General features: G+C 59.3%; 57 protein-coding genes and 1 riboswitch (2 of these 58 only partly in view). Of the genes, 40 read left to right on the forward strand and 17 right to left on the reverse strand.

Features of this window, described 5'->3' with window-relative positions:
• Together ACOQFT_RS09235 and ACOQFT_RS09240 are read right to left on the reverse strand one after the other, a co-directional pair.
• Nucleotides 1-254, reverse strand: partial view of a YjgN family protein gene (locus ACOQFT_RS09235; protein ID WP_421597645.1) — the 5' end (the start) only. 814 nt of this gene lie to the left of the window's left edge; 254 of the gene's 1068 nt are visible here — the first part of the coding sequence; it begins with the start codon at nt 252-254; its stop codon lies beyond the left edge, outside the window.
• A 140-nt stretch (nt 255-394) separates the two neighbouring features.
• The gene (locus ACOQFT_RS09240; RefSeq protein ID WP_421597646.1) at nt 395-1618 is read right to left on the reverse strand and encodes an argininosuccinate synthase; all 1224 of its coding nucleotides are present in this window, start codon (nt 1616-1618) and stop codon (nt 395-397) included.
• A gap of 141 nt (nt 1619-1759) precedes the next feature.
• On the opposite strand from ACOQFT_RS09240, the gene ACOQFT_RS09245 reads away from it, so the two are divergent.
• Together ACOQFT_RS09245 and ilvA are read left to right on the forward strand one after the other, a co-directional pair.
• Entirely contained in the window at nt 1760-2530 is a 771-nt protein-coding gene (locus tag ACOQFT_RS09245) for a hypothetical protein (RefSeq protein WP_421597647.1), read from the forward strand.
• A 58-nt stretch (nt 2531-2588) separates the two neighbouring features.
• Complete coding sequence (gene ilvA, locus ACOQFT_RS09250) at nt 2589-3815, forward strand: threonine ammonia-lyase IlvA (RefSeq protein WP_421597648.1); 1227 nt, start codon at nt 2589-2591, stop codon at nt 3813-3815.
• On the opposite strand, the gene ACOQFT_RS09255 is transcribed toward ilvA, so the two are convergent.
• Nucleotides 3812-4141 (reverse strand): Hpt domain-containing protein, encoded by a 330-nt coding sequence (locus ACOQFT_RS09255; protein WP_421597649.1) that lies wholly within the window; start codon nt 4139-4141, stop codon nt 3812-3814. The genes ilvA and ACOQFT_RS09255 overlap by 4 nt on opposite strands.
• Before the next feature lie 132 nt (nt 4142-4273).
• Between ACOQFT_RS09255 and ACOQFT_RS09260 the strand changes: the two genes are divergently transcribed.
• On the forward strand, nt 4274-5569 hold the full coding sequence (locus tag ACOQFT_RS09260; protein ID WP_421597650.1) for a PP2C family protein-serine/threonine phosphatase: 1296 nt from the start codon (nt 4274-4276) through the stop codon (nt 5567-5569).
• Here the strand turns inward: ACOQFT_RS09260 and ACOQFT_RS09265 are convergent.
• Complete coding sequence (locus ACOQFT_RS09265) at nt 5566-6009, reverse strand: NUDIX hydrolase (protein WP_421597651.1); 444 nt, start codon at nt 6007-6009, stop codon at nt 5566-5568. The two genes, ACOQFT_RS09260 and ACOQFT_RS09265, sit on opposite strands and share 4 nt — an antisense overlap.
• A 76-nt stretch (nt 6010-6085) precedes the next feature.
• On the opposite strand from ACOQFT_RS09265, the gene ACOQFT_RS09270 reads away from it, so the two are divergent.
• The 8 genes from ACOQFT_RS09270 (at nt 6086) to ACOQFT_RS09305 (ending at nt 15329) form a co-directional block, all read left to right on the forward strand.
• Nucleotides 6086-7063 (forward strand): Hsp33 family molecular chaperone HslO, encoded by a 978-nt coding sequence (locus ACOQFT_RS09270; protein WP_421597652.1) that lies wholly within the window; start codon nt 6086-6088, stop codon nt 7061-7063.
• Entirely contained in the window at nt 7047-7652 is a 606-nt protein-coding gene (locus ACOQFT_RS09275) for a CoA pyrophosphatase (protein WP_421597653.1), read from the forward strand. Before ACOQFT_RS09270 ends, ACOQFT_RS09275 begins: the two co-directional genes overlap by 17 nt.
• Nucleotides 7649-8803, forward strand: coding sequence for a CCA tRNA nucleotidyltransferase (locus ACOQFT_RS09280; protein WP_421597654.1), 1155 nt, complete (start codon nt 7649-7651; stop codon nt 8801-8803). The genes ACOQFT_RS09275 and ACOQFT_RS09280 overlap by 4 nt, the downstream gene beginning before the upstream one ends.
• Nucleotides 8804-9002: 199 nt before the next feature.
• On the forward strand, nt 9003-10841 hold the full coding sequence (locus tag ACOQFT_RS09285; RefSeq protein WP_421597655.1) for an ABC transporter ATP-binding protein: 1839 nt from the start codon (nt 9003-9005) through the stop codon (nt 10839-10841).
• Nucleotides 10838-12670: an ABC transporter ATP-binding protein gene (locus ACOQFT_RS09290; RefSeq protein WP_421597656.1), complete on the forward strand. Its 1833-nt coding sequence runs from the start codon at nt 10838-10840 to the stop codon at nt 12668-12670. The genes ACOQFT_RS09285 and ACOQFT_RS09290 overlap by 4 nt, the downstream gene beginning before the upstream one ends.
• Nucleotides 12671-12718: 48 nt before the next feature.
• Nucleotides 12719-13948, forward strand: a complete 1230-nt coding sequence (locus tag ACOQFT_RS09295) for a class I SAM-dependent RNA methyltransferase (RefSeq protein ID WP_421597657.1) — start codon at nt 12719-12721, stop codon at nt 13946-13948.
• A 20-nt stretch (nt 13949-13968) separates the two neighbouring features.
• Nucleotides 13969-14754, forward strand: a complete 786-nt coding sequence (locus tag ACOQFT_RS09300; RefSeq protein ID WP_421597658.1) for an ion transporter — start codon at nt 13969-13971, stop codon at nt 14752-14754.
• Between the two features lie 56 nt (nt 14755-14810).
• On the forward strand, nt 14811-15329 hold the full coding sequence (locus ACOQFT_RS09305; protein WP_421597659.1) for a L,D-transpeptidase family protein: 519 nt from the start codon (nt 14811-14813) through the stop codon (nt 15327-15329).
• Here the strand turns inward: ACOQFT_RS09305 and ACOQFT_RS09310 are convergent.
• The 7 genes from ACOQFT_RS09310 to cysQ form a co-directional block, all read right to left on the reverse strand.
• Complete coding sequence (locus ACOQFT_RS09310) at nt 15313-16758, reverse strand: nodulation protein NodH (protein ID WP_421597660.1); 1446 nt, start codon at nt 16756-16758, stop codon at nt 15313-15315. The genes ACOQFT_RS09305 and ACOQFT_RS09310 overlap by 17 nt on opposite strands.
• Nucleotides 16759-16764: 6 nt before the next feature.
• Entirely contained in the window at nt 16765-18465 is a 1701-nt protein-coding gene (locus ACOQFT_RS09315; protein WP_421597661.1) for a beta-1,6-N-acetylglucosaminyltransferase, read from the reverse strand.
• The gene (locus tag ACOQFT_RS09320) at nt 18462-19448 is read right to left on the reverse strand and encodes a glycosyltransferase family 2 protein (RefSeq protein ID WP_421597662.1); all 987 of its coding nucleotides are present in this window, start codon (nt 19446-19448) and stop codon (nt 18462-18464) included. The genes ACOQFT_RS09315 and ACOQFT_RS09320 overlap by 4 nt, the downstream gene beginning before the upstream one ends.
• A 165-nt stretch (nt 19449-19613) precedes the next feature.
• Nucleotides 19614-20651 (reverse strand): glycosyltransferase family 2 protein, encoded by a 1038-nt coding sequence (locus ACOQFT_RS09325; protein ID WP_421597663.1) that lies wholly within the window; start codon nt 20649-20651, stop codon nt 19614-19616.
• Between the two features lie 7 nt (nt 20652-20658).
• The gene (gene galE / locus ACOQFT_RS09330; RefSeq protein WP_421597664.1) at nt 20659-21642 is read right to left on the reverse strand and encodes a UDP-glucose 4-epimerase GalE; all 984 of its coding nucleotides are present in this window, start codon (nt 21640-21642) and stop codon (nt 20659-20661) included.
• Between the two features lie 68 nt (nt 21643-21710).
• A complete protein-coding gene (locus ACOQFT_RS09335) occupies nt 21711-22511 on the reverse strand; it encodes a 3-deoxy-manno-octulosonate cytidylyltransferase (RefSeq protein WP_421597665.1) in 801 nt (266 codons plus the stop codon).
• Complete coding sequence (cysQ, locus tag ACOQFT_RS09340) at nt 22511-23308, reverse strand: 3'(2'),5'-bisphosphate nucleotidase CysQ (protein WP_421597666.1); 798 nt, start codon at nt 23306-23308, stop codon at nt 22511-22513. The genes ACOQFT_RS09335 and cysQ overlap by 1 nt, the downstream gene beginning before the upstream one ends.
• Before the next feature lie 122 nt (nt 23309-23430).
• On the opposite strand from cysQ, the gene ACOQFT_RS09345 reads away from it, so the two are divergent.
• The gene (locus ACOQFT_RS09345) at nt 23431-24252 is read left to right on the forward strand and encodes an ABC transporter permease (protein WP_421597667.1); all 822 of its coding nucleotides are present in this window, start codon (nt 23431-23433) and stop codon (nt 24250-24252) included.
• On the opposite strand, the gene ACOQFT_RS09350 is transcribed toward ACOQFT_RS09345, so the two are convergent.
• Complete coding sequence (locus ACOQFT_RS09350) at nt 24249-24851, reverse strand: alpha-ketoglutarate-dependent dioxygenase AlkB family protein (RefSeq protein ID WP_421597668.1); 603 nt, start codon at nt 24849-24851, stop codon at nt 24249-24251. The two genes, ACOQFT_RS09345 and ACOQFT_RS09350, sit on opposite strands and share 4 nt — an antisense overlap.
• 212 nt (nt 24852-25063) lie before the next feature.
• On the opposite strand from ACOQFT_RS09350, the gene dnaK reads away from it, so the two are divergent.
• From dnaK to radC, 13 genes are all read left to right on the forward strand, one after another.
• Complete coding sequence (gene dnaK / locus ACOQFT_RS09355) at nt 25064-26974, forward strand: molecular chaperone DnaK (protein ID WP_421597669.1); 1911 nt, start codon at nt 25064-25066, stop codon at nt 26972-26974.
• Nucleotides 26975-27048: 74 nt separating this feature from the next.
• Complete coding sequence (dnaJ, locus tag ACOQFT_RS09360) at nt 27049-28203, forward strand: molecular chaperone DnaJ (protein ID WP_421597670.1); 1155 nt, start codon at nt 27049-27051, stop codon at nt 28201-28203.
• A gap of 200 nt (nt 28204-28403) precedes the next feature.
• A riboswitch (TPP riboswitch) is annotated at nt 28404-28510 on the forward strand.
• A gap of 44 nt (nt 28511-28554) precedes the next feature.
• Nucleotides 28555-29358 (forward strand): bifunctional hydroxymethylpyrimidine kinase/phosphomethylpyrimidine kinase, encoded by an 804-nt coding sequence (thiD, locus tag ACOQFT_RS09365; protein WP_421597671.1) that lies wholly within the window; start codon nt 28555-28557, stop codon nt 29356-29358.
• On the forward strand, nt 29355-30332 hold the full coding sequence (locus tag ACOQFT_RS09370; RefSeq protein ID WP_421597672.1) for an FAD-dependent oxidoreductase: 978 nt from the start codon (nt 29355-29357) through the stop codon (nt 30330-30332). The genes thiD and ACOQFT_RS09370 overlap by 4 nt, the downstream gene beginning before the upstream one ends.
• Nucleotides 30316-30510 (forward strand): sulfur carrier protein ThiS, encoded by a 195-nt coding sequence (thiS, locus tag ACOQFT_RS09375; RefSeq protein ID WP_421597673.1) that lies wholly within the window; start codon nt 30316-30318, stop codon nt 30508-30510. The genes ACOQFT_RS09370 and thiS overlap by 17 nt, the downstream gene beginning before the upstream one ends.
• A 2-nt stretch (nt 30511-30512) precedes the next feature.
• Nucleotides 30513-31277, forward strand: coding sequence for a thiazole synthase (locus ACOQFT_RS09380; RefSeq protein ID WP_421597674.1), 765 nt, complete (start codon nt 30513-30515; stop codon nt 31275-31277).
• Nucleotides 31274-31870: a thiamine phosphate synthase gene (locus ACOQFT_RS09385; protein ID WP_421597675.1), complete on the forward strand. Its 597-nt coding sequence runs from the start codon at nt 31274-31276 to the stop codon at nt 31868-31870. Before ACOQFT_RS09380 ends, ACOQFT_RS09385 begins: the two co-directional genes overlap by 4 nt.
• Nucleotides 31867-32832, forward strand: coding sequence for a ThiF family adenylyltransferase (locus ACOQFT_RS09390; protein ID WP_421597732.1), 966 nt, complete (start codon nt 31867-31869; stop codon nt 32830-32832). The genes ACOQFT_RS09385 and ACOQFT_RS09390 overlap by 4 nt, the downstream gene beginning before the upstream one ends.
• A gap of 20 nt (nt 32833-32852) precedes the next feature.
• The gene (locus ACOQFT_RS09395; RefSeq protein ID WP_421597676.1) at nt 32853-33788 is read left to right on the forward strand and encodes an ABC transporter substrate-binding protein; all 936 of its coding nucleotides are present in this window, start codon (nt 32853-32855) and stop codon (nt 33786-33788) included.
• Nucleotides 33785-34459 (forward strand): thiaminase II, encoded by a 675-nt coding sequence (gene tenA / locus ACOQFT_RS09400; RefSeq protein WP_421597677.1) that lies wholly within the window; start codon nt 33785-33787, stop codon nt 34457-34459. The genes ACOQFT_RS09395 and tenA overlap by 4 nt, the downstream gene beginning before the upstream one ends.
• Entirely contained in the window at nt 34456-35184 is a 729-nt protein-coding gene (locus ACOQFT_RS09405; RefSeq protein WP_421597678.1) for an ABC transporter ATP-binding protein, read from the forward strand. Before tenA ends, ACOQFT_RS09405 begins: the two co-directional genes overlap by 4 nt.
• A complete protein-coding gene (locus tag ACOQFT_RS09410) occupies nt 35181-35915 on the forward strand; it encodes an ABC transporter permease (protein WP_421597679.1) in 735 nt (244 codons plus the stop codon). The genes ACOQFT_RS09405 and ACOQFT_RS09410 overlap by 4 nt, the downstream gene beginning before the upstream one ends.
• A gap of 35 nt (nt 35916-35950) precedes the next feature.
• Entirely contained in the window at nt 35951-36706 is a 756-nt protein-coding gene (gene radC / locus ACOQFT_RS09415) for a RadC family protein (RefSeq protein WP_421597680.1), read from the forward strand.
• A 4-nt stretch (nt 36707-36710) separates the two neighbouring features.
• Here the strand turns inward: radC and ACOQFT_RS09420 are convergent, their stop codons facing one another.
• The 3 genes from ACOQFT_RS09420 to secA form a co-directional block, all read right to left on the reverse strand.
• Nucleotides 36711-38267, reverse strand: a complete 1557-nt coding sequence (locus tag ACOQFT_RS09420; RefSeq protein WP_421597681.1) for a substrate-binding domain-containing protein — start codon at nt 38265-38267, stop codon at nt 36711-36713.
• 25 nt (nt 38268-38292) lie between these two features.
• Complete coding sequence (locus ACOQFT_RS09425; RefSeq protein WP_421597682.1) at nt 38293-39216, reverse strand: hypothetical protein; 924 nt, start codon at nt 39214-39216, stop codon at nt 38293-38295.
• 100 nt (nt 39217-39316) lie between these two features.
• Nucleotides 39317-42034, reverse strand: coding sequence for a preprotein translocase subunit SecA (gene secA, locus ACOQFT_RS09430; RefSeq protein ID WP_421597683.1), 2718 nt, complete (start codon nt 42032-42034; stop codon nt 39317-39319).
• A gap of 176 nt (nt 42035-42210) precedes the next feature.
• Here secA and ACOQFT_RS09435 point away from each other — a divergent pair, with 176 nt between their 5' ends.
• From ACOQFT_RS09435 to ACOQFT_RS09445, 3 genes are read left to right on the forward strand one after another with little or no spacing between them, the layout of a single operon-like run.
• The gene (locus ACOQFT_RS09435) at nt 42211-43059 is read left to right on the forward strand and encodes a peptidylprolyl isomerase (protein WP_421597684.1); all 849 of its coding nucleotides are present in this window, start codon (nt 42211-42213) and stop codon (nt 43057-43059) included.
• 6 nt (nt 43060-43065) lie between these two features.
• Nucleotides 43066-44292: a bifunctional glutamate N-acetyltransferase/amino-acid acetyltransferase ArgJ gene (gene argJ / locus ACOQFT_RS09440; protein WP_421597685.1), complete on the forward strand. Its 1227-nt coding sequence runs from the start codon at nt 43066-43068 to the stop codon at nt 44290-44292.
• A complete protein-coding gene (locus ACOQFT_RS09445) occupies nt 44289-44687 on the forward strand; it encodes a (deoxy)nucleoside triphosphate pyrophosphohydrolase (protein ID WP_421597686.1) in 399 nt (132 codons plus the stop codon). The genes argJ and ACOQFT_RS09445 overlap by 4 nt, the downstream gene beginning before the upstream one ends.
• A 363-nt stretch (nt 44688-45050) precedes the next feature.
• Here ACOQFT_RS09445 and ACOQFT_RS09450 read toward each other — a convergent pair whose 3' ends face one another.
• Complete coding sequence (locus ACOQFT_RS09450; protein WP_421597687.1) at nt 45051-45284, reverse strand: hypothetical protein; 234 nt, start codon at nt 45282-45284, stop codon at nt 45051-45053.
• 135 nt (nt 45285-45419) lie between these two features.
• On the opposite strand from ACOQFT_RS09450, the gene ACOQFT_RS09455 reads away from it, so the two are divergent.
• The 12 genes from ACOQFT_RS09455 (at nt 45420) to ACOQFT_RS09510 (ending at nt 55318) form a co-directional block, all read left to right on the forward strand.
• Nucleotides 45420-46172 carry a Crp/Fnr family transcriptional regulator gene (locus tag ACOQFT_RS09455; RefSeq protein ID WP_421597688.1) on the forward strand — a complete coding sequence of 251 codons (753 nt, stop codon included), beginning with the start codon at nt 45420-45422 and terminating at the stop codon, nt 46170-46172.
• 445 nt (nt 46173-46617) lie between these two features.
• On the forward strand, nt 46618-46926 hold the full coding sequence (locus ACOQFT_RS09460) for a hypothetical protein (protein ID WP_421597689.1): 309 nt from the start codon (nt 46618-46620) through the stop codon (nt 46924-46926).
• A gap of 3 nt (nt 46927-46929) precedes the next feature.
• On the forward strand, nt 46930-47283 hold the full coding sequence (locus ACOQFT_RS09465; protein ID WP_421597690.1) for a hypothetical protein: 354 nt from the start codon (nt 46930-46932) through the stop codon (nt 47281-47283).
• Complete coding sequence (locus ACOQFT_RS09470; RefSeq protein ID WP_421597691.1) at nt 47273-48127, forward strand: hypothetical protein; 855 nt, start codon at nt 47273-47275, stop codon at nt 48125-48127. Before ACOQFT_RS09465 ends, ACOQFT_RS09470 begins: the two co-directional genes overlap by 11 nt.
• 93 nt (nt 48128-48220) lie before the next feature.
• A complete protein-coding gene (locus tag ACOQFT_RS09475; protein ID WP_421597692.1) occupies nt 48221-49420 on the forward strand; it encodes a DUF1611 domain-containing protein in 1200 nt (399 codons plus the stop codon).
• Nucleotides 49417-50532, forward strand: coding sequence for an alanine/ornithine racemase family PLP-dependent enzyme (locus ACOQFT_RS09480; RefSeq protein ID WP_421597693.1), 1116 nt, complete (start codon nt 49417-49419; stop codon nt 50530-50532). The genes ACOQFT_RS09475 and ACOQFT_RS09480 overlap by 4 nt, the downstream gene beginning before the upstream one ends.
• 172 nt (nt 50533-50704) lie before the next feature.
• Nucleotides 50705-50839, forward strand: a complete 135-nt coding sequence (locus tag ACOQFT_RS09485; protein ID WP_256368739.1) for a hypothetical protein — start codon at nt 50705-50707, stop codon at nt 50837-50839.
• 79 nt (nt 50840-50918) lie between these two features.
• Nucleotides 50919-51491 (forward strand): hypothetical protein, encoded by a 573-nt coding sequence (locus tag ACOQFT_RS09490; RefSeq protein ID WP_421597694.1) that lies wholly within the window; start codon nt 50919-50921, stop codon nt 51489-51491.
• A 557-nt stretch (nt 51492-52048) separates the two neighbouring features.
• Nucleotides 52049-52681, forward strand: coding sequence for a tyrosine-type recombinase/integrase (locus ACOQFT_RS09495; protein WP_170403722.1), 633 nt, complete (start codon nt 52049-52051; stop codon nt 52679-52681).
• A 1487-nt stretch (nt 52682-54168) separates the two neighbouring features.
• On the forward strand, nt 54169-54306 hold the full coding sequence (locus ACOQFT_RS09500) for a hypothetical protein (RefSeq protein ID WP_421597695.1): 138 nt from the start codon (nt 54169-54171) through the stop codon (nt 54304-54306).
• Between the two features lie 119 nt (nt 54307-54425).
• Complete coding sequence (locus ACOQFT_RS09505; protein WP_421597696.1) at nt 54426-54995, forward strand: hypothetical protein; 570 nt, start codon at nt 54426-54428, stop codon at nt 54993-54995.
• 74 nt (nt 54996-55069) lie between these two features.
• Nucleotides 55070-55318: a ParB N-terminal domain-containing protein gene (locus tag ACOQFT_RS09510; RefSeq protein ID WP_421597697.1), complete on the forward strand. Its 249-nt coding sequence runs from the start codon at nt 55070-55072 to the stop codon at nt 55316-55318.
• Here ACOQFT_RS09510 and ACOQFT_RS09515 read toward each other — a convergent pair.
• A protein-coding gene (locus tag ACOQFT_RS09515; protein WP_421597698.1) for a fatty acid desaturase crosses the window boundary here: on the reverse strand, nt 55310-55477 show its end. It continues 840 nt past the right edge of the window; only the last 168 of its 1008 coding nucleotides appear in the window; its start codon lies off the right edge, out of view — the gene reads right to left on this strand; the stop codon is at nt 55310-55312. The two genes, ACOQFT_RS09510 and ACOQFT_RS09515, sit on opposite strands and share 9 nt — an antisense overlap.

Below are 55477 nucleotides of genomic sequence, written 5' to 3' on the forward strand. Positions count from 1 at the left end.
GCGACGATCCCGGCGATCACGATGATCCGCCCGATCAGAATCTGCAACCCGGTGGCATGGTAGTCAAAGCTGCGTCCGGCGACATAGGTGTTCTGATAAAAATATTTCTTGGTGCGCACCTTGGCCCAGGCGCTGTAGATGCCAAAGGTCAAAAGCGACAGCAGCAGGTTGACGATCCAGATGCCAAAATATTCCGAGGCCGACCCCCGAAACTCAAACTCTGCCGGGGGTTCCTGTTGCTGATCTGCCTGCATGAATGCCTCAATTGGATTGAATGAATAACGGGCCGGTCCTTTGCAGGGCCGACCCGGTCTATGTGTTCAACCAACTGGGCAATTCTGCGGCAAAGTTGCGACCCAACCGGTCAATTCAACTTTTTCGTGCGGCAGAGCCATTATTTCAGGCGCTTGTCCCGTGCGGCCAGCAGCTTCAGGCGCAGCGCGTTCAGCTGGATAAAGCCCGCTGCGTCTGTCTGATCATAAGCACCGGCGTCTTCTTCAAAGGTTACATGCGCCTCGGAATACAGCGAGTGATCCGACCAGCGGCCCACGGTCGAGGCCAGACCTTTATAGAGTTTCACCTTCACGGTGCCGGTGACATGTTCTTGCGACTTGTCGATCGCGGCCTGCAGCATTTCACGCTCGGGCGAGTACCAGAAACCGTTATAGATCAACTCGGCATATTGCGGCATCAGCTGGTCTTTCAGATGCATCGCGCCGCGGTCCATGGTGATCGACTCGATCCCGCGGTGGGCTTCCAACAGGATGGTGCCGCCGGGGGTTTCATAGATGCCGCGCGACTTCATACCGACGAAACGGCCTTCGACCAGATCGAGACGGCCAATGCCGTGCTTGCCGCCATATTCGTTCAGCTTGGTCAGGATGGTCGCCGGGCTCATCGCCTCGCCATTGATGCTGACCGGGTCGCCTTTTTCAAAGCCGATCTCAATGAATTCGGGCTCGTTCGGGGCGTCCTCTGGGTGGACGGTGCGCTGATAGACATAGTCGGGCGCCATATCGGCGGGGTCTTCCAGAACCTTACCTTCCGACGAGGTGTGCAGCAGGTTGGCATCGACCGAGAACGGGGCCTCACCGCGTTTGTCCTTGGCAATCGGAATCTGGTTCTGCTCGGCAAATTCCAGCAGCTTGGTGCGGCTGGTCAGGTCCCATTCCCGCCAGGGCGCAATCACCTTGATGTCGGGGTTCAGCGCATAGGCCGCCAGTTCGAACCGCACCTGATCGTTGCCCTTGCCGGTCGCGCCGTGGGCGACCGCATCGGCACCGGTTTCTTCGGCAATCTCGACCAGACGTTTCGAAATCAGCGGACGCGCGATCGAGGTGCCCAGCAGGTACAGGCCTTCGTACTGCGCGTTGGCACGGAACATCGGGAAGACGAAATCGCGGACGAACTCTTCGCGGATATCCTCGATATAGATGTTCTCGGGCTTGATCCCCAGCAGCTCGGCCTTTTGGCGGGCGGGCTCCAGCTCCTCGCCCTGACCCAGATCGGCGGTGAAGGTGACAACCTCACAGCCATACTCGGTCTGCAACCATTTCAGGATGATCGAGGTATCAAGGCCACCGGAATAGGCCAGAACAACTTTCTTGGGCGCGGACATCTGACTTCCCCTTATGCGTAGAACGCTTGGCCCCTAACGGGTTTTGAAAGCGGGGGCAAGTTATCTGCGTTGACGGGGCGCGGGAATTGCGGTGAAACGGGTGCAAAGAGAACAAGGATTGGTTGAGAGGGCGGTTTTCGGATGTTGGGCTGGCAGATTTTTGTGCATTCGGTGCGGATGGTTTTTCGAAACCTTCAAGCGGCTCTACAGATTGGGTTGGTACCAAATGTGGCCGCAGCTGTGCTTAGCTTCGCTATTCTGTATTTTACCGGATCCAATGTAGAGCTTGTGGACGGATCAGAGCTGGCTACATCACCAGTTCAGGTGTTTCTAAGCATTGTGGTCGCACTGATGAATTTGGTTGTGACCGTTTGGATATTCGTTGCCTGGCACCGGTTTATCTTGCTTGAAGAATACCCCAAAGGCTGGATTCCTCCGTTCCGAACAGACCGATTGTTTGACTATATCGGATACACATTTCTTTTGATCGCGATTTGTGTCCTTGCAGCGATCATTTTTGCGATTCCTGTTATAATCGTCGCAGTGTTGATTTCTCTCAGCCCGGTGTTCAGTTGGTTACCCGCAATCCTACCGCTTTTCGTCGTCATTGTCCTTTATGCCGTATTTCTGAGGCTCGGGGCTGTGCTCCCGGCAGCTGCGATTGGTAAGACTATCGGTTTTAAAGCAGTCAAAGAGGCAACTGCCGGTCACAACGCTGTTTTCTTCGCCATAGCTGTGATCATGTTTGTCGTTCAAATTGCTGTGCTACTCTTTCTTGTTCAAGCCATTCAGTTTCTTCCGGTTGTCGGAATTGCGAGCCAAACAATCATTGGACTTATCGGGTCTCTGATCAACGTCAGCGTCCTGACCACCATGTACGGCGTCTTCATCGAAAAACGCGAACTCGCCTGATCCGCGTACACATATGTATTCCTTGCTCTTTTAGTCGGGATAGGCCAGTGAACGGGTCATGACTGATTTCATGACCCGCGCCCGCGCTGCCGAACAGGCAATGCGCACCGTGTTTCCGCCCACACCGCTGCAGCGGAACGCCCATCTGTCCGATCGCTATGGCGCGGATATCTGGCTTAAGCGCGAGGACCTCAGCCCGGTGCGGTCGTATAAGATCCGCGGTGCGTTCAACGCCATGCGCAAGCAGCAGGGGCAGGACCTGTTCGTCTGCGCCAGCGCGGGCAACCACGCGCAGGGCGTGGCCTATATGTGCAAGCATCTGGGCGTGCGCGGTGTGATCTTCATGCCGGTGACGACGCCGCAGCAGAAAATCCAGAAGACCCGCATCTTTGGCGGCGACAATATCGAGATCCACCTGACCGGCGACTATTTCGACGACACTCTGGCCGCGGCGCAAGCTTGGTGCGCACAGCAGGGCGGGCATTTCCTGTCGCCTTTCGACGATGAGGATGTGATCGAAGGGCAGGCTTCGTTGGCGGTTGAGGTTGAGGCTCAGTTAGACGGTCTGCCCGATCATGTGATCCTGCCCGTGGGCGGCGGTGGCATGTCCTCGGGCGTGGCGACGTGGTTCGGGGACCGGACCCATTGTCTGTTTGTTGAACCCAAGGGCGGGGCCTGCCTGCACGCGGCAATGGCGGCGGGGCATCCGGTGGCGCTGGATCATATCGACAATTTCGTCGATGGCGCGGCGGTGGGGAAAATCGGCGCGAAACCGTTCGCCCTGCTCAAGGATCGCCATCTGTCCGATGTGCATGTTCTGTCCGAAGATCGCATCTGCACCACCATGATCGAGATGCTGAATGTCGAAGGCATCGTGCTGGAGCCCGCCGGCGCGCTGGCGATCGAAGCGCTGGGCGATATCCAAAGCTTTATCCGCGGCAAGACCGTGGTTTGCGTCACCTCGGGCGGCAATTTCGATTTCGAACGTCTGCCCGAGGTCAAGGAGCGGGCGCAGCGTTATTCCGGCGTCAAAAAGTACTTTATCCTGCGCCTGCCGCAGCGCCCCGGCGCGCTGAAGGAATTTCTGAACATTCTCGGCCCCGAGGATGATATCGCCCGGTTCGAATATATGAAGAAATCGGCGCGTAATTTCGGCTCGGTCCTGATCGGCATCGAAACCCGCAAACCCGAGAACTTCGCCCGCCTGTTCGCGCATCTGGATGAGGCCGGGTTTACCTATACCGACATCACCGAAGACGAAACATTGGCGCAATTCGTCATCTAGGCCAGGTTCGCGGCCTTGTCAGTCAGGAACACGGCGCGAGAGTCGTCATAGGTTTTCAGGATCGCGGGCAGATCGACCTCGGCCGCATTTCCTGCGGCGGCGTTGCGTTCGGCATCCTGACACAGGCTTGAGAAGCGGTTGAACCCAAGGCTCAGCGCGCTGCCCTTGAGGAAATGCATGTTCTGCTCGAACTCGGCCCGGGTTGTGTCCCGGTGCACCCGTTCGATGGTTTCCTGCACCTCGTCCAGAAAGATCTGCACCACCTCGTCAAACTCATCTGCGCCTACCTCATCCCGCAGCTGTCTGACCCTGGACCAGTCGATCATGTTCGGCGCCTCCACACACATCGCGACATGACCTGTCGTACCCTATGGCCGGTAAAGAGGGGGTTAAGCAACGCAAACAGAACGCCTTCACGGGATGTTAAACCGCCGCGCGCTAGGGTCGGTGCGTTCAGTATGGTCGCAGTTCAGAGGGTACAGGTGACAGAAGGCAGTCAGGCAGAGGCCAGGACAGAGCTGGATTTTGGCGCGATCCAAAAGGTGCTTGTCGTCGATGACAGCCGCCTGCAACGGCGGATTCTGGTGGCCTCTCTGAAAAAATGGGGCTTCGACGTGCTTGAGGCCGACAGCGGTGACATCGCGATCGAGATCTGCCAGACCAACCCCCCGGATCTGGTGGTCAGCGACTGGGTCATGCCGGGGATGAGCGGGCTGGAATTCTGCCGCGCGTTCCGGGCGCTGGACAGCGAGCAGTACAGCTATTTCATCCTGCTGACCTCGAAAAGTGAAAAGCAGGAGGTGGCAAAGGGTCTGGATGCCGGCGCCGACGACTTTCTGATCAAACCGCTTGAGGCGGATGAACTGCGCGCGCGCATTTCGGCCGGGGCGCGTATCCTGGACATGCAGCGCGAGCTGTCCGAGAAGAACCGGATGATCGAAACCGCGCTGGAAGAGCTGCGCGTGGCGCATGATGCCATCGACAAGGATTTGATGCAGGCCCGGAAAATTCAGGATTCGCTGGTGCCGGAACTGACGCGTGAATTCGGCAAGTCGCGGGTCAGCATGTTGCTGAAACCCTGCGGTCATATTGGCGGCGATCTGGTGGGGATGTTCTCGCCCGGGGTTAACCGGCTGGGGTTCTACAGCATCGATGTGTCGGGTCATGGCATCACCTCGGCGATGATGACGGCGCGGCTGGGCGGCTATCTGTCCAGCAAGCATTTCGAACAGAACGTGGCGATGGAAAAGCGGTTCGACAAATTCTACGCGCTGCTGCCGCCCGAACAGGTGGCCGAGATGCTCAATTGCCGCCTGATGGCGGATGCGGGGGTCGAGGAGTATTTCACCATGGTTTACGCCATCGTCGACCTGCGCAACGGGCATCTGAAGATGGTGCAGGCCGGGCATCCGCATCCGCTGGTGCTGCGCCACGACGGCAGTACCGAGTTTCTGGGCGAAGGCGGGCTGCCCATCGGGTTACTGTCGGATGTTTCGTTTCAGCAGATCGAAACCTATCTGCAGCCCGGCGACAAGCTGCTGTTGTATTCGGATGGCTTTACCGAATGCGGCCTCGAGGGGGGCGGATTGCTGGAGGAAGAAGGCCTGCGCCAGATGGCCGTTGAATGCGCGCCCGGCCGCAGTGGAACCGAGTTTCTGGACGACATGTTCTGGCGCCTGACACAGGTCATGGCCCCCGGCAGCGGCATGGATGACGACGTGTCTGCCGTGTTTTTCGAATATGACGGACCTTAAAGGGCGTTCAGATGTTGGCTGGCAAAGTGGCGGTCGCCTGCATTGCCCAGCATCTGACAGGCATCTGCGGTATCCATCCACAACGCCTCGTGAAACGGCTCGGTCGGCGGGCCGATGCGGCGCACGGGGCGGGCTCGGTAGATCAGGCAGACCTTCTCGGCCCACAGATCGTATTCGGGCATGAAAGTGAACCGCCGGAACGCGCCGATACGGCGGGGATTGGCAACCAGCCAGCCGGTTTCCTCGAACACTTCGCGGTGCAGGGCGGTGATGGGTGATTCGCCCGGGTCGATTCCGCCGCCGGGCAGTTGCAGATCGGGGCCGGGCTCCATCTGGCAGGTCAGCAAAAGGTGCCGGCCGCGCGGCAATAATGCATAAACACCCACACGTCTGATGTATTTCTGCCCCGCTTGCGGGGTTTCACCGAACCGTCTGATCATGTATGGCCCCTTACAACCCGAATTGTTCGACCTATATGCTGGCGGTATGCCAACCTGTGGCGTGTAAGGAAACCCCATGTCTCTTGGAACGAAAATCGCGTGGGACGATACCGTCCTGCCCTTTCAACTTGATATATCGGATATGCGCGGCCGCGTGGCCCGTCTGGATGGGGTGCTCGACGGCATCCTGAAGCAGCACGACTATCCGGAAAAGGTCGAGGCGCTGGTGGCCGAGATGGCCCTGCTGACCGCGCTGATCGGCCAGACCATTTCGCTGCGCTGGAAACTGTCGTTGCAGGTTCAGTCCAAGGGTCCGGTGCGCATGATCGCGACCGACTATTATGCCCCAAAGCAAGAGGGCGAGCCGGCCCGCATCCGCGCCTATGCCAGTTTCGACCGCGACCGCCTGACCGATGGCGCACCGTTCGATCAGGTGGGCGAGGGCTATTTCGCCATCATGATCGACCAGGGCAAGGGCTCGCAGCCTTATCAGGGGATCACGCCGCTGGCCGGTGGATCGATCTCTGCCTGTGCCGAGGCGTATTTCGCGCAATCTGAACAGCTGCCCACCCGCTTCTCGCTGAGCTTTGGTAAATCGACCGAGCCGGGCGTTGGCGAACATTGGCGCGCGGGCGGGGTCATGCTGCAGCACATGCCCAAAGCCTCGCCCTTTGTGGCGACCAGCGAGGGCGAGGGCCAAATTCTGACCGCCGAAGATCTGGTGGATGGCGAAGAGGGCGAAAACTGGGGTCGCGTCAACATCTTGCTGGATACGGTCGAAGATCTGGAACTGATCGGGCCGTCGATCGCACCCACCGACCTGCTGGTCCGACTGTTTCACGAGGAACAGCCGCGGGTCTATGACGCGCAGGCGGTGCAGTTCGGCTGCACCTGTTCCGAGGAGCGCGTGCGGCAAAGCCTGTCGATCTATTCGGCCAAGGACATCGAAAAGATGACCACGCCCGAGGGCAAGGTGACCGCCGACTGCCAGTTCTGCGGTGCCCATTACGTGCTGGAACCGGGCTCGGTCGGCTTTGATGCGGACGACGCCTGATCCAACCGAACAGCTGCGGGCGGCGCTCAGCCGCCCCGGTCCCGGCTCGAGCGATTTCGACCTGAACCCGGAAACCGTTCTGCCCGAGGGGCGCAAACTGCGCCCGGCGGGGGTTCTGGTGCCGGTCTCGGTTGCGACCGGCACGCCGCGGGTGATCCTGACCAAACGCTCCTCGGCCCTGAAACACCACCCCGGCCAGATCGCCTTTCCCGGTGGTAAGCAGGATGAGGGTGACGTGGACGTCACCGCCACCGCCCTGCGCGAGGCGCAAGAGGAAATCGGTTTGCCGCCCGACCTGCCCGAGATTCTGGGGCATCTGCCGACCCATGAGACCGTCACCTCATTTACAGTGACACCGGTGGTGGCGATCCTGCGCGCGCCGTTCCAACCGATCCCGGAGCCGGGTGAAGTGGATGAGGTGTTCTCGGTTCCGCTTGCACATGTGCTCAACCCCGCGAATTATATCGTTGAATCGCGCCGCTGGCGGGGTCACAAAAGGTATTATTATACTGTGCCGTTCGGTCCTTATTACATCTGGGGCGCGACGGCCCGGATGTTGCGGGGACTGGCAGCGCGGATGAGTGAATGACGCAAATTTCAGAAGGCTGGGTTTCTGATCCGGCTACACAAAAGGTTTGCGCGGCCCTGACCGGGGCCGGGGCACAGGCGCTGTTTGTGGGTGGCTGTGTTCGCAACGCCCTGCTGGGCGCGCCGGTCTCGGATATCGACATCGCCACCGATGCCCACCCCGAGCGGGTGATGGAACTGGCGCAGGCGGCGGGTCTCAAGGCCATTCCCACCGGGATCGAGCATGGCACCATCACCGTGGTCAGCGGCGGCGCCCCGCATGAGATCACCACCTTTCGCCGCGATGTTAAAACCGATGGGCGCCGGGCTGTGGTGGCATTTTCCGACACCGTGGAAGAGGACGCCGCACGCCGCGATTTCACCATGAACGCGATTTACGCCCGGCCCGACGGCACCGTGCTGGATCCGCTGAACGGTCTGCCCGACCTGCTGGCGCGGCGGGTGCGGTTCATCGGCACTGCCGAAAATCGCATTCGCGAGGATTATCTGCGTTCGCTACGCTATTTCCGGTTCCATGCCTGGTATGGCGATGCCGAGGCCGGGTTCGACCCGGACGCGCTGGCGGCAATTGCGACCAATTTGGACGGTCTGGACGGTCTGTCCCGCGAACGGGTCGGGGCCGAGCTGCTGAAACTGCTGGGCGCACCGGATCCCGCACCCTCGGTCGCGGCCATGCGTCAGGCGGGTGTCCTGGCCCGGTTGGTTCCGGGGGCTGCGGACCGGTCTCTGGCGCCTCTGGTCGCGTTGGAACACCAGGCCGGGGCCGCGCCCGAGCCAATCCGCCGTCTGGCCGCCATCGCCACGCCCGAGATCGCCAAAACCCTGCGCCTGAGCAGGGCACAGTTGCAGCGGCTGACCCGGATGCGGGATGAGGCTTCAGGCACCGCCAGCATTGCCGAACTGGGCTTTCGCTATGGCGAAAAGGGCGGGATGCACGAAACCCTGCTGCGCTGCGCCTTTTTGGAGCAGCCCTGGTCCGAAGACCTGCGTCAGGATTTGCGCAAGGGTGCGGTCGCCGATTTTCCGGTTCAGGCCACTGACCTGATCCCCGGTTTCACCGGCCCCGCGCTGGGCAAGAAACTGGCCGAGCTTGAGGCCCGCTGGATCGCCTCTGGGTTTTCCCTGACCCGCGAAGACCTGCTGGGCGGCTGAGACGAAGTCTCAAAAAGGGATGACAAATAAAGAATAGTGTGGTTACGTTCGCGTGTTACCTGATTTGGAGGGAGGCATGCGAATGTACTACGGGATCTGGTTCGGCTAAAGCCGGAACACTTTGACCCGTAAGGGTGGTGTTCTGGCGCCATCTGTTTTCGCACGTCCTGAAGTTTCCTGCTCAATCGGAGCACCCTCCATGTTTCGCTATTTCGAAAACCTCGTTGACCCTTTTGTTGCCTATGAAGAAACCGACACGCCGCCGACGCGGTTGTGGCCGTTCATGCTGGATTATTCCCGGCCGTTCATGCGGGTGTTCTTCTGGGCGGCGCTGATCTCGGTCATCGTTGCGGCTGTTGAAGTCGGTCTGATTTACTACATGGGTCGCGTTGTTGACCTGTTGTCCGGCCCACCGGCCGCGATCTGGCAAGCGCACGGCACCGAGCTGATCCTGATGGCGGTGTTCGTGCTGCTGCTGCGTCCTATGCTGCACGTGGTCGATGTGCTGCTGCTGAACAACACGATCCTGCCGAACTTTGGAACCCTGATCCGCTGGCGCGCGCATAAGCATGTTCTGCGGCAATCGGTGGGCTGGTTTGAAAACGATTTTGCCGGCCGCATCGCCAACCGGATCATGCAGACCCCGCCCGCCGCAGGTGAGGCGGTGTTTCAGGTGTTTGACGCCATTTCCTTTTCGATCGCCTACCTGATCGGGGCGGCGATCCTGCTGATGGCGGCGGACCCGCGTCTGCTGTTGCCGCTGCTGATCTGGTTGGTGCTTTACGGTTTGCTGGTGCACTGGACGGTCGGCCGGGTGGGTCCGGCGTCGCAGGCAGCCTCGGACGCGCGGTCGGCGGTGACCGGGCGGGTGGTGGACAGCTATACCAACATCCACTCGGTCAAGATGTTCGCCCATGACGAACAAGAGCTGGACTACGCCCGCGAAGCCATCGAGGAAACCCGCCGTACTTTTCAGATCGAGATGCGGATCTTCACCATCATGGACGTCGTTCTTGTCACGCTGAACGGTTTGCTGATCGTCGGCGTTGTCGGCTGGGCGATTGCCCTGTGGATGCAGGGAAGTGCCTCGGTCGGAGTGGTCGCGGCGGCCACCGCGCTGACCCTGCGACTGAATGCGATGACCGGGTGGATCATGTGGGCGCTCACCAGTTTCTTTCGGGAACTGGGTGTCGTGGCCGAAGGGATGGAGACCATTGCCCAACCCATCGATCTGCTGGATGCAGCTGATGCCAAGCCCCTGCACCTGACCAAAGGTCAGATCGACATCCGCAATCTATCACACCATTACGGGCGCAAGACCGGTGGTCTGGATCACATCAATCTCACCATCCACCCGGGCGAGAAAATCGGCCTGATCGGTCGGTCCGGAGCCGGAAAATCGACGCTGGTCAAGCTGCTTTTGCGGTTTTACGACGTCGAACAGGGTGCGATCCTGATCGACGATCAGAACATCGCAAGCGTCACGCAGGACAGTCTGCGCAGCCACATCGGTATGGTGCAGCAGGACAGCGCCCTGTTGCACCGCTCGGTGCGCGACAACATCCTTTATGGCCGTCCCGATGCCACCGAGGAACAGATGATCGCCGCCGCCAAACAGGCCGAAGCGCATGAGTTCATCCTCGACCTGCAAGACCCGCAGGGGCGCACCGGCTATGACGCGCATGTGGGCGAGCGCGGCGTGAAACTGTCCGGCGGACAGCGGCAGCGGGTGACGCTGGCGCGGGTGATCCTGAAAGACGCGCCGATCTTGTTGTTGGACGAGGCGACATCCGCCCTAGACTCCGAAGTCGAAGCGTCGATTCAGGAGACCCTCTACGGCATGATGCAAGGTAAAACCGTAATCGCCATTGCCCACCGGCTGAGCACAATTGCCCAGATGGACCGCATTCTGGTCATGGATGGCGGCCGGATCGTCGAACAGGGCGGCCATTCCGAGTTGTTGGCGCAGGGCGGGCTTTACGCCCAGTTCTGGGCACGGCAATCTGGGGGCTTCCTGAACACGGAGGCTGCGGAATGAAGGTTGCCGACCTGATCGATCCCTTCAAGAACACTGAAACGCCCCCGCCGCAAACGCTGGGGGCGTTTATTCGCTGGTGCCTATCGGGCGCCTGGCCGGTGATCTTTGTCGCGGCGTTTTTCTCGGCCACGGCAGGCGCGATGGAGGCCGGAACTGCCTGGATGCTGGGGCTGGTGATCGATCTGGCGACCGAGAGCGGGCCCGAAGGCATCCTGACCGGCAGCAATCTGTGGACGATCCTCGGTGTGGCGGCGTTCTTCATGCTGCTGCGCCCGGTGTTTTTCGGGTTTTCGGCGTTTTCGAACAACTATGTCGTCATGCCCAACATCCCGCCGCTGGTTCTGGCCAAGCTGAACCGCTGGACGTTGGGCCAGTCGGTCACTTATTTCGATGACGATTTCGCGGGCCGGATCGCGCAGAAACAGATGCAGACGTCGAACGCGATGGCCTCGGTGGTGTCGGAAACGATCAGCGCGATTGTGTTTGCATTGGCCTCGCTTGTGGGTTCTTTGCTTTTGTTAGGGTCTATTCATCCGCTGGTGATCCTGCCTTTTGCCGCTTGGCTGCTAGTCTATTTCCTGCTGATCCGCTGGTATCTGCCGCGCATCCGCGTGCGGTCTTCGGCGCGGGCCGGGGCGCGGGCGATGGTGTCGGGGCAGGTGGTCGATACGATCACCAATATCAAAACGGTCAAGCTGTTCGCCCATTCCGCGTTCGAGGATCAGGCCGCACGGACCTCGATGGTCGATCTGCGGGAAAAGATGCTGGCTTTCGGCAAGCTCTCTGCCAGCTTCCGCTTTGTCCTGATGGTGCTAGCCGGCGTTTTACCGGTTCTGTTGATTGGCGCGACGTTGCTGCTGTGGCGCAACGGCATCGCGACGGCGGGGGATATCGTGGCGGCGGGTGCGATCTCGATCCGGGTTTCGCAGATGACCGGCTGGGTCAGTTTCACGCTGATGGGGCTTTACGCCAATGTGGGTGAGATCGAAAACGGCATGAAAACGCTGGCCAAGCGCGACCGGGTAGAGGATGCGGCGGGTGCGGCTGCCCTGAAAGTGACGACAGGACAGATTGATTTCGACCATGTCAGCTTTGCATATGGCCGCGATGTTGGGGGCGTGTCCGATGTGACCATGACCGTTCATCCGGGTGAAAAACTGGGCATTGTCGGCGCTTCGGGGGCGGGGAAATCCACCTTGGTGTCGCTTCTGCTCAGGCTCTATGACGGGGAAAAAGGCGCAATTCGTATCGATGGGCAGGATGTCGGCCAAGTGACGCAGGACAGTCTGCGCGGGCAGATCGGTATGGTCACGCAGGAAACGGCGATGTTCAACCGCTCGGCGCGTGAGAACATCCTGTATGGTCGCCCCGATGCGTCCGAGGACGAGATGATCGCCGCCGCCCAAAAGGCCGAGGCGCATGAGTTTATCCTCAGCCTGCAGGACGCCCATGGTCGCACGGGCTATGACGCGCATCTGGGTGAGCGGGGCGTGAAGTTGAGCGGCGGACAGCGGCAGCGGATTGCCCTGGCCCGCGCCATTCTGAAAGATGCGCCGATTCTGGTACTGGATGAGGCGACCTCGGCGCTGGATTCCGAGGTCGAGGCGTCGATCCAGGCGGCATTGCACCGGGTCATGCAGGGTAAAACCGTGTTGGCGATTGCGCACCGCCTGTCCACGCTCAGCGAAATGGACCGGATCGCTGTTCTCGATGAAGGACGGATTGTGGAAAACGGAACCCATGATGCGCTGTTGGAGCAGGGTGGCCTCTATGCCCGGTTCTGGCACCGTCAGTCCGGCGGGTTCATTCAGGCAGAAGCGGCGGAATAACGCTCTGAGGGGTTTTGTTGCGGGCAAAGCCCCGGTATCAGGCGGCCTATGACGCAGCAGTTCACCATAACCCGCCTGGGCCATCAGGGCGACGGCATCGCCGACGGTCCCGTTTACGCACCACGCACCCTGCCGGGTGAGGTGGTCAGCGGCACGCTGGTTGCCCAGTTGCTGACCGATATCCGGGTTGAGGAGCCCTCGGACCAGCGGGTCAAAGCGCCGTGCCGCCATTACAAGGCGTGCGGCGGGTGCCAATTGCAGCATGCCGCAGATGATTTCGTGGCTGATTGGAAGGTTGCGGTGGTGCGCAACGCGCTGGCCGCGCAGGGGCTCGATGCCCCGATGCGGCCCATTCACACCTCACCGGACCGGTCCCGTCGCCGGGCAACGATTGCGGTGCGGCGGACGAAAAAGGGCACACTGGCCGGATTTCACGGCCGTGCCTCCGACACGATCACAGAAATTCCCGATTGTCATTTGCTGGACCCCGCGCTGATTGCCGCCATCCCGGTGGCCGAGGCGCTGGCGGTTCTGGGGGGCAGCCGCAAGGGCGTGCTGGCGGTGACGCTGACCCTTTCCGAGGGCGGGCTGGATGTGGCAGTCAAAGGAGGCAAGCCGCTGGACGGTCCGCTGGAACTGGCGCTGGCGCAGGCGACCGAGAAACACGGGCTGGCCCGGCTCAGCTGGGATGGAGAGGTGATCGCCATGCGGCAGCCTCCGGAGCAGCAGTTCGGAGCCGCCGGAGTGGTGCCGCCGCCGGGCGCGTTCCTGCAGGCGACGAAAGACGGAGAACAGGCTCTGTTACAGGCAGTTTTGCAAGCCACGCAGGGCGCAAAGCGGGTTGTTGACCTGTTCGCGGGCAGCGGAACCTTCTCGCTTCCCCTTGCCGAAACCGCCGAGGTTCACGCGGTGGAAGGTGAGGCCGCGATGACCGACGCTCTGGATCAGGGCTGGCGCCGTGCGCAGGGCCTCAAGCGCGTTACGACCGAGGCCCGCGACCTGTTCCGCCGACCCTTGATGCCCGATGAGTTGAAAAATTTCGATGCCGTGGTTATCGACCCACCCCGTGCGGGGGCTGAGGCGCAGGTGGTCGAACTGGCGCAGGCGCAGCGTCCGGTGATCGCCTATATCTCGTGCAACCCGGTCACTTTCGCACGGGACGCAAAAACGCTGATTAACGCGGGCTACACCCTTGAATGGGTACAGGTGGTGGACCAATTTCGATGGTCATCACACACTGAACTGGCCGCACGGTTTGTCTTGGGGTCCGCAGCATGAGCACACAGGAGAATATCACTATGGGATTCAATCAACGCCTGCTGGGCTTCATTGAACATCCCATCTTTGGCCGGTTCATCACCGGGGTCATCATCTTCAACGCCATTTTGCTGGGGATGGAGACATCGCCCACCCTGATGGAGGCCGCCGGCCCTCTGATCGTGACGCTGGACAGCATCTGCCTGACTATCTTCGTGGCCGAGATCGCGATGAAACTGCTGGCAACAGGACGGCGGTTCTTTCTGAACGGCTGGAACGTCTTTGACTTCATCGTTGTTGGCATCGCCCTGATCCCCAGCGCGGGCGGGCTGTCGGTGCTGCGGGCGCTGCGGATTCTGCGGGTGCTGCGCGTCATCTCGGTGGCGCCCCGCCTGCGCCGCGTGGTCGAAGGTTTCATCTCGGCCCTGCCGGGCATGGCCAGCGTGTTCCTGCTGATGGCAATCCTGTTCTATATCGGTGCGGTGATCTCGACCAAGCTGTTCTCGGGCTCGTTCCCGGAATGGTTCGGCGATCTGGGCCAATCGGCCTATACGCTGTTCCAGATCATGACGCTGGAAAGCTGGTCGATGGGCATCGTGCGCCCGGTGATGGAGGTGTACCCCTATGCCTGGCTGTTCTTCGTACCATTCATCATGGTGACCACATTCGCGGTGGTAAACCTGCTGGTGGGTCTGATCGTGAACTCGATGCAGGATGCGCACCATGCCGAAGATGAGGTGAAAACCGACGCGTATCGCGACGAGGTGCTGGAACGGCTGGAAAGCATCGAACGCCGCCTGACCGAACACGCACACAGCAAAAAGTGATTTCAGTTTTCCCGATTTCTGGCATAATGCAGAAAAAAAAGAGCAGGCAGTGAAATATGGATCGTCGAGCATTTGGATTGGGCGCAATGGCAACGCTGGGTCTTTCGGCCTGTGCCTCGGCCAGCCCACGATTTCTGACTTATGATGGCCCCGAGGTGACCTCCCTGGTCATCAACAAGGGCGCGCGGAAGCTGTATCTTCTGCACAATCAAACCATCCTCAAGGAATACAAGATCGATCTGGGCTTTGCGCCGCAGGGCACCAAGACCAAACGCGGCGATGGCCGCACGCCCGAAGGCAGCTACCTGATCGACCGCCGCAATCCCAACAGCCGCTATCACCTGTCGCTGGGGATTTCCTATCCGAACACGAATGACATCGCGCAGGCCAAGGCGGCCGGTGTAGACCCGGGCGGCGACATTTTCATTCACGGTCAGCCGAGAAAGCGGTCGGAACTGAAGCGCGCCAAAAAGACGCCGGATTGGACCGCGGGCTGCATCGCCGTCAAGAATGAAGAGATCGAAGAGATCTATGCGATGGTGAACAAAGGCACGCTGATCACGCTGCGCCCGTAAGCGCTTTCCAAGGCCCGAACCCAAACTGCATATAGTCGCGCTGGTAGGCATCCGTCGCCAGCGCCTCAAGCGTGTCGTCGTACATCTCGGCCAGCGTGAACGGAGCATCCGGAGCGGTCAGGTCGGGTATCGGCGGATGGTCATGCCCCATCCGGCGCGCCAGATTCGGCAAGGCGGTGGTGATTTCATCCTCGCGCAGGATCAGGTCGGGAAACGCAAAAGATGCCATCCCCGCAAGCACCTGAGATTGACTGCACCAAACGCCATCCACCCGCACCGGCGTCTGTCCGGCCAGGTTTTGCCGCAGAAAGGTAAGAAAATCCGAAAACGCCTGATAATGCTGGTCGCGCGAATAATTGTTCTGGCGCAACTGGCCGGGGATCGGGATCTTGAACCGGTTGCGCAGCATGTTGCGGATTTTCAGATAGGCGCCGGGTTCCGTGCTGAGAATGTAGGAACAAAAAGCCGAATGCGCCCGCGCCAATGGGTGCTGCAGCACGGTGAACTTGCGATGCCCCGGATGGGCCTGCAGCCAGCGTCGCGTCTGTTTTCGGTTCTGATTGGTGATCAGCTTGTCGGGCTCGGTCGCATCCAGATTGGCCAGCCACTGAGTCACCGGTCCCTCGATTCCGCTGCGGATCGGCATGTACATCAGCGGCGTGTCAGGAGCGGCGACATAGGTGACAACCGCAGGTCCGCGCCGGGGCTCGAAATTCGGGGTGCGGTGCAGGTTGAAACTGTCGATCCGGGCCAGCGCCTGCTCGGCCTGTTCCGGATTTGTCACCTTTGACAGGGCCGGTTCGGGATTCTGCGGCTTGATCGTATCGTCGATCGAGGTCAGCCGGGACGAAACCCCCAGCCATGCGGCCAGCCCGTTCAAAACCTCCAGATTGGTCAGATCGTCATAGGCGATGTAAAACGCCGTCTGCCCGGTGGTTTGAAGCGCGTTGAGCAGCAGCAGTTGAAACTCCTGCTGTTGGTCCAGATATCTCTCGAATTCCTGCGCCTCGAACGCAACCTGTGCCTCGCGGCGGCGTTTGATGTTCTTCAGCTGCCACTGCTTGGTCTCGCGCGCGATTTTCAGCGAAACGTAGCTGTCCAGCGGGTTGCGCGTCAGGATGATCTTGGCGCAGCGGGGATCGGATAAAACAGGCTCTAACACACGTGGATCGTGCCCCTGAAAGAACCGAAACCCGTTGAGCTCACCCGGTGCGGACCGGATCGCCTGAACCAGTTTCATCGGGTCGTCATCCCGTTCCTCAAGCGTCACGTCCAGCAGGGTTTCTGATTTGAGGCGGCCGATGAAATGCGGGTTGAACGCCTCACCATGGCAAGTGACGCCGTCCAGCGCATTGAGGTTGAACTCCAGCAGGTTGGACCCTGTGCGCATCGCAGCAAGAACGATGAAATAGTCAATACGGGTTGTCATCACAGCCTATTGCACCAGATAGGGTTTCTTGAACGGCCGGCTGCGCGCGCCAAACACGTCATCGGAGGGAAAATCGCCCATCAGATAGGGGTGCATCCCCTGATTCTTGAGGTTTTGCAGGAATTTCCCAAAGCCCGAAAGATCCACCATCATCGGCGCCTCGGTCAGATGGCTGGCGCGCGGGGTGCCGATTTCCTCGATCACCGTCTGCAGGGGCTCCATCGGAGATTCGACAAACTCTGCCAGCGACCAGGTGCGCACCTGCGCCTTGGTCCAGACCGAGTTCAGAACCTCAAGTTGTTTGGTCTCGATCTGCTGAAGGCGGGCGGCCTCGTTGCGGATGTCGGCAAAATTCCTGTTCGATCGAAACAGCGGGATCCCCCAGGCGCCGGTGATGACCGAGATCTGCGCGTTCCTGTCCCGGGCCAGAAACCAGTTGATCTGTTGCGTGTCCGCGGGGCCAAACTGAAAACATTGCCGCTCGCCCCGCGTGTTCCAGATCAGGTTCGAGACAAAGGCCGTCGGGTTGTAATCCCGCAAAACGGCGCAATCGCTGAGGGCTCCGTTAGTGATGGTTTCGCCGTCGGCAAACTCGGCACGTTCGGGGCCGAACAGATGCCCATGTACGCGCGCGCCGGTGGCTTCCGCCAGCCAGGGTTCGAACCCTTCGAAAAGTTCGGTAAAGCCCTGAAACACCGAATAGGGGAATGAGGTCAGCCCGTTCTCGCTGCCGTGACGGGGAAAGCGGCTTTGCATATACAGCCCGTCGCGCCCGCGGGTCCGACGCTCGACCGCTTTGGAGAATACACGGTCGATCTTGCCCGGATTGGGCTCGGCCGGTCGCATGGCGCTGTTCTGATCGGTCAGAAAGGATTGATATAGCCGGTCCGCGTTGGGCCAGATTTTCCGCGCCACGAAACAGTCGGAGCGCCGCAGCAACTGCAGATGGTCGTCGTAAAAGATATGGGGCCGCCCCTGAAAGTCGAATTTGGACAGGGTCAGGGACCGGCTTTCGATATGGGTGGAATACAGCCGCGCCAGCGTCTGGAAATAGCTTTCATCCGGAATCCAGACACGCCGGAAATAGCGGTCATAGGTCTGCCGCCGTGGATCCTGCAGAATGGCCGAGAGGGTCTGGCGGGTCAGGCACCACCACTGGCTGCCCATATGGGGCACCAGCCCGTCAGGGATTTTGCGGCGCATGCCGGTGGCGCGTTGCAGCTTCACATAGGCATCGAACAATTTGCGGTTCTTGCGCCAGGAAAACGGAAACCGCAGGGTGAACCGTTCATGATCCAGCCCGCCAATGGTCCAGCTGACATCGGCGGTGGTGGCGCTTTCGATGAAATCGACGCGGGGCCGGTCCGCAAGATATCCGGTCAGTTCTTCCACCGGACGCAGCGGCAGGCAGGCACCCGAAGACAGATAGACATGATGCACGTCCGGAAAGGTGTTCAGCATCATTTCCGCTGCGGATTGCGAGGCGGCAACGATGCCCCACCCACCCCATTCGCAGACATGGCGGTCGGAAAACCGGATCAGAGGATCGTCGGCGCAAGAGGTGACGAATTCGGAATAGACCTGAGCGGGCACTTTGCGGTCCACATGGATCACCACCGGGCATCCCGCGACGGTCCAATGGCGCGCCACCTGCTCGGCCCGATGCAGAGCTGTGTGGACCAGCATGACAACGCCCGGGCGGCTCATGCCCAGTTTCCTTTCGACATTAGGCCCAGAATCTCAAGCTGCCGCCAGTTGATGAATTTCTCTGACCGGTCGCACCAGAATACCGGCTGGGCCTCCAACCCCTCAGCATAGGCCCGGTATTCGCCCGAGCGGCGGAAATGCTGGCGGCGCAACATCTCTTCCCGGGCTTTTTCGCCCAGCGTGCTGATCAGCTTGGCGTGCAGCAATGCGCCGCTGGTCTTTTCGCCGCCCCATTCGTCATAGACTTGGTTCAACCCGCGCGGCAGCAGCGAATGGGTCGAGCTGACATAGACATAGCGCCGGTCCCATTTGACCAGCGGGATCTTGTTCAGCGCCGGCGCCTTCGACGGCGTGTCGCGGAAAAACACGCGGGCGCGCGGACCGCCCTGAATCCACAGGTTCCCGTAATCCGGGTTTTTCGTGATCATGTAGTTGCCGGAATCGAACCAGCGGGCGATCTGAAACGGGTCCTGCCCGGCGCGATAGGGTTCCGCGTCCACCGGTCCTTGGGGATACATGTCGATCAGCATGGTGCCGAAGCTGCGCACCGCACAGCCGTCCAGCCAGTCGGTCAGGGCGCGGATCGGGCGGGTGTCGCAGAACGGGTAGATGAAGAACTCATCCGGATCGACGGTCAGAACCCAATGTCCATGCGCGTATTTGCGCAGCAGGTAGTTCGACCAGTCCAGCCCGAACGAGGCCCGTTTGTAGCTGGCCCGTGCGTGCCAGACCGAGGCGTCGGGCTGACTGGCCAGATACTCGCGCGAGCCGTCATCGCTGTCATTGTCGACGAACAGAAAATGGGTGATGCCCAGCTTGCGGTAATAGTCCAAAAAATAGGGCAGGCGGATTTTTTCGTTCCGCAGCACGCTCATCAACAACACATCGTCGCGTCGGATATTGGCGGTCTTGTCGGTCACCGGCATCAGCTGCCGCCGTTTCAGCAGGCAACGCGCAAGGCGACGCTTGCGCCGCAATCTCATCCGGTATGAATCCAAAAGGCTCACGCGGTTGCTCTGCCCTTTTTGTTACGCGAGCATACCCGGGGCTGGATGATCCAGAGTGGTGCCGGGCAATTGCCGATTTATGCCACCTTTGCATCTTTGGTGGCAACGCCTTTAAAAGTCGTTAGTCACATATGCGGCTTTTCAGCAAACTTTCCCCATCAGGCCCATCTGCTGCAGCTGTTCCCATCCCTCATAGCGGACCGATCGGGGGGTCCACATGTCGGGGCCATTGGCGATTGAATCATAATAGGTCGCAAACTGGTCGGGATCGTGGAAATGCTGGCGCCGCGCTTTTTCGATCTTCGATTTGCCGACCACTTCGGGCAGGAACTTGGTGTGCAGTAGCACGCCCGCCGGGATCGCGCCGTCCGGCCCGTCATAGGCCGCGTTCAGGTGCCGGGGCAGGGCGGAATGGCACGAGTTCACAAAGGCATAGCGGCGCGACCACCGGACAAGAGGGATCTTGTTCAGCGTCGGCGAATGGCGCGGTCGGTCGGAAAAAAACATGCGTTCGCGCGCGCCGCCCTGAACCCACAGATTGCCCAGCGGGCTTTGCCGCTGTGCCCGATAGGGGCCGGGATCGAACCAGTTCAGAACCTCGGTCGGGTCGGTCTCGGGGTCATGGCTTTGCGCGCCCAGCGGGCCTTTGGGATAGAGGTCCAGCATCAGCGCGCCAAAACCGGTGCGGTTCTGGCGGTCCAGACCTGCGGTCAGGTCCTGCAGGGATTTGCTGTCGTGTTCGGGATAGATCAGCAGTTCATCGGCATCCACCATCAGGGTCCAGTGACCGGACCCATAGCGCATTTGCAGCCAGGTCAGCCAATCCAGCCCGTATCGTGCGGCGCGATAGCTGGCAGGGGTCTGCCACAGCGACACAACCGGCTGATCACGCAGAAACTCGACCGAGCCGTCATCGCTGTCATTGTCCACGATCAGAAAGTGATCCACGCCCAGCGCGCGATAGTGGCGGAAGAACCAGGGCAGCCGGGCAATTTCATTGCGCAGCGTGGTGAAGGCCAGAATGGCACCGGGTCTGATCCGCGCGGTCAGATCGTTCAGGCAGGTCAGCTGATGGCGGCTGCGAAAGGATCGCCACAGCAGCCGCCGCCGTTTCAGGCGCAACCGGTATTGCTGCACCCATCCGATGGGGGGAAGCATATCGATTGCGGGATGGGTCACTTGCGGCTCACTTCTCGAAATTGCCGTTCTGATGCCAACGCCAGGCATCGCCGATCATTTTATCCAACGTAGACCTTTTTGGCGTCCAGCCCAACTCTTCCCCGGCGCGGACCGAGCCCGAGACCAGCTTGGTGCAATCCCCGGCGCGGCGGGGGCCGATGGAATGGGGCACTTCGCGGTTGGTGACGGATTTCGAATGGCCGATCACCTCCATCACCGAAAAGCCCGAGCCGGTGCCCAGATTGAACACCCGGCTGCCCTTGCCCTGCTCCAGCCAGTTCAGCCCCAGCACATGCGCATCGACCAGATCGCAGACATGCACATAGTCGCGGATGCAGGTGCCGTCGGGCGTGTCGTAATCGGTGCCGAACACGGTCAGACCGTCGCGCTTTCCGTCGATGGCGTCCAGCATCAGCGGCACCAGATGGGTCTCGGGACGGTGGAATTCGCCCACCTCGCCCTCGGGGTCGGCCCCGGCGACGTTGAAATAGCGGAAGATCACGTGGTTCAGTCCATGCGCGGCCTGAAAGTCGCGTAGGATATCCTCGATGGCGCGTTTCGAGGCGCCATAGGCGTTCAGCGGTTCTTGCGGCGTGTCTTCGTCCAGCACCACATTGTCATGCTCGCCATAGGTGGCGCAGGTCGATGAGAACACGAAGTTCAGGCAGCCCGCGGCGACGGCGGCCTCGATCAGGGACAGTGAACCGGTGACGTTATTGGTCCAGTATTTTCCGGGCTCGGACATCGCCTCACCGACCTGGCTGAGGGCGGCGAAATGCATCACGGCGGCGGGCTTGTGCTTGGAGAAAACCTCGTCCAGCCGGGCGCGGTCCAGCAGGTCGCCCTGCTCGAACGGGCCGAATTTCACCGCGTCCTGCCAACCGGTGATCAGATTGTCATAGGTCACCGGCGTATAGCCTGCCTGCGCCAGCGCCTTGCAGGCGTGCGATCCGATATACCCGGCGCCGCCGGTTACAAGAATGTTGGTCATCTATTCTTCCAGATTAAAAATTTGTGCACGGAACTGCCGTCAGGCGTGTGGCGGTTAACGGAAAGACCTCACTCCAACCCCATGGCGGCCATCATTTCCTCAAGCTTGGGGACGTCCTGCGGGTTGTTCAACTCCCAGAACTGGCGGCCTTTGGCCTCGACCTCGACGCACAGAACCTTGCGGCCGTTCTCCATGAAGCGCAGCTGTTCCAGCCCTTCCAGTTTCTCCAGCGGACCAACGGGCCATGTGGGATAGGCGGCCAGCGCATCGGGGCGATAGGCATAGACGCCAACATGGTGGAAGACCGGGGTGGCGTCGTCCCCGCCATAGGTTTCGGCGGTATAGGGGACGACCTCTTTCGAGAAATACAGGGCGCTGTGATCGGCGGCGAAGACGGCTGTGGTGCCACCGACACGCCCGTTCTTGCGGTCGTTCAGCAGGCTGTTCAGGGCGTCGCCGTCGCAGCGCAGAACCGGCGTGGCCACACCGGCATCGGGGGCCGCGCGCAGACCGGCAACCAGATCTTCGACAAACCAGTGCGGGGTCAGCGGCGCGTCACCCTGCAGGTTGACCACAATGTCATACCCTGCGCCCAGCACCTCATGGGCCTCGGCGCAGCGTTCGGTGCCGTTGCCGCAGGTTTCCGAGGTCATCACCACCTCGGCGCCGAAACCTTCGGCGACCTCGCGGATGCGGTCGTCATCAGTGGCGACAACCACCTTGTCGACGCCCGAAACCGAACAGGCCGCGCGCCAGGACCGTTCGATCAGGGTCATGGCGTTGCCACTGGCCCCGGTCAGCGGCACCAGCGGTTTGCCCGGATAGCGGGTCGAGGCGTAGCGGGCGGGAGTGGCGATCAGAACAGACATCAGGCCTCCTTCAGCTCAACGCCCGGAGCGTAGGCGATAAAGAACGGGTTTGCATAGCCGTCCTTGCCATAGGTCAGCGGTTCGTGGTTGTCGAAACGGACCACCTTGCCGCCGGCACCGGCCAGAACCGCGTGGCCTGCGGCGGTGTCCCATTCCATCGTGCGGCCGACGCGGGGATACAGATCCGCCTCGCCGGTGGCGACCAGACAGAACTTCAGCGACGATCCCGCGCTTTTGCTGTCCTGCACCTGGTACTTGTTGATGTAATCCTCGGTCGCCTGATCCCGGTGTGATTTGGACGCCACGATCAACAGCGCGGAATTGTCCGGTTCAGAGACTGAAATCGGCGTCACATCCCCGGCCTGCGCCTTGTCCAGCGCTCCGGTTTCCTCGACCGCCTGACCATCGGCCTGGGTATAGAACATCCGCCCCTTGGCGGGGGCATACACCACGCCACGGGTCGGAACGCCATTTTCCACCAGCGCGATATTCACCGTGAAATCGCCGCGGCGGTTGATGAATTCCTTGGTGCCGTCCAGCGGATCGACGATCAGGAACGTATCGCCTTTTTCCGAATGCGAGGCAGCCTGCTCTTCGGTTACCAGCAGAATGTCGGGAAAGGCCTCGCGCAGACCGGCCGAGATCAACGCATCTGCGGCCTCATCCGCTTCGGTCACGGGGCTGTCGTCGGATTTGACTTTGACGTCGAAATCATCCGAATTGTAGATCTCCATGATCTTGTCGCCCGCTTCCAGGGCCAGACGTCGAATGACGGGAATGAGGGCGTCATAGGTCACAAAAAAGCTCCGTTCCTGTGATTTGTTGATCGAATATCCTGACGGCCTTATGATGTGCCGGTTACGGATCGGCAAGAAATTCGTGGCAGATTGCAGGCGAAAAAACGGGAAAGACGCGTCAGGTGTATTATTTCAAGCGAAACCGGACACTACTGGGTGGCGCGTTCACAACCGCCGAGCTTATTTTCCATGCGGTTGTCCGCAGCGTGCGATCACAGCATCACAACGCGGTGCTGGCGATCCTGATCAATATCCTGCAAGTCCTGGCGCTGGTGGCCGTGTTTTACACGATCATGTCCTTCCTGGGTCCGCGCATCGCCAGAATCCGTGGAGAGTTCATTCTGTATCTTTTGTCCGGTGTGTTTTTGTTCCTGACGCATATCAGATCGGTCGGCATAGTGTCGGGGGTCAGTGTCGGGGGTAACCCGATGATGCTGCACTCGCCAATGAACATGATGGTCATGTTGCTGGCGACCGCGTTCGGTGCGCTTTATACGCAGGTTGTCACGATCATCGTGATCCTGTTTCTCTACAGTGTCACAGTGGCCCCGCTCGAGATTCAGGACCCCGGCGGCGCTTTTGCGATGTTGATACTGGCCTGGTTTACCGGCTGTTCCGTTGGCGTGGTGTTCATGGCCCTGAAGCCCTGGTTGCCGACGGTTTCCACGATTCTGAACAACATATATCGGCGTCTGAACATGATTTTTTCAGGTAAGATGTTCGTCGCCAATGCGCTGGGCGGTGCCACGCTGGCCATGTTCGCGTGGAACCCGCTGTTTCACATCATCGACCAGTGCCGGGGCTTCGTGTTTCGCAACTACTATCCGCGCAACACCAGTTGGGAATATGCACTTTGGGTGGGGCTTGCGCTGCTGCTGATCGGGCTGCTTGGTATTTTCTTCTCGCGCCAGCACGTATCGCAAAGCTGGAGCGCGCGCCGCTAGCCTGCCACCCGCAGGGTCAGGTTGATCCGGCCGCCCTTGGGCAGCAGTTTCGAGGACCCGAACCGGATACGGTCGATGCCGTGATAGGTCAGCCGGGCCGGGCCGCCCATGATCACCACATCGCCCGAGCTCAGCCAGATCGACTCGGTCTTGCCGCCGCGGGTCTGGTTGCCAATGCGAAACAGCGCGTCATCGCCCAGCGAGATTGACAGCACCGGCCAGGAAAAATCGACCTCGTCCTTGTCCTGATGCAGCCCCATCCGGGCCCCTTCGCCGTAATAGTTGATCAGACAGCAGTCCGGGTCTCGATCCGGGCTGGCCAGTGCCCGCCAGATATCGAGCACGGCATCGGGGATAGCGGGCCAGTCGACCCCTTTGGGATGCTGCGGCTGGTACCTGTACCCGGCCTTGTCGGTCACCCAGCCCAAAGGCCCGGCCGAGGTCATGCGCACCGACATCGCCTTGCCCGACGGAGTCACCGGCCGGAACAAGGGGGCAGATTTCAGAATCGGGCGCAAAAGCCCGATCAGCTGCGCCTGCGCAGAGGCATCCAGCCAGGCTTTTCTGATATCAAATCCGCGCAAAAGCAGCCGCGCCATTCAAGATTCCCCAATCCTAACCAAAACCTTGCCAAAAAGGCTGCAGATTCCCGAAAACCTGCGTTTTACAACGCTTGCAGGCCTCTCATCCCGCCCTTATATACGCCGGGACGCGCGATGGTGTAGGGCCGTTCGCGCATATCAGATCGGGGCCGGGTGCCGTAACGGGTCCGGACCTCGGACATCGCCTTGAAGAGAAAGGGATTGAACATATGGGAAAAGTAATCGGGATTGACCTCGGAACCACCAACTCGTGTGTGGCTATCATGGACGGCTCGCAGCCGAAGGTCATCGAAAACGCCGAAGGGGCGCGGACCACGCCCTCGATCGTCGCCTTCACCGAAGATGAGCGTCTGGTCGGTCAGCCTGCAAAACGTCAGGCGGTCACCAACCCCGACAACACGATCTTTGGCGTCAAGCGTCTGATCGGTCGTCGCGTGGATGATGCCGAAGTCGAAAAAGACAAGAAAATGGTGCCGTATGCCATCGTTGATGGCGGCAATGGCGACGCGTGGGTGGAAGCCCGCGGTGAAAAATACTCCCCAAGCCAGATCTCGGCCTTCACTCTGGGCAAGATGAAGGAAACCGCCGAGAGCTATCTGGGTGAGGAAGTCACGCAAGCGGTCATCACTGTTCCGGCCTATTTCAACGACGCCCAGCGTCAGGCCACCAAAGACGCCGGTAAAATCGCTGGTCTCGAAGTGCTGCGGATCATCAACGAACCGACCGCTGCCGCGCTGGCCTATGGTCTGGACAAGGAAGAAACCCAAACCATCGCGGTCTATGACCTTGGTGGTGGTACTTTCGACGTGACCATTCTGGAAATCGACGACGGGTTGTTCGAGGTCAAATCGACCAACGGTGACACCTTCCTGGGTGGTGAAGACTTTGACATGCGCATCGTCAACTACCTGGCGGATGAGTTCAAAAAGGAACACGGTGTCGATCTGTCGCAAGACAAGATGGCCCTGCAGCGTCTGAAAGAAGCCGCTGAAAAAGCCAAGATCGAGCTGTCCTCGACCTCGCAAACCGAAATCAACCAGCCGTTCATCTCGATGGGTGCCAACGGTCAGCCGCTGCACATGGTCATGAAACTGACCCGTGCCAAGCTGGAATCGCTGGTTGGCGACCTGATCAAGAAGTCGATGAAGCCTTGCCAGGCTGCTCTGAAAGACGCTGGTCTGTCGGCTGCTGACGTGGACGAAGTTGTTCTGGTCGGTGGTATGACCCGGATGCCGAAAGTGATCGAAGAGGTCACCAAATTCTTCGGCAAAGAGCCGCACAAGGGTGTGAACCCGGACGAAGTTGTTGCCATGGGCGCCGCCATTCAGGCCGGTGTTCTGCAGGGCGATGTCAAGGACGTGGTTCTGCTGGACGTGACCCCGCTGTCGCTGGGCATCGAAACGCTGGGTGGCGTGTTCACCCGTCTGATCGACCGCAACACCACGATCCCGACGAAAAAGTCTCAGGTCTTCTCGACCGCCGAGGACAATCAGAACGCCGTGACTATCCGCTGTTTCCAGGGCGAACGCGAAATGGCTGCGGACAACAAGATCCTGGGTCAGTTCAACCTCGAAGACATCCCGCCCGCGCCGCGCGGTATGCCGCAGATCGAGGTGACTTTTGATATCGACGCCAACGGCATTGTCTCGGTTTCGGCCAAGGACAAAGGCACGGGCAAAGAGCAGAAGATCACCATCCAGGCATCGGGCGGTCTGTCCGACGAGGATATCGACAAGATGGTCAAGGACGCCGAAGAGAACGCGGAAGCCGACAAGGAACGCCGCGAGCTGGTCGACGCCAAGAACCAGGCGGAAAGCCTGATCCATTCGACCGAAAAGTCGATGGAAGAACATGCCGACAAGGTCGACCCGACCACCATCGAAGCCATCGAGCTGGCGATTGCCGCGCTGAAGGACGAGCTGGAAACCGAGAACGCCGACAAGATCAAGTCCGGCATTCAGAACGTGACCGAAGCGGCCATGAAGCTGGGCGAAGCCATCTACAAGGCGCAGTCCGAGGAAGCCGAGGATGAGCCTGCGGCAGCTGATGAAGCTCCGGCCGGTGATGACGACATCGTCGACGCCGAGTTCGAAGATCTGGACGAAGACAAGCGTAACTAACGGGTAACCGGGCCAATGCGGGCCGGTCCGGTTGCCGGGCCGGCCCGATTACGTTGAGGCAGAAGGAAACACTGATGTCAAAACGCGACTACTACGATGTGCTCGGCGTGTCCAAGGGCGCATCGGCGGACGAGATCAAGAAAGGCTTTCGCAAGAAGGCCAAGGAATTGCATCCCGACCGCAACAAGGACAACCCGGATGCCGAGGCCCAGTTCAAGGAAGCGAACGAAGCCTATGACGTGCTGCGCGATGCCGACAAAAAGGCCGCGTACGACCGTTTTGGCCATGCTGCCTTTGAAAACGGCATGGGCGGTGGCGGAGGTCGTCCCGGTGCCGGCTTTGGTCAGGGCGATTTTTCCAGCGCGTTCTCGGATGTGTTCGACGATCTGTTTGGCGATTTCATGGGTGGCCAGCGCGGTGGCGCCGGTGGCGGCCGTCGTGCCGCACGCGGGTCGGACCTGCGCTATAACCTGCGTGTAACGCTGGAAGAGGCGTTCTCGGGCCTGCAGAAAACCATCAGCGTGCCTGCGGCCGTGGCCTGTTCGGCTTGTGACGGTTCGGGTGCCGAAGGCGGCGTGGAGCCGACCACCTGCCCGACCTGTTCCGGCATGGGCAAGGTCCGCGCGCAGCAGGGATTTTTCACCGTTGAACGCAGTTGCCCCACCTGTTCTGGTCTGGGGCAGATCATCAAGAACCCCTGTAAGTCCTGCAACGGCGCAGGCCGCGTGGAAAAAGAACGCGCGCTGTCCGTGAACATCCCCGCCGGCGTCGAAACCGGCACCCGCATTCGCCTTGCGGGCGAAGGCGAGGCCGGCATGCGCGGTGGCCCTCCGGGTGATCTGTATATCTTTGTCGAAGTGTCGGATCACAAGCTGTTCGAACGTGACAGCGTGAACCTGTATTGCCGCGTACCGGTCAGCATGGCCAAGGCTGCGCTGGGCGGATCGATCGAAGTGCCGACCATCGACGGTGGACGCGGCCGCGTGCAGATACCGGCTGGCAGCCAATCGGGCCGTCAGATGCGCCTGCGCGGCAAGGGCATGCCTGCCCTGCGCGGTGGCGGTGTTGGTGACATGTTCATCGAACTGGCCGTGGAAACACCGGTCAACCTGACCAGTCGCCAGAAAGAGTTGCTGAAAGAGTTCGATGATATGGGTGAAGATAACCACCCGGAATCAAACAGCTTTTTCTCATCCGTCAAGTCCTTTTGGGACGGGATGAAAGGCTGATACAACAAAACAGGCCGCACCGATTGGGGCGGCCATTTGCTTCGGGGCTCTGCCCCCGTCGCCCTTCGGGCGCCTCCCCCGGGATATTTTCAGCCAGATGAAGCAGGGGATCCGCTCTTCATCTGGCCCAATTACCTCGGAGCGCGAGGCAGAGCCCCGCAAAATCCCCTTGAATATTTCGACCACGCCTGAGATTGTCGCCCCAACCGTTGGGGTGCCCCGATCAAGGGGCTGAGAGGCGTGAATGCGCTAACCCATCGAACCTGATCCGGGCAATACCGGCGTAGGGAACGGTCTAACATGCACAGACGTTTTCCATGCTGCGTTGCCCATTTTTGATGGAGCAACGATATGGCGCATATTGCCCTGACTATTGCGGGCTCGGACAGTGGCGGCGGGGCCGGGATACAGGCGGATCTCAAGGCGATGTCCGCATTGGGCGTCTACGGCGCCAGCGTGATCACGGCGGTGACGGCGCAGAATACCCGGGCCGTGACAGCGGTGCATGGGATTCCGCTGGATGTGGTGTCCGCCCAGATCAAGGCGGTTCTGACCGATCTGGACGTCGGTGCGATCAAGATCGGGATGCTGGCGACGCCAGAGATCATACAGACGGTTGCGGCGACCATTGCCGGGTTTGATGGCCCGGTTGTGCTGGACCCGGTGATGATTGCCAAATCCGGGGATGCATTGCTGGCGCAGGACGCCGTGCAGACTTTGCGCGATATTCTTGTTCCACGCGCGACGGTGCTGACCCCGAACCTGCCCGAGGCCGCCTGTTTGTTGGATAGTGCCGAGGCCGAAACGTCCGACCAGATGGTTGCGCAGGGACTGGCCTTGTGCGGGCTGGGTGCAGGTTCGGTGCTGATGAAAGGGGGACATGGTCGCGGGGTCGTCTGCCATGATCTGCTGGTCGATGCCTCTGGTCTGATGGCCGAGTTCACCGCCCTCCGACGCGAGACGCGAAACACGCATGGTACAGGGTGCACCTTGTCGTCGTCGATTGCGGCGGGGCTGGCTCGGGGGCTTGGCCTGATTGATGCCGCTGCGCAGGCGCAGGACTATCTGCAGGGGGCGATCGCCCGGGCGGACGGTCTGATGGTCGGGCAGGGGAACGGGCCGGTGCATCACTTCCACCGGGTCTGGCCCGCGTGACGGTCTGGCCGGTCATAGGGTCCGGCGTGGCCGGCTTGGCCGTGGCCAGCGAGCTTGTCTCGCGCGGTGCCAAGGTTCAGGTTTTTGATCCCGCTGGCCCTCCGGGTCCGCATGGGTGTTCGTGGTGGGCGGGCGGTATGCTGGCCCCGTGGTGTGAGTATGAAAACGCCGAGGAACCTGTGCTGAGGTTGGGGCAAGCGGCGCTGGACTGGTGGGCGGCGCGCACGCCAGTGGAGCAGCAGGGTACGCTGGTTGTCGCCAACCCGCGCGACCTGCCCGATCTGCGTCGGTTTGCCCGCCGGACCGAGGGGTATAGCGAAGTCACTCAACCCGAAATCGCTCAATTAGAGCCTGATTTGCACGGATTCGCCAAGGGTCTCTATTTCACGAACGAAGCCCATCTGGACCCACGCCGGGCCTTGCGGGACCTTTATGGGCAACTGCTGGACCACGGCGTCGAATTCCACCGCAAACTCGCCCCTTCGCGGCTTGAAAATGCAATTGACTGCCGGGGTTTGCACGCCCGCGAGGTGCTGCACGATTTGCGCGGCGTGAAGGGTGAGATGCTGGTGATCCGCTGCCCGGACGTGACCCTGGCCCGGCCCGTGCGTCTGTTGCATCCAAGAATGCCGCTTTACATCGTGCCGCGTGGTGACGGCGTCTACATGCTGGGCGCGACGATGATCGAAAGCGAGGACAGCAGCCGCATCACCGCGCGGTCGATGTTGGAACTGCTCAGCGCAGCTTACGCGCTCAACCCCGCGTTCGGAGAGGCCGAGGTGTTGGAGATCGGCGTCGATCTGCGTCCGGCTTTTCCCGACAACCTGCCGCGTATTCGGCGTCTGGGGCGCACGATCTATGCCAATGGTCTCTATCGCCACGGCTATCTGCTGGCTCCGGCGCTGGCGCAGGGCGTGGCGGATCTGGTGCTGGACAACAAACATTCGGAGATGGTCGATGAAGATCGTGCTTAATGGCGAGCTGCGCGAGGTGCAGGCCGGAACCCTCTCGGAGCTGCTGGTCGAATGCGGATTCTCGGGGCGGGTGGCAACGGCCGTGAATGAGGATTTCGTGCCCTCGGGGCTGCGCATGGCCCACACATTGACCGCCGGCGACCGGGTCGAGGTCGTTGCGCCGATGCAGGGGGGCTGAAGATGAGGTGCTTCTACGGCACCCCTTTGCCCAATCCGCTGATGCTGGGTACGGCGCAATATCCCAGCCCTGCGATTCTGGAACAGGCGTTTCGGGACAGTCGCGCCGGGGTGGCCACAGTGTCACTGCGGCGCGAATCCGGGGCGGGGCAGACATTCTGGCAGATGATCCGCGACCTGGGTGTGCTGATCCTGCCCAACACCGCCGGGTGTCACACGGTCAAAGAGGCAGTGACCACCGCCTATATGGCGCTGGAGGTGTTCGATACAAACTGGATCAAGCTGGAGCTGATCGGCCATGCCGACAGCCTGCAGCCGGACGTGTTCCAACTGGTTGAGGCCGCGCGCATCCTGACCGAGGACGGGTTTCAGGTCTTCCCCTACACCACTGATGATCTGATCGTGGGCGAACGTCTGTTGGCGGCGGGGTGTGAGGTGTTGATGCCCTGGGGCGCGCCAATTGGGTCGGGGCGGGGATTGAACAACGCATATGCCCTGCGCGCGATGCGAGCGGAATTCCCGGACGTGCCGCTGGTGATCGACGCAGGGATCGGATTGCCCAGCCATGCCGCGCAGGCAATGGAGTTGGGCTATGACGCGATTTTGCTGAATACAGCCGTGGCGCGGGCCGGAGACCCCGCCGCCATGGCTCGGGCGATGATGCTGGCGATCGAGGCGGGGAAACTGGCCTATCAGGCCGACCCGATCGAGGCGCGGGATATGGCCGAACCCTCGACCCCGGTGATCGGAAAGGCGTTCCTGTCATGACCATCGACCGGTTTTACCCGATCTTCGATCACTCGGACTGGCTGCGCCGGATGCTGCCGTTGGGTGTGAAACTCGTTCAGTTGCGGATCAAGGACCAGCCCGATGCGGTGGTGCGCGAACAGATTGCCCTGTCGCGCGATCTCTGCCGCCAGCATGGTGCGGTTCTGGTGGTCAATGACCATTGGCTGCAGGCGATTGAGGCCGGGTGTGATTGGATACACCTCGGGCAGGAGGATCTCGATGAGGCCGATCTCAAGGCCGTCCGCAAGATGGGGCTGAAACTGGGTGTTTCGACCCACGATGATGATGAGTTAGAGTGGGTTCTGGCGATGGACCCGGATTACGTGGCGTTGGGCCCGGTCTATCCGACGATCCTGAAAAAGATGAAATGGCATCAGCAGGGCCTGCCGCGTGTCACCGAATGGAAGGCGCGTGTGGGGAATATTCCTCTGGTCGGCATAGGTGGCATGAGCGTTGAACGTGCGCCGGGGGTGCTGCAGGCGGGGGCGGATATCGTCTCGGTCGTCACCGACATCACGCTGAACACCGATCCCGAGGCCCGGGTACGCCAATGGATCGAGGCCACGAGATGAACCGCTATGTGCGCCAGATGACCCTGCCCGACGTTGGCGCAGAGGGGCAGGCCCGCTTGTCCGCCGCGCGCGTTCTGGTGGTGGGCGCGGGCGGACTGGCTGCTCCGGCGCTGCCACTGCTGGCCGGGGCCGGGGTCGGGCAGCTGACGATCATGGACCGCGATGAGGTCGCTCTGTCGAACCTGCACCGGCAGACCTTGTTCACGCAGTCTGACTGTGGGCGCCTAAAGGCTGAGGTCGCGGCTGAGCGATGTCATGCGTTGAACGATGACTGCGCAGTAGTTGCGAAAAAACAGGCTCTAACAAGCGAAAATGCCGCCAGTCTGGTTGCGCAGGCGGATGTGATCCTCGATTGCGCCGACAGCTATGCGGCCAGCTATATCCTTTCGGATACCTGTCTGGCGCAGGGCAAACCGCTGATCAGCGCCTCGGTGCTGGGCCTGTCGGGTTACGTCGGCGGGTTCTGTTGCGGGGCTCCGTCCCTGCGCGCCTTGTTTCCTGACGCCCCGGACAGTGCAGCCAGTTGTGCGACCGCAGGGGTACTTGGCCCCGTGGTCGGAACGATCGGAGCGATACAGGCGCAGATGGCGCTGAATCTGATCTTGGGCATCGACCCGTCACCTCTGGGTCAAATGGTGCGGTATGATGGCCGCACCCTGCGCAGCAGCAGTTTCCGCTTTGAGGATGCGCCCGAGCCGAGCACCTGTTTTCGTTTTCTCTCCGCCACCCAACTGACGGCGGATGACCAGATTGTCGAACTGCGCAGCGCCGACGAAGCGCCTATTCCTGTGCACCCCAGTTCGGTGCGCATCTCACCTGACAGGCTGCAAGAAATAGACCCTAATAAAGACAAAAGACTAGCGCTCTGCTGCGCCACCGGCCTGCGTGCCTGGCGGGCGGCAGAGAATATTCAACCGGATTGGCCGGGCGAGATCGTCCTCGTCGCGGCCTCAACCTCGTGAGTGAAAAGGAAACGCGAGACATGAAGAAACTGTTCACAGCCATTGCTATGCTGGCCGCCGTGCCCGCCTGGGCCGAGGACAAGATGACCGTTCTGCTGGACTGGTTCATCAACCCCGATCACGGCCCCATCATTGTGGCGCAGGAAAACGGATATTTTGCCGAGCAAGGGCTTGCGGTCGAAATCATCCCGCCCGCAGACCCCTCGGCGCCGCCGCGCCTTGCGGCCGCCGGTCAGGCGGATCTGGCGGTGTCTTACCAGCCGCAGCTGCACCTGCAGATTCACGAGGGTCTGCCGCTGAAACGCGTCGGCACGCTGGTTGCCACCCCGCTGAATTGCCTGCTGGTGCTTGAGGATGGCCCGATCGAAACGCTGGCCGACCTCAAGGACAAGAAGGTCGGGTTCTCGGTCGCCGGTGTGGAAGAGGCGGTTCTGTCCGCGATGCTGAACACCCATGACGTGGCGCTGGACGATATCGAGATGATCAACGTGAACTTCTCGCTGTCGCCGTCGCTGATGTCAGGTCAGGTGGACGCGGTGATCGGGGCTTTTCGCAACTTTGAACTGAACCAGATGGATATCGAAGGTGTCGCGGGCCGGTGCTTCTATATCGAGGAAGAAGGCGTGCCGCCCTATGATGAGCTGATCTATGTCGCCAACCCCTACACGATGGACGCCGACAAGATCGCTCGTTTTCTGGCCGCGACCGAAAAGGCGACCCAGTTCATCGTGAACAACCCGGAAAAAAGCTGGGAGATTTTCGCCACCACATCGCCCGAGCTGCAGGATGAGCTGAACGCCCGCGCCTGGGTCGATACGCTGCCCCGCTTTGCCTTGCGTCCTGCAGGCTTTGACGCTGGACGCTATGCCCGGTTCGAAGCGTTCCTGAAAGACAGCGGCATGATCGACAGCATCAACCCGGTCAGCGACATCACCATCGACGTGACCGCGCAATGAGCAGCTACGGCAGAGCTTTCACGCGGATGCGTGATGCGGCGCAGGGGCCGTGGCGGGATTATACCCGCCACGCCTTTGTCGAAGGCATGAAGGATGGCACCCTGCCGCGTGAGGCGTTTCTGCACTATCTGCGGCAGGATTATGTGTTCCTGATCCACTTCTCCCGGGCCTGGGCACTGGCGGTGGTGAAATCGGAGACCCATTCCGAGATGCTGGCGGCCGTTGCGACCGTCAACGCGCTGGTCGCCGAAGAGATGCAGCTGCATATCGGAATTTGCGAGGCTGAAGGCATCTCGGGCGAAGAGTTGTTCGCGACCAGGGAGCGGGCGGAAAATCTGGCCTATACCCGCTTTGTACTCGAGGCCGGGTATAGCGGAGACCTGCTGGACCTGCTGGCCGCGCTGGCACCTTGCGTGATGGGATATGGTGAGATTGGCGCCCGGCTGGCGTCCGAGGCCACCTCGGACACCTATCGCGACTGGATCAACACCTATGCAGGCCCGGATTATCAGGGGGCGTGTCAGGCGGTGGGGGAAATGCTGGACTCGGCTCTAACACGGCGTATTGGTGCGGATCTCGAGACGTCACCGCGTTGGCAACGCCTGTGTCAGACCTTCCGCACCGCGACCGAGCTTGAGGTCAATTTCTGGCAAATGGGCCTGAACCCGTGACCCCAGCACCTGAACTGACCATCAGCGGATCGGCCAAAATTGACGGCGCGACTCTGTTCGCATCGTTGACCTTGACCCTTGGCGCGGGGCAATGGACCTGTCTGCTGGGTGGGTCGGGTGTTGGAAAAACCACCGTCCTGCGCCTGATCGCGGCGCTGGATACGAGGGCTGAGTTCACTGGCCGGATCACCGCCAGCGATGGTCAACCGGTGGCCGAGCGTGTGGCCTATATGGCGCAGGACGATCTGCTGCTGCCTTGGGCGACCGTGGCGCAGAATGTCTCGCTGGGCGCCCGGTTGCGCGGAGAAAAACCGGACCTCGCGCGCCGCGACCGCCTGATCGAACGGATGCGCCTGCGGGAGCATCTGAGCAAGAAACCCGGCGAATTGTCTGGCGGTCAGCGGCAGCGCGTGGCCTTGGCACGTACGCTGATGGAGGATCGCCCCATCGTGTTGCTGGACGAGCCGTTCTCGGCCCTCGACGCCCGCACCCGCGCCGACATGCAGGATCTGGCAGCCGAGGCTTTGCAAGGCCGGACCGTTCTGCTGGTCACCCATGACCCGGCCGAGGCCGCCCGGCTGGGCCAGTCCATCGTGGTGATGACGCGGCACGGCCTGACCCCCTGCCAGCCCCCCACCGCCTCCGCACCGCGCACGGTCGATGACCGCGGGTCGCTGGAGACGCAAGGCGCGCTGCTGCGGCTGCTGCGCGAGGAGGCGGCGTGAAATACCTCTCGGCCATTGCCGCGACCCTGTTCGCATTGGCGGTCTGGCAGGCGATTGTTTCGCTGACCGGCTTGCCGAAATTCATCCTGCCCGGGCCCGCCTTGGTGGCGGAGACATGGTGGCAGAACCGCTGGCTGATTGCTGAACACACGTGGATCACCGTGGTCGAAGTGGTGGTCGGGCTGGCCTGCGGCACGGTTCTGGGCGTGGTCACCGCGTTGCAACTGGCCAATTCCCGCGCCGCACGGGTGTTGGTGCAGCCGATGTTGGTGTTCACGCAGGCGCTGCCGGTTTTTGCGCTGGCGCCGCTGCTGACACTGTGGCTGGGTTACGGGTTGTGGTCCAAGGTGGCGATGGCGGTGCTGATCATCTATTTCCCGATCACCGCGTCCTTTTTCGACGGGCTGATGCGGACGCCAGCGGGATATCTCGATCTGGCGCGCACCATGCAGGCCCGCCCGCGTGCGGTGTTGTGGCATATCCGGATACCGGCGGCTTTGCCCTCACTGGCGTCGGGGGTGCGTCTGGCGGCGGTTTATGCGCCGATCGGGGCGGTGATCGGTGAATGGGTCGGGTCCTCGCAGGGGTTGGGGTATCTGATGCTGCTGGCCAATGGCCGGGTCAAAACCGATCTGATGTTTGCGGCGATGCTGACGCTAGGGGTGTTATCGATCCTGTTGCACATGCTGGTCCGCTGCGCCACGTCCCGCATCGCGGGTGAGGCGCGTTAACCTTTCGGAAACCGATTCTGCGCCAATCTGAGGGTATGACCCAGGACGCCTTTGCCGAAGCCCCGATGCTGTTTGAAACTGACGAAGCCCCGGTGCAGCCGTTGCCGTCGGGGCGGTTGCCGTCTTACATCAAGGATCACCGCAAACGGCTGCGCGAAAGGTTCATGTCCGGTGGATCAGCGGCGATGCCGGATTATGAGCTGTTGGAGCTGGTTCTGTTCCGGTCTATCCCCCGACAGGACGTCAAACCGCTGGCGCGGGCGCTGATGGACACGTTCGGCGATTTCAACCGGGTGCTGACCGCGCCCGAGGAGCGGCTGCGGCAGATCAAAGGCGTTGGTGATACGGTGATCACCGACCTGAAAATCCTCGAAGCCTGCGCCCACCGCATGGCCCGCGCGCGGGTGATGCAGCGGCATGTGATCTCGGGCTGGGACGCGCTGCTGGATTATTGCCACACCACCATGGCCCATCGCGAGACCGAGCAGTTCCGGGTGTTCTTTCTGGACCGCAAGAATGTGCTGATCGCGGATGAGGAACAGGCCAAGGGCACGGTTGATCACGTGCCGGTTTATCCGCGCGAGGTGGCGAAACGGGCGCTGGAGCTGAACGCCTCGGCGCTTATTCTGGTGCACAACCATCCGTCGGGCGATCCGACTCCGTCACAGTCTGATATCGACATGACCAACCGGATTCAGGACGCCTGTCTGGCGCTGGGCCTGACCCTGCACGATCATCTGATCATCGGCAAATCGAATGAGCTGAGTTTTCGCTCGGAAGGATACCTGTAGCGGATTACCGGACCCAGACCTCGACGCGGCGATTGACCTTGCGGCCCCAATCGGTGTCGTCGCAGGCCATCGGCATAGCCTCGCCAAATCCGTCAACGTCAAACTCGATGCTGTCGGGGATCGCGGTTTCCACCGCCGCCAGCACCGCATTGCGCACCGTTTTTGCCCGCAGCAGCGCAATCCGCGCGTTCGCCGCCGCGTCGCCATCGCCATCGCTGAATCCGACAAAGACCAGTTGGCGCGCATCCAGCGTGCCGGCCTCAAGCTGTTGGGCCAGGTGTTGGATGTTGGATCGTGATTGCGCGTCCGGCCGCGAAGACCCGGCTTCGAACCGGAAAGTCAGCGACAAGCGGGACAGAGGCCGCAATGTGGTGACCATGCGCTGCAGTTCTTCCAGCCCGACCTCGGCACCGCCCGAGGCCACCGCATTTGCAAACCGGTTTCCCTGTAGCTCGATGGGCATCCTTTCAGGCGCCCGATCGATAAAGCCCGCGTCGCGGATTGCCATCTGGGCGTCAGCGCTTTGGGTATAAGCCAGAAACTGACGGGCGACGCGGGGCAGCCGGCGATCAGGCAGATACAGGAACATGGGCGAGGTCAGCGGGTAATCCTCAGTCTTGATCGTTTGCCGTGTGGCCATCAGCGCATGGCCGCACCCCCCGGCCAGTGGCAGGGCGCGGGCCGTTTCGACCTCGGCCTCGCTGGCTATTCCGATGGCAAAGGGATCATTGGCCACGGCATACACCAGATCGCTGCCACGCTCGTGTCGGAGGACCGCATCCGAAAGCGCCACTTTGGCGGGGGCAAGCAACCGATCCTCGACCCCTTGCGCCAGTCCGGATCCGGCATCGGGCAGGTGCAGCGCTATTGGCGCGTCCGGCCCGCCCAAAGCGGACCAGTTGTCGATCTCGCCCGACAGCACCAGTGCCAGATCGGACAGAGAAATAAACGGCACCGGATTGTCGGGTGCAACGATGGGGACCAGCGCATTCAGCGCCACAACCCGCGACCGGCGCGCCTGGGTCAGATCGCCCAGACCGGCGGCCTCGGCGGCCGCTTGCTCGGACGGGCGAATTTCGCGCAAGGCCATCACGATATCGGCTTGCCCCGCGGTCAGGTCGGTAAAACCGCGACCTGTATTGCGGATGTCAAAAAAGAACCGCCCCAGCGGGGCATTGCGCCCGCGCTGGTGCAGTTCATAAACCAGTTTATCGTTTTGGGTCGTGAGGGAGGTTGCAGACAGACCCTCCTGCACTGCAAAGCCCTTCAGCAGGGCAGGCAGTACCTTTTCGGCCATGACCGACGACCCGGAAAACCGCAGCTCGGCCACGTAATCGGTCAGGCTGGGGCAGGCGGGCCCGTCGCAGGTCACGCCAGAGCCGTCAACCGTCAACTCGCCGAATTGCGTGTCGATGCGGTAGAACTCACCATCAAACCCCAGAAGGGTCCCGGCCACTTCGACCTTGCCGTCATGAGAAGTGAGCGTGATGTCCTGCGCCTGAACGGCCGAGGCCAATAGTGCCGGAAACAGTGCGGCTGCCGCCACACGAAGGAATGTCATTGGAAGTTCGAGCCTGCCTGCGGGTTTAGTTTGCCGCGATTGTCAGGTTTTGGAACAGATTATTCAACACCAGAAACTCTCCGGTTTTGGAACAATCCGGAAAGCTGAGCGTCAGGTCGCGCGACCGCAGGCTTCGGTCATATTGCAATTCCATCGACTGCACGCTCAGGTCCTGGCCGCAATTGGCCTCGGTCACTTCGGCCTCGACCGTCAATGCGATCGAGCCCGACTGGTGCGATTGTGCCGCAGGGAAGGAATAGACCTCGATGTTGCGGGCATCGGGGAACGTGGACTGGGACAGGTGCACGACGCTGCCTGCGCCCTGCGTACCGGACCCGGAAGAAACATGACCCGCGTCGCCATAGCTGGCGCCGAATTCCAGCGCATGTAGCTGCAGCTCGGTTTCACCCTGCCATTGCAGGGCGACGCGGGAATACTGGCCGATGTCGGGAATGTGAGTGGTGGCTACGGTCCCTTTCTGATCGTCAAGCGAGATCAGAAAGATCGCGTATTCCGACAAGGCCGGTATGGTCAGATTCAACGTGCCGTTTGCGTCCGTCTCTTGCGTGACGGTCAGGCCGCTGTGATGCACCTCGATCCGTTCATTGCCGTGGCAGGGGGCTTTGACGATCAGGCGGGCGGCGGCGCCGGGTACGGCATGTGCCCGGGCGCTGAGGTCACACTCGGCGCGGTCAGAGGGGGTTGACCGGCTGGGCTTGAGCCTGCGTTGCGTCGATGACGTGATCTGGTGTGTTCCCGTGGCAGGGGTCGAGGAGGTCAGAACAATACCCTCCAGCCCGGACACACCTGCGTTCGGGGCGGCGGCCGCAATTTCAGCGTCCTGGGAACCGTTCAGTCCCGCAGGCATTCCGTTTTGCATCAGGTAACCAATCGCCAGCGCGCAAACGACTGTGCCGCCGGTGGTCACGTAGTTTTTAATTACAAACAAGACACCCTCCCCAGTTGAAGGAGCGAGTCGCATATTGATTAAGAAACACGGCCAATATGTGGCCGTGACGGGGACTCAATGTGTCTGTAATTAGGTGACGTCAGGTCAGACGCCCGTGACAATGTTTGAACTTCTTGCCCGACCCGCAGGGGCAACGGTCGTTGCGCGACGGGTTGCCCCAGGTGTTGGGATCGTCCTCGACAAAACCGGGGCGGGCATCACCCGAGGCTTCGGCCTCGGCCACCGCTTCGGCGCGGTCCGAGGCCTGATCGACCGCCTGTTGCGCCTGTGCCTGCTGTGCCGCCATCTGCGCCAGCATTTCCTTTTGCTCTTCCTCGGTCAGTGGGCGCACGCGTGCCAATTGCTGAGTCACGGTTTCGCGCAGGCTGTCCAGCATGCTTTCGAACAGTTGGAAGCTTTCATTCTTGTATTCATTCAGCGGATCGCGCTGGGCATAGCCCCTAAAGCCAACGACCGAGCGCAGATGTTCCAGCGTCAGCAGATGCTCGCGCCATTTGCCGTCGATGGTCTGCAGCAGTACCTGTTTTTCGATGTTGCGCATGTTTTCGGGGCCAAAGGCGGCGGCCTTCTGTGCCATCATCTCGTCGGCGGCGTTGATCAGGCGTTCGCGCACCTGCTCGTCATCCACGCCTTCCTCGGCGGCCCAATCCTGAACCGGGGCGTCGATAGTCAGCTTGTCCTTGATGGCCTCGTGCAGACCGTCGGTGTCCCACTGGTCGGCATAGGATTTGGGCGGCATGTATTCGTCGATCAGATCGTCGATCACCTGTTCGCGCATGTCCGAAACGATCTCGGACAGGTCATCCGAGGACATGATCTCGCGCCGCTGGCTGAAGACAACCTTCCGCTGGTCGTTCATTACATCGTCGAATTTCAGCACATTCTTGCGCATGTCGAAGTTGCGGCCTTCGACCTTGGATTGCGCCCGTTCCAGAGACTTATTGACCCAAGGGTGAACGATGGCCTCGCCTTCTTTCATGCCCAGCGTGGTCAGAACCTTGTCCAGCCGTTCCGAGCCGAAGATGCGCATCAGGTCGTCTTCGAGGCTCAGGTAGAACACCGTGCGTCCCGGATCGCCCTGACGGCCCGAGCGGCCGCGCAGCTGATTGTCGATGCGGCGGCTTTCGTGGCGTTCAGACGCCATCACATAAAGACCACCGGCCGCGAGAACCTTTTCTTTCTCTTCCGCGTGGCGGGCCTCTTCGGTGGCGCGCAGCTGGGAAGGATCAGCCTCGGGGTTTTCAGCCAGCGCCTTCAGTACCTTCATTTCCACATTGCCGCCCAGCTGAATGTCGGTACCGCGACCGGCCATGTTGGTGGCGATGGTCACCGCGCCCAGGCGGCCGGCATCGGCCACGATCTGCGCCTCTTGCTCGTGTTGGCGGGCGTTCAGAACATTATGTTCGATGCCTTCCTTTTGCAGCAGCTGGCTCAGCAGTTCGGATTTCTCGATCGACGTAGTGCCCAGCAGGACCGGCTGGCCCTTTTCCTGCGCTTCCTTGGTCTGTTCGATCATCGCGCCGTATTTCTCGGCACCGGTGCGATAGACCTGATCGTCCTCGTCCACACGGGCGATCGGCTTGTTGGTCGGAACCTCGACCACGCCCAGACCGTAGATCTCGGCAAATTCTTCGGCCTCGGTCAGGGCGGTACCGGTCATGCCGCTCAGCTTGTCATAAAGACGGAAATAGTTCTGGAAGGTCACGCTGGCCAGCGTCACGTTCTCGGGCTGGATCTGGACGCCTTCCTTGGCTTCGATGGCCTGGTGCAGACCTTCGGACAGGCGGCGGCCCGGCATCATGCGGCCAGTGAATTCGTCGATCAGCACGACATTGCCGTCACGCACGATGTAATCCTTGTCGCGCGTGAACAGTTTGTGCGCGCGCAGGCCCTGGTTCACGTGGTGCACAACCGTGGTGCTTTCGGGATCATAAAGCGAATGGCCTTCGGGGATCAGGCCGGCGGACAGCAATTGCTGTTCCAGAAACTCGTTGCCCTCATCGGTGAAGGTCACGTTGCGGGATTTTTCATCCAGCGTGAAGTGATCTTCGCTCAGCGACGGGATCAGCGCATCGATGGCAGTATACAGGTCCGAGCGGTCCTGCGACGGACCCGAGATGATCAGCGGCGTCCGCGCCTCGTCGATCAGGATCGAGTCGACCTCGTCCACGATCGCGAAATTGTGGTACTTCTGGTAAATCTCGGCCAGATCGGCCTTCATATTGTCGCGCAGGTAGTCGAAGCCCAGCTCGTTATTTGTGGCATAGGTGATGTCACAGGCATAAGCGGCTTTCTTCTCGGCATCGGGCTGGCCCGACCATATCACGCCGGTGGTCATGCCGACGGCAGCAAACACCTTGCCCATCCATTCCGAGTCGCGCTTGGCCAGGTATTCGTTCACCGTGACCACATGCACGCCCTTGCCGGTCAGCGCGTTCAGATAGGCGGGGAAGGTGGCGACCAGCGTCTTGCCCTCACCCGTCTTCATTTCCGAGATATTGCCCTGATGCAGGAAGGTTCCGCCCATCAGCTGCACGTCAAAGGCGCGCAGGCCCAGCGCGCGCTTGGCGCCTTCGCGGACGTTGGCAAAGGCTTCGGGCAGCAGCGCGTCCAGGCTTTCACCGTCCAGCGCGCGTTTGCGCAGTTCAGCGGTCTTTTCGATCAGGCCCTCATCGGACAGCTTCTCGAACTCGGGTTCCAGCGCGTTGATCTTTTCGATCAGGGGGCGGGTCGCCTTGATCTTGCGGTCGTTCGGTGTTCCGAACACCTTTTTGGCGAGCGTTCCGAGTCCCAGCATGTTCACTCCAGCGGATCTGTTCTTATCGTGGTTGCGACAGGCTTGCCCACCTTGCGCGCAACCCATAGATACGGGGGGTGAAAGGCGGCCCTGTCCAAGGCTTCAAAGCGATGTAAGCGGCAGGTCCCAGAGTGTCAACGCCACGCCCTGTCGCGGCAAAGAAATAGGATGATTCCATGCCCAAAGGCCTCACTTTTCTGCCATCGCTGGCGCTTGCTGCAGTGATGGCCCTGCCATTGGCGGCTGAAACCAAACCCGACGCCGGCACCGTCATCGCGCGTGTGAACGGGGATGAGATCACATTGGGTCACGTCATCGCCACCGGGGCTGCCCTGCCCGAGCAGTACCAGCAGATCGAGGACGACGTTCTGTACGAGCTGATCGTCGACCAGCTGATCCAGCAGGCATTGCTGGGCCAGCAGCAGGAGGCCTTGTCCAAGCTGAACACACTGGCGCTGGATAATGAGACGCGCTCGCTGCTGGCGGTTCAGACGGTGAATACGCTGCTCGAGGAAGAGCTGACGGATGACGCAATCCAGGCGGCCTATGATGCGAAATATGCCGATTTCCAGGGCGCGGATGAATTCAACGCCAGCCACATTCTGGTGGAAACCGAAGAAGAGGCCAAGGGCATCAAGGCGCAGTTGGACGACGGCGCTGATTTCGCTGAGCTGGCCAAGGAAAAATCAACCGGCCCGTCAGGTCCCAACGGTGGTGAGCTGGGCTGGTTCGGACCGGGCCAGATGGTTCCGGCTTTTGAGGCGGCCGTGATCGGCCTGGAAAAAGGTCAGGTGTCCGAGCCGGTGAAAACCCAGTTCGGCTGGCACGTGATCACCCTGAACGACAAGCGTAAATCCGAGGCGCCCGAGCTGGATCAGGTCCGCGCCGAGCTGTCTCAGACCCTGCAGCAAGAGGTCATTCAGGCCCGCATCGACGAACTGACCCAGCAGGCCGAGATCGAACGCCCGGCACTGGAAGGCGTCGGCCCCGAAGTTCTGCGTCAGACCGACCTGATTCAGGAGTAAACACCCGTGGCCACGATCACCAAGGTCTCTCCGCTGGCCCCGGCGGCTTTTCCCGAATTGCCTGCAATTGACGGGGTGCGTTTCGCCACCGTCGAGGCAGGCGTGCGCTATCAGGGCCGCACCGACGTCATGCTGGCGGTGCTGGACCCGGGCACGTCGGTGGCCGGGGTGTTCACCCGCTCTGCCACCCGCGCGGCGCCGGTACTGGATTGTCAGGACAAGATCGGCGGGGCCAGTGACGGCCCGGCGGCGATCCTGGTGAACTCGGGCAATGCAAACGCGTTTACCGGGCATTACGGTCAGACCTCGGTGGCCGAGGTGACGCAGGCCGTGTCGACAGCCACAGGCGTTCCGGTCGAGCGGGTCTTTACCTCTTCGACCGGCGTGATCGGTGAGCCGCTGCCGCATGACCGCATCGTTGCGCAGCTTGAGGCGCTGAAATCGGGCCTCAGCCGTCATGCCATCGAGGACGCCGCGCGCGCGATCATGACCACGGATACCTTCCCGAAAGGGGCCAGCGCGCAGGTCGAGATCGATGGCAAAACAGTCTCTATTGCGGGGATTGCGAAGGGGTCCGGCATGATCGCGCCCGATATGGCGACAATGCTGGTCTATATCTTCACCGATGCGCAGGTCGAACAATCTGCGCTGCAAGCGATGCTGCGGGCGCAGACCGACCGGACCTTCAACTGCATCACTGTGGACAGCGATACCTCGACCTCGGACAGCCTGCTGCTGTGCGCCACCGGAGCGTCGGGCGTGGACGCCACCGACAACGCGGCTTTTGCCGAGGCGTTGGAAACCGTGATGCTGGATCTGGCGCAACAAGTGGTGCGCGACGGTGAAGGGGCAACGAAGTTCGTGGAAATCCGTGTCACCGGCGCCGCCTCGGACGCTGACGCTAAGGTGCATGGTCTGGCGATTGCCAACTCTCTTCTGGTGAAGACCGCAATTGCGGGCGAAGACCCGAACTGGGGCCGCGTGGTCATGGCCATCGGCAAATCTGGCGCCGCGGCGGATCGGGACCTGCTGAGCATCTCTTTCGGAGACATTCTGGTGGCCGAGAAAGGCTGGGTCAGCCCCAATTACCGCGAGGAAGACGCCGCCGCCTATATGAAAGGCCAGGATCTGGTGATCGCCGTCGATCTGGGGTTGGGCGCGGGCAAATCCACCGTTTGGACCTGCGACCTGACCCATGGCTATATCGAGATCAACGCGGATTATCGCTCGTGAAAACTGTCCTTGTTTCTGCCGTTGCCCTGATCGACATCGAGGGACGGGTGCTGCTGGCGCAGCGCCCCGAGGGCAAGTCCATGGCCGGCATGTGGGAATTCCCCGGCGGCAAGATCGAGCCCGGCGAAACCCCCGAAGCTGCGCTGATCCGCGAATTGCATGAGGAACTGGGCATCGACACCTGGGCCTCATGCCTCGCACCGCTGACCTTTGCCAGCCACAGCTATGATGACTTTCACCTGCTGATGCCACTGTTTGCCTGCCGCAAATGGGGGGGCATTCCTCAGTCCAAGGAAGGTCAGGCTCTGAAATGGGTGCGCGCGAATGATCTGCGGAGTTATCCGATGCCTGCGGCGGATGTACCGCTGATCCCGATTTTGCGGGATTGGTTGTAGTACCGTTGCCACAGACATTCATATTCACTCGTTTGGGCATGTCTGCTTTGCGGACTTTGCCGTCATTCGATCTGGAGCCTTCGCTGAAGCAGCATTTGCTCGCGGTCGCGGCATACTTATTGTTGCGGCGCGGCGAGTGTCACCAATCAGGTCATTCGCAGGCGTTGTATTTGCGTTAACGGAAACTGTACCCTCGCCGCAGCTCGGTCGGACAATCAGGACGCAGGATATGGCAGGCATTGAAACATTGGTTCTCGTTTCGTGTTTGAATTGATCAGGAACGAGGCACCAAAAGTGTTTCTGTTTGCAATTTTGCTTTTTTTTGACGAGCATAATCTTGTTTTTCCGATGCGGGACTTAACGCTACTGCCGAACCCGATAGCCGGAAGCAATGATCTGGTTTATCAGAGCAGCGGCGGCCTGGTGCATGTCCTTTTCATCGTTATTGCCGACCGCTGCTTCGTGGGCAGCGGCGGCGTCACGCAAAACTCCCACTATCTCATGTTCGGGCAGGAGCTCACGATCTTTTATTGCAAGCAAAAGCGCTTCGCAGATTGAGAGTGCGGCCATTCCTGAGTGGTCTTGCCGGTCGGCCATGGTAGACGTCCTTTTGTAACAGGCGTCCAAGCAAGGAAGCGCCACGATGAATTGCATCATACTGGCATAGATTGCTGTATACTTAACTGATCGAAAGCAGTCTTGGCGTCGGATAGTTTCGTGGGCTGCTCATCGATGAAGGAAGAACACTTGCGCGCTATCAAAAACAGTCCACTCACCCGAAAGCTCTTAAACTTCGTCGCTCTGACTGAGGTTGAACTTGCGGTATTAGCACGCCTGCACAAACGCCGCAGAACCTTTGAAGCGGGACGTGATCTTGTGCATCAAGGGCAATCAGAGCAGGCTGCCTACATTCTGGCCTCGGGCTGGGTTTGTTCCTACAAAACCCAGACAGACGGGTCGCGTCAGATCGTCGATTTCCAAATACCGGGTGACTTTCTGGGCTTGCGGAGCGTTCTGCTGCACACCTCGGATCACAGCATAGAACCAATTATGGAAATCCAAGCCATTGAGGTAGTAGTGGATGATCTCCTGGAAGCATTTGCGCAAACGCCCCGGCTGGCGACAGCAATTCTTTGGGCGGTCTCCCGAGATGAAGCGATGGTGGTTGAGCACCTGGTCAACATAGGACGGCGCGATGCGGGTGAGCGCATGGCGCATTTTCTTTTAGAACTTGGTGTGAGGCTGACTCAGGTCGGGATGGCAACCAAGACGGGATTCACTTGCCCCCTGACACAATACCATCTTGCCGATGCGCTGGGACTGAGTGCTGTACATGTTAATCGTGTCCTAAGGCAACTGCGGGAGAAGGGGCTGGTTACTTTTCAATCCGGGCAAGTGGCATTTGATGATTATGACGGACTGGTGACGTTGGCAGGTTTTGACCCCGCTTATCTGGATCAGGCCGGGCCACTGTTGAAGCAATAGGTTCACCCCTCGGGCGATGCCGGGATTTTGATGATAGTTGCCTGGTTAGAGACGCCATTCGCTTCGGCAGATTTGGGATTTCACGGAAAAAGAAGCGCAAGATAAATACAGTCCGATTGCGGTACTGGATTTCCTGCGCTTCTCAAATACTCGTTAAGAACACGCCAGCAAATATCCCGCCAACACACATCAGGTTGCCGGAATCCAAACATCGTTGCACTGACGCAGGTTAGTCAATTTTTGGCAGTACCTGATCCTCGGGCACCAAATGCATTTGAGATTCCAACAAAATCTCAGGTCTTTGGTCGCAGACTAACATCGATCAGCGCGCGTCTGCCATTTGCACATTATTCTAAATTACAACACCAGTACTACCGCGGCGCTTACGAGCGTGTACCGCGGCAGACTGCGCGGGGAAGATCCAACAACTATATGGAGGACCAAGGTGAGCACGAGATCGTCCAGTTCTTTGGTGACGTTTTCAAATCCGTTCTCTTTGTGCGGCTACCCGGATGAACTTCCTGCAGGCGAGTATGAAGTAATTGTTGAAGAAGAACTATTACAGAGCCTGAGTTTCGAAGCATATCGAAGAACCGGAACCTACCTGACGGTTCAGAGCAAAGGCAGCAAGCCAGGCCGCACAGAAATGCGCCCCATCGACCCAAAAGATCTCGAACTGGCACTTAAGCACGACCAGACGTTGGCCACATCTGACAATGACAGCGATGCGGCACTTTCCCCGCAGGAGGAATAGATTATGAACATGCCCGAATGGCTTAAACCCGGAATCTACGGCGCCCTGATCGGAGGGATATTCGTAGGCGTCGTTGGATTTTCTTGGGGTGGATGGATGACCGGAAGTAACGCGGACAAGATGGCCAACGCCATGTCCCGCGACAATGTAATCGCTGCGTTGGTTCCGATCTGCGTCGACATGGCTAGAACTGACGCCCAACGCGCCGAAAAAATAACGACGATCAAAGAAGCTTCGTCTTTCAAGCGGAAGGATGCCGTTATGGCAGCCGACTGGGCAACGGTACCGGGATCTCAAGCTCCTAATAAAGATCTGGCACAGGCCTGTATCGAGGGGCTGAACCTGGATGGATCGTAATTCAACAACTCAACTTTCGGACGACGCCGTTTGCACCAGTACAGTTCGAAAAAATCAGTACTGGTTTTACTCTCACTTCATGACGGCGCTGTTTGTTGGCGTTTTCAGCTGCTTGACGGGCTCCTTTATCTCATCAAGTCCCGCATCGGCCGAAACAAATTCGATCCCGGATAACGCGCATCCCAAAAAGTATGGCGACGGTTGGGAATGCGATTTGTCCTATCGGTTGGAAGGCGAAGAATGCGTGGCCATTGCCGTCCCAGAAAATGCCTACCCGACAAACAGAACCTATGGTTCGGGCTGGGCATGTACACATGGCTTTGTTGAAGTTGGTGGCACCTCATGCATTGAAGTAATTGTGCCAGAGGGCGGATACCTCGATCCATCAGGTGAGAGGTGGCGGTGCCTGCGTGGGTACACAAGGGTAGACGATAGCTGCCAGAAAATCGTGGTGCCGGACAACGCCTACCTAACGAACAGCACTTATGGATCTGTATGGATTTGCAATCGTGGCTACGAGATAGACGGAGAAGCGTGCGTTGCAGTAGCAGTGCCGGAAAACGCTTTTCTGAACGCATCAACCAGCGGGCGCCCCTGGACCTGCGAGCGTGGATATTTTGAGCGAGACGGAAGGTGCGATGCCGTCATCGTGCCTGAAAATGCTTTCTACGATGACGCGATCCATGGAGTTGGATGGAAATGCGAACGTGGCTACAAGGCGTCCGGTGATCGCTGCAACGCAATCGAGCTACCGGCAAATGCCCATCTCGACCGATCCGGCAATGGGTGGCAATGCCACAGAAATTATCATCGGTCAGAAGGGCTGTGTGTTCTGAACAAGTGAGGTTTCAGACAGAGAGCCCACTTTTCCAAACTTCACAATTTGCGCCCGTTCTTACAAAGGACGGCGCGTTTCACACTCCAAAAAGGAACAGATATGAAACCCGTACCTATTGCGTCGGAGGCCAAGCAGTTCAGTGCCAGCGATGCGCAAAAGCTACCACCTGCACAAGCAGTTATTCCAGAGCTTCACCGCAAGACACTTGTGACAGATACACCGACTGCAATTGTGTATTGCGAAGGAAACTTCGCAAAGATCGACGGCAAGACGGCTAATGGTCTCGTTCGACATTCACAGTCTTATCGCGTTCTTTCGGTGATCGACAGCACGTATGGCGGTTGTGACAGTGGAACAGTACTTGATAATGTCGCCAATCAGCTTCCCATCTTCGATGATCTTGATGCCGCCGTCGCTAATGAAGCTACGATCCCCGACACGTTTATTTACGGAATGGCGCCGGCCAGCGGCAGAATGTCCCTTGAGGATCGCGAAGTTGTTGTGGATGCGATAACGCTCGGAATGAACATCGTCAGTGGGCTGCATGAATTTCTTAGCGATGACAAAGAGCTCGTCGGATTTGCCAAAATTCACGATGTCACGATCCGCGACATTCGCAAGCCGCGGCCCAATCCCGACTTGCGCCTGTTAGATGGCAGTATTGGAGACGTCCAGGCGATCCGCATCGCGGTGTTCGGCACCGATTGTGCAATTGGAAAGCGTACAACCGCGACAATCCTGACAAGCGCACTTAACGCGCATGGGATCAAAACAGTTTTGGTCGGCACCGGCCAGACAGGTTTGATGCAGGGCGCCAAGTATGGCGTCGCGATGGATTCGGTGCCGCCGCAGTTTTGTTGTGGCGAGCTTGAGCGCGCTGTTGTTGCAGCATCTGAAGATGAGCACCCGGATGTCATAGTGATCGAGGGCCAGGGCGCGCTAAGCCATCCGGCCTTTTGCACATCAGCCTTCATTCTGCGAGGCAGTCAACCACATGCGGTTATTCTTCAACACGCACCTAAACGAAAACGTCGATGCGACTTCCCCAACATGGCCATGCCCGACCCTTGCGATGAAATCACCCTGATCGAGGCTTTTGCGAACACAGAGGTAATTGGCATGACGATCAACCATGAAGGAATGAATGATGTTGAGATTTCAAAGGCCATCACAGACTACAACTGCAAATTGTATCTCCCGGTCACTGACGCATTGAACCGCCCTCCAAAAAACTTGGTGAATATGGTTCTATCTGCCTTTCCGCGCTTGCAACCCGTACGTGCTACGACGATTGAATGAGTAAGCTGCGTATCGACGTTGATCTGGACAAAATTCGGTACAACACACGGTTCCTGGTCGACCACCTTAGACCCCGCGGAATTACAGTGACAGGCGTGACCAAAGCCGTGTGCGGTCATCCGGCTATTGCGAATGCTATGATTGAAGTTGGCGCGACAGGGCTGGCGGACGCCCGGATCAGCAATGTCATGCGTATGCGCAATGCTGGAATCTCGTGTCCCATATCCTTGATCCGAACGCCCATGTTGAGCCAGGTCGAGCAAGTCGTTGATAACTGCGATGTCAGCTACAACACAGAGGTAGACATTATCGCCTGCCTGGCCATCAATGCGCTGGGAAAGAACATTACTCACAACATTATCCTGATGGTGGAAATGGGGGATATGCGGGAAGGCATCTTGCCTGAACACCTTGAAAGCACTGTGTCTCAAATTCTAAGAATGGAAGGGATTTCTCTGAAGGGGATTGGCGCAAATTTTGCCTGTCTTGGTCATGTGGCACCCTCTGCAGAAGCAATGGCATTGCTTTCATCGCTTGCCATCGACACCGAGCGCGCGTTTGGACCCGCTCTTGAAACAGTGTCAGGCGGCGGCTCTGCCAGTTTGCCATGGGCGCTTGGCAAGGGTGCGACCGGAAAGATCAACAACCTGCGTCTGGGTGAGGCTATCCTGTTGGGTACCGATCCTGTATCCGGGCACGCGATCGGCGGGCTTTATACAGATGCTTTCACTCTTTGGGCGGAAGTGATCGAAACGAAAGCCAAATCAAACCCAAATCCCGTGCGAATGAACTACCCTATACCTTCAATGCAGTGTGTGACTTTAGACGGTCCTTCGAATACTCGGTCGATCCTTGCGATCGGACTCCAGGACACCGATGCGGCGGGTCTTGTATTCCCTGCGGGCGTCACGTTCGTCGGAGCCACCAGCGATCATATCATTGTTGAAACCACTGATTGTCCGGCTCGCGCTGGTGGCGAGATGAAGCTAAGAATGAAGTATAGCGCGCTTTCGCGAAGCATGGCAGCACCTGATGTTGCAAAGGTCTTCCGTGGTGCTAGCGCATTGGCAGAAATCATCGCTGCAAACAATGATCGTCCATATTCGAAGTGAAGGTTGCGCACAAAGATCGTCGCCGATCAATCTCAGACCTCAGTCTACCGTCTTATTCTACAGCTTTACGTAGTAAATTGGGCCACCAATACCTATATTGGTGGTATCCACATTCACTTTTCACTCCCCATCTGGGCTCGTGGGTGGTGCGGACAATCAAAGGATCAAAATGATGTCTTTCAAGGACCTGACGACCAGAGCGGCCGCCGCACTGAAAAAAAACGATGCGGACGCGCCAAAAAAAGAAGCGACGTCTAAAAGACCTGACGTCGTCCCCGAAAAACCAAAGGCCAAGCGTCAAGGTTAATAATACCCTGCCGGGATCGGGTGGCTTGTTCTTGGTTACAGCTCCGAACGGGCGGTATCTGCAAAGGAGAACTACCCAAATGGACCAGATAGTCAGCAAGACAATCGCAGTCTTTTCCAAGCCGTTTACTTTCCCTGGATTTGACGAATTACTCCCGGCGGGCGAATACGAAATAGAAACAGAGCTTTCCGCACCGCCTGACTATTTGAACCCGGAAGCCTGGAAAGCATCCGTGCTAATCTGCCTGCATCCAAGGGAATCTCACCCCGGTCTGGCGCGAACGCTGACCGTTTCTCTTGCTGATTTGGACAGAGCACGCGCAAAGGACAAGTTGTCTTCAAAGGAGTTGTCGCAGTTCCTGCTCGACCAATTATTGGCCGATCCCATGGTGCAATTGATTATGGAAGCGGATGGCGTTTCAGAGACTCAACTTCGGCACCTCTACTCGGAGTCGCTCATCTCTGAGGCAGACGACAGATTATCAGATCAACGAGCCCTACGGCGAGGATGCGGAAGCGGCGCTCAGTACGCCTTCGCGGTCCAAGCTGCCGAGAATGAAGGAATGCCGGTTCGTCCTATTAAAACCCCTCGGATTACAGGCCGTCCCATTGGACAGACTGAAATGGGCAGCTCCTTCAATCTCAAGGCTTAGGGCTCGGAACTTTCTTTTCCAGTCGCTGTATAAACCAAAACAGAAATCGAGGCTAAGAACTGATGGAAGACTCCGACGACGAAGCAGATACGATCATGGCTCGCGCCCACAATGACGTGCCGCAAGAACGCCCGTGTCTTCGTTGCAGAACTCCATTCTGGAGCGAAGGGTTCGGAGAGCGGATTTGTCGACGCTGCAAGGGGTTGAGCGCGTGGCGAAATGGCGTATCAGTAAGCCCCGGGTTAGCTCGGCGTCGCTGATAACCTGACGCCGGTCTTACCAGCTTTTCTTATCATATCTCATTTTATCTTATTGGTGCTGACCCGGGCCTTTTAACGTGGAACCCGATCGGTAATCGGTGCTGAAGACGAAGCGTACGCGCGGTTTGGACTCGAACCGTTCGTATGCGTAGTGATATGGGTTCAAGCCGCCGAATGCACACACTTAAACCATGCCAGTATTCATAATCGGACAGCAGGCATTCACGCCGCTTGTACTATTCGGTGGTCAGCGCGGTGCTGTTGCTTGGGTGCGGAGGGTGGATCGGAGTGCAAAATATGCCAAGAGTCCAACTACCTGCAGTCACCCCAAAACCCAGAGCTTGGAACAAGGGGCGGATCATCGGTCAGAAACGACCGCTACTCCCAAAACAGGTCTGGGCGATCCGTGCACGGCTCGAACTTTCTGGAAATCTGCGTGATCTCACAATGTTCAACGTCGCGATTGATAGCAAGCTACGCGGCTGCGATCTGGTCAAACTCGCTGTGACCGATCTTGTCAAAGACGATCGCGTCCGTGAGCGTGTTTCGGTGATCCAGAGCAAAACCAAGCGATCTGTTCAATTCGAATTGACGGAAAACACGCGAGAAACTGTGTTGGTATGGGTAAAATCACCGGAAATGTTTGCTAGCCGGTTCATGTTTCCAAGCCGATTCCATGATCGACCACACATCTCGACGCGCCAGTATGGCAGGCTGGTTCGAGACTGGGTGACCGCAATCGGATTGGAACCGAGCGGATATGGCACGCATTCGCTTCGCCGAACCAAAGTAGCTGAGATCTACCGCAAGACAGGAAATCTCCGCGCGGTCCAACTTCTGCTTGGGCACACAAAGGTCGATAGCACCGTGCGATACCTGGGCGTTGAATTGGAAGACGCGCTAAGCATTGCAGAGCGCATAGACATCTGAGACAGTTTGGCGAGCGGCGCTGTCGGTCGCCAATCCATAGTGGTTCTAGTTCTTTTACGCAGGGGGGGACGTAGCGTGCCCTGAGCGGAAGTGTCAAAATCTTGTTGCGTACGCTCGCAGCACAGTTTTCTCGGCTCAGGCGCAATTTACAGGGTACGGGACGGAGCGGCCATTTGATCGCACCGCGGGTACTTGTGCAGAAGCGGCGCGAAAATCGCTGCGTTGCAGCCAATGTCATCAGGCCAGTCATTCATAGTCACGGGGAAGCCTTGATCACATACTCCTCTTTCGCCGCACTCAGGCCAGACAATTTCTTTCGGTAGTTTACTAAGGATCTTGGTCACCGGCAGTTTCAAAAACTACCTGCCCTGGCGGTACTTGCATTGCGACAAGGGAAACTTCCTTGACTCTATTCTGGCTAAGGACCACAAAAGTGCATTGGTGAAAATTACTCGTCGCCGCGATGCTGCCGGCTTCGATGATCCAATGGCCTTCAGAATAACTGTAGCATGTGCCCCAGCATAGGAACGGGTTTCGCTGGGGTCTTCGTGATGAGCTAGTTCCTCGCAAGCATACACAACTGTCACCTGACAAGTCCCAGTCGTCGCGTGACTCATGAAAGAAGGCGCCGTATGAACAACACATGGCTAATAATTAGCGTGCTTGATGCCCGATAGATCAGGCCCCAGGCTTCGCCTCAATCTGTCATTCATCGTGTTTTCGAACCGCGTTCTGTGTTTGATCCCGACACTCTTGTTGTTGCTCACAGGGACGCAGCTTCCTGCCCAAGTCACAGGCAATGCCGACGGAATGGTTTGTGAGGAAGGTTTCGAAAACAAAAACGGATCCTGCCAAAAAACAGACTTACCAGAAAACGCATATTTGACGGGTAGCTCCTATGGCAGTGGCTGGGAATGCAAACATGGTTTCCAGCATGTCGGGGAGTTTTGCGAGGAAATCAATGTTCCTGAGAATGCCTACCTTGCATCGACCGGAGATCGATGAGTGTGCAATCGGCTCTTCCGGCAAGTCGGAGAAAAATGCGAAGAAATGACTGCGCCGCAAAATGGGTACGTTGAAACCCGGTTTGGCGCACAGGAAATACACTGCAACTGGGGATTTCGTAAGGAAAGCCAGGATTGTGTTGCGATTAGTGTCCCAAGCAACGGCCGTCTGACTGACAAAAACAGCGCGGATGGTTGGGTATGCCTCAGAGGTTACAGGGCAGCGGAGAGCGGCTGTGAGCCTGTGGCCGTTCCACTGCATGCATACCTTGCGCCTGAAACCTACTCTGGATGGAAATGCGAACGTGGCTTTCGCGCAAACCAGGACAGGTGCGTTGCGATCCTTGTCCCTTCAAACGCTCATTTGAATCGGAGAGGTGATGGTTGGGAATGTAATCGGCCGTTCACAAGACAGAACGATAAGTGCACCGAAAATAGGTTGGGGAAATCAATATCGCCTGACATATCCGGAAGGACCAAACCGTGAACCATAACTCGATTGACGAAAACCTGGGCAAAAGGCTCAAAGCCGAAAGGGCGCATCGCTTGCCCTATAAAGTAAAGATGTTTATCGCGATAGCGGTGTTTGTTGCCGCGATAATTGCTGTGGTGTTTCTCTGATGCGCAAAAGCACTCCTCAGGTTAGCCTTCGGCACCCAAAGTCGGCAATTCGGGACATAGAACAAAGAGCATTTCAAGACCGCAGTGTTCGTAAGTCGCGGAACGCTGACGTATCAGGAGTGATTGAGGAAGAGTTTGGAAAGTACCTGATTAAGGCTGGCATTCTGAGCGGTAACAGCGTTGCGCGCGCATTTCCCAAGCCACCAGCTAAAACGCAAGTAATGATCGCCGATGCAGTTGGCGAAACACCGGCATTGGCCATTGAAGCCTTAAAAGAAATTCTCGAAGAACGAGACAGGAAGCGTAGCAGTCAACGCCGTTTGGAGGGAAACTCCGGCACCCTCGTTCCCAGTGAAAGAGAATATGCCGAGGCATTGCGCCAGATCAGGCTGACCGCTGCGCAGGTTACAATGCTCAAAGCACTTACAATCGCAGGCAAGGAAGGCCTGACCATTGGTCACTTGTCTCAGGCGGCCGGTTACAAATCGCGCGAGGCGTCCGTCAAGGTCTTCAAGAAAATCGGGCTATTGATCGCAGAATATCTGGAACTCGAGCTTCCCGAAGCCGGATCGGCACAGAATGATGGCGCCGCACAGGTTCTGGCATTTTCTCACGTCAAAAGTGACGATGAACCAGCGACTTGGATCATGCATCAGGAACTGCGCGATGCTGTTCGTTCGGCTCTGTGACGCACGTTCCAGCGCCTGCCTTTGAAGCGAACTCCGAACCGGAACAAATGCACGAAAGGTTGCCCACGTAGCTTATGTTGGAGAAAAAACCATACCTGCTCGACCTGATCTATGTACCTGTGAAACGGGCAAAAACACTTGATCAGCAAAAAGTTCTGACGCTGGCCGAAGATATCATGAAGAACGGCCAGAAGACCCCGATCCAGATACGCGCGGACAACAAGAGGTTCGTGCTGATCGAAGGCCTTCACCGACTGGAGGCCATTCGCGCCCTAGGCGGTGACACTGTCGAAGCATATCTGGTGCGCGCCAGACTACACTGAGTAGTTATTGGTGTTCGACAAAGCCTCGGAAAATGTCAGCAAGCGCTGACTTTTTTCGTCCCAAAGGTGCAATCGCGCACAATGAAAGCTCTCATATAAAGTAATACGCTGGCAATTTTCCAACTCGGAATGGTCACGCAAAACCTCGTTCAGTCGATA

Source organism: Ruegeria sp. MALMAid1280 (assembly GCF_049195285.1).
Classification (GTDB): Bacteria; Pseudomonadota; Alphaproteobacteria; order Rhodobacterales; family Rhodobacteraceae; genus Ruegeria.

Excerpts from the sequence above, each read along its gene's own strand:
- ACOQFT_RS09240 (WP_421597646.1), bottom strand. The coding sequence starts at position 1,618 with ATGTCCGCGCCCAAGAAAGTTGTTCTGGCCTATTCCGGTGGCCTTGAT.
- ACOQFT_RS09245 (WP_421597647.1), top strand. The coding sequence starts at position 1,760 with ATGTTGGGCTGGCAGATTTTTGTGCATTCGGTGCGGATGGTTTTTCGA.
- ACOQFT_RS09305 (WP_421597659.1), top strand. The coding sequence starts at position 14,811 with ATGGATCGTCGAGCATTTGGATTGGGCGCAATGGCAACGCTGGGTCTT.
- galE (WP_421597664.1), bottom strand. The coding sequence starts at position 21,642 with ATGACCAACATTCTTGTAACCGGCGGCGCCGGGTATATCGGATCGCAC.
- ACOQFT_RS09495 (WP_170403722.1), top strand. The coding sequence starts at position 52,049 with ATGCCAAGAGTCCAACTACCTGCAGTCACCCCAAAACCCAGAGCTTGG.
- ACOQFT_RS09295 (WP_421597657.1), top strand. The coding sequence starts at position 12,719 with ATGACGCAGCAGTTCACCATAACCCGCCTGGGCCATCAGGGCGACGGC.
- ACOQFT_RS09510 (WP_421597697.1), top strand. The coding sequence starts at position 55,070 with ATGTTGGAGAAAAAACCATACCTGCTCGACCTGATCTATGTACCTGTG.
- ACOQFT_RS09385 (WP_421597675.1), top strand. The coding sequence starts at position 31,274 with ATGACCATCGACCGGTTTTACCCGATCTTCGATCACTCGGACTGGCTG.
- ACOQFT_RS09490 (WP_421597694.1), top strand. The coding sequence starts at position 50,919 with ATGGACCAGATAGTCAGCAAGACAATCGCAGTCTTTTCCAAGCCGTTT.
- ACOQFT_RS09485 (WP_256368739.1), top strand. The coding sequence starts at position 50,705 with ATGTCTTTCAAGGACCTGACGACCAGAGCGGCCGCCGCACTGAAAAAA.
- ACOQFT_RS09450 (WP_421597687.1), bottom strand. The coding sequence starts at position 45,284 with ATGGCCGACCGGCAAGACCACTCAGGAATGGCCGCACTCTCAATCTGC.
- ACOQFT_RS09285 (WP_421597655.1), top strand. The coding sequence starts at position 9,003 with ATGTTTCGCTATTTCGAAAACCTCGTTGACCCTTTTGTTGCCTATGAA.
- ACOQFT_RS09335 (WP_421597665.1), bottom strand. The coding sequence starts at position 22,511 with ATGTCTGTTCTGATCGCCACTCCCGCCCGCTACGCCTCGACCCGCTAT.
- dnaK (WP_421597669.1), top strand. The coding sequence starts at position 25,064 with ATGGGAAAAGTAATCGGGATTGACCTCGGAACCACCAACTCGTGTGTG.
- ACOQFT_RS09255 (WP_421597649.1), bottom strand. The coding sequence starts at position 4,141 with ATGATCGACTGGTCCAGGGTCAGACAGCTGCGGGATGAGGTAGGCGCA.
- ACOQFT_RS09395 (WP_421597676.1), top strand. The coding sequence starts at position 32,853 with ATGAAGAAACTGTTCACAGCCATTGCTATGCTGGCCGCCGTGCCCGCC.
- ACOQFT_RS09320 (WP_421597662.1), bottom strand. The coding sequence starts at position 19,448 with ATGAGATTGCGGCGCAAGCGTCGCCTTGCGCGTTGCCTGCTGAAACGG.
- ACOQFT_RS09435 (WP_421597684.1), top strand. The coding sequence starts at position 42,211 with ATGCCCAAAGGCCTCACTTTTCTGCCATCGCTGGCGCTTGCTGCAGTG.
- ACOQFT_RS09265 (WP_421597651.1), bottom strand. The coding sequence starts at position 6,009 with ATGATCAGACGGTTCGGTGAAACCCCGCAAGCGGGGCAGAAATACATC.
- ACOQFT_RS09475 (WP_421597692.1), top strand. The coding sequence starts at position 48,221 with ATGAAACCCGTACCTATTGCGTCGGAGGCCAAGCAGTTCAGTGCCAGC.
- ACOQFT_RS09420 (WP_421597681.1), bottom strand. The coding sequence starts at position 38,267 with ATGACATTCCTTCGTGTGGCGGCAGCCGCACTGTTTCCGGCACTATTG.
- ACOQFT_RS09455 (WP_421597688.1), top strand. The coding sequence starts at position 45,420 with ATGAAGGAAGAACACTTGCGCGCTATCAAAAACAGTCCACTCACCCGA.
- ACOQFT_RS09300 (WP_421597658.1), top strand. The coding sequence starts at position 13,969 with ATGGGATTCAATCAACGCCTGCTGGGCTTCATTGAACATCCCATCTTT.
- ilvA (WP_421597648.1), top strand. The coding sequence starts at position 2,589 with ATGACTGATTTCATGACCCGCGCCCGCGCTGCCGAACAGGCAATGCGC.
- ACOQFT_RS09315 (WP_421597661.1), bottom strand. The coding sequence starts at position 18,465 with ATGAGCCGCCCGGGCGTTGTCATGCTGGTCCACACAGCTCTGCATCGG.
- secA (WP_421597683.1), bottom strand. The coding sequence starts at position 42,034 with ATGCTGGGACTCGGAACGCTCGCCAAAAAGGTGTTCGGAACACCGAAC.
- ACOQFT_RS09260 (WP_421597650.1), top strand. The coding sequence starts at position 4,274 with ATGGTCGCAGTTCAGAGGGTACAGGTGACAGAAGGCAGTCAGGCAGAG.
- ACOQFT_RS09290 (WP_421597656.1), top strand. The coding sequence starts at position 10,838 with ATGAAGGTTGCCGACCTGATCGATCCCTTCAAGAACACTGAAACGCCC.
- tenA (WP_421597677.1), top strand. The coding sequence starts at position 33,785 with ATGAGCAGCTACGGCAGAGCTTTCACGCGGATGCGTGATGCGGCGCAG.
- ACOQFT_RS09270 (WP_421597652.1), top strand. The coding sequence starts at position 6,086 with ATGTCTCTTGGAACGAAAATCGCGTGGGACGATACCGTCCTGCCCTTT.
- ACOQFT_RS09465 (WP_421597690.1), top strand. The coding sequence starts at position 46,930 with ATGAACATGCCCGAATGGCTTAAACCCGGAATCTACGGCGCCCTGATC.
- radC (WP_421597680.1), top strand. The coding sequence starts at position 35,951 with ATGACCCAGGACGCCTTTGCCGAAGCCCCGATGCTGTTTGAAACTGAC.
- ACOQFT_RS09310 (WP_421597660.1), bottom strand. The coding sequence starts at position 16,758 with ATGACAACCCGTATTGACTATTTCATCGTTCTTGCTGCGATGCGCACA.
- ACOQFT_RS09470 (WP_421597691.1), top strand. The coding sequence starts at position 47,273 with ATGGATCGTAATTCAACAACTCAACTTTCGGACGACGCCGTTTGCACC.
- ACOQFT_RS09380 (WP_421597674.1), top strand. The coding sequence starts at position 30,513 with ATGAGGTGCTTCTACGGCACCCCTTTGCCCAATCCGCTGATGCTGGGT.
- ACOQFT_RS09480 (WP_421597693.1), top strand. The coding sequence starts at position 49,417 with ATGAGTAAGCTGCGTATCGACGTTGATCTGGACAAAATTCGGTACAAC.
- ACOQFT_RS09390 (WP_421597732.1), top strand. The coding sequence starts at position 31,867 with ATGAACCGCTATGTGCGCCAGATGACCCTGCCCGACGTTGGCGCAGAG.
- ACOQFT_RS09280 (WP_421597654.1), top strand. The coding sequence starts at position 7,649 with ATGACGCAAATTTCAGAAGGCTGGGTTTCTGATCCGGCTACACAAAAG.
- thiD (WP_421597671.1), top strand. The coding sequence starts at position 28,555 with ATGGCGCATATTGCCCTGACTATTGCGGGCTCGGACAGTGGCGGCGGG.
- dnaJ (WP_421597670.1), top strand. The coding sequence starts at position 27,049 with ATGTCAAAACGCGACTACTACGATGTGCTCGGCGTGTCCAAGGGCGCA.
- ACOQFT_RS09275 (WP_421597653.1), top strand. The coding sequence starts at position 7,047 with ATGCGGACGACGCCTGATCCAACCGAACAGCTGCGGGCGGCGCTCAGC.
- thiS (WP_421597673.1), top strand. The coding sequence starts at position 30,316 with ATGAAGATCGTGCTTAATGGCGAGCTGCGCGAGGTGCAGGCCGGAACC.
- ACOQFT_RS09350 (WP_421597668.1), bottom strand. The coding sequence starts at position 24,851 with ATGGCGCGGCTGCTTTTGCGCGGATTTGATATCAGAAAAGCCTGGCTG.